General features: G+C 65.2%; 52 protein-coding genes and 1 tRNA gene (2 of these 53 only partly in view). 31 read left to right on the forward strand and 22 right to left on the reverse strand.

The window, feature by feature from the left end; translation table 11 throughout:
• The 5 genes from ACXAF5_RS06175 to ribD all read left to right on the forward strand — a co-directional run.
• Nucleotides 1-151 carry the 3' portion of a hypothetical protein gene (locus tag ACXAF5_RS06175; protein ID WP_474945935.1) on the forward strand. 143 nt of this gene lie to the left of the window's left edge, so the window shows 151 of its 294 coding nt (coding positions 144-294); the start codon falls outside the window, past its left edge; its stop codon occupies nt 149-151.
• Between the two features lie 127 nt (nt 152-278).
• Nucleotides 279-737 carry a hypothetical protein gene (locus tag ACXAF5_RS06180; protein WP_474945936.1) on the forward strand — a complete coding sequence of 153 codons (459 nt, stop codon included), beginning with the start codon at nt 279-281 and terminating at the stop codon, nt 735-737.
• Nucleotides 738-743: 6 nt separating this feature from the next.
• Nucleotides 744-1,163, forward strand: a complete 420-nt coding sequence (locus tag ACXAF5_RS06185) for a secondary thiamine-phosphate synthase enzyme YjbQ (RefSeq protein WP_474945937.1) — start codon at nt 744-746, stop codon at nt 1,161-1,163.
• Between the two features lie 155 nt (nt 1,164-1,318).
• Complete coding sequence (gene nrdR / locus ACXAF5_RS06190) at nt 1,319-1,786, forward strand: transcriptional regulator NrdR (protein ID WP_239323038.1); 468 nt, start codon at nt 1,319-1,321, stop codon at nt 1,784-1,786.
• A gap of 47 nt (nt 1,787-1,833) precedes the next feature.
• Nucleotides 1,834-2,934: a bifunctional diaminohydroxyphosphoribosylaminopyrimidine deaminase/5-amino-6-(5-phosphoribosylamino)uracil reductase RibD gene (gene ribD / locus ACXAF5_RS06195; RefSeq protein ID WP_474945938.1), complete on the forward strand. Its 1,101-nt coding sequence runs from the start codon at nt 1,834-1,836 to the stop codon at nt 2,932-2,934.
• Between the two features lie 65 nt (nt 2,935-2,999).
• Here the strand turns inward: ribD and ACXAF5_RS06200 are convergent, their stop codons facing one another.
• The 3 genes from ACXAF5_RS06200 to ACXAF5_RS06210 all read right to left on the reverse strand — a co-directional run bounded on the left by ACXAF5_RS06200 (nt 3,000) and on the right by ACXAF5_RS06210 (nt 7,571).
• Nucleotides 3,000-5,039 carry a capsular polysaccharide biosynthesis protein gene (locus ACXAF5_RS06200; RefSeq protein WP_474945939.1) on the reverse strand — a complete coding sequence of 680 codons (2,040 nt, stop codon included), beginning with the start codon at nt 5,037-5,039 and terminating at the stop codon, nt 3,000-3,002.
• A gap of 6 nt (nt 5,040-5,045) precedes the next feature.
• Complete coding sequence (locus tag ACXAF5_RS06205) at nt 5,046-6,173, reverse strand: polysaccharide biosynthesis/export family protein (protein WP_239323040.1); 1,128 nt, start codon at nt 6,171-6,173, stop codon at nt 5,046-5,048.
• A 105-nt stretch (nt 6,174-6,278) separates the two neighbouring features.
• Nucleotides 6,279-7,571 (reverse strand): capsule biosynthesis protein, encoded by a 1,293-nt coding sequence (locus ACXAF5_RS06210; RefSeq protein ID WP_474945940.1) that lies wholly within the window; start codon nt 7,569-7,571, stop codon nt 6,279-6,281.
• A gap of 207 nt (nt 7,572-7,778) precedes the next feature.
• Between ACXAF5_RS06210 and ACXAF5_RS06215 the strand changes: the two genes are divergently transcribed.
• The 7 genes from ACXAF5_RS06215 (at nt 7,779) to ACXAF5_RS06245 (ending at nt 14,474) form a co-directional block, all read left to right on the forward strand.
• Nucleotides 7,779-8,384: a riboflavin synthase gene (locus tag ACXAF5_RS06215; RefSeq protein WP_239323042.1), complete on the forward strand. Its 606-nt coding sequence runs from the start codon at nt 7,779-7,781 to the stop codon at nt 8,382-8,384.
• On the forward strand, nt 8,384-9,031 hold the full coding sequence (locus ACXAF5_RS06220; RefSeq protein WP_474945941.1) for a hypothetical protein: 648 nt from the start codon (nt 8,384-8,386) through the stop codon (nt 9,029-9,031). Before ACXAF5_RS06215 ends, ACXAF5_RS06220 begins: the two co-directional genes overlap by 1 nt.
• A gap of 747 nt (nt 9,032-9,778) precedes the next feature.
• The gene (gene ribB / locus ACXAF5_RS06225; protein ID WP_474945942.1) at nt 9,779-10,903 is read left to right on the forward strand and encodes a 3,4-dihydroxy-2-butanone-4-phosphate synthase; all 1,125 of its coding nucleotides are present in this window, start codon (nt 9,779-9,781) and stop codon (nt 10,901-10,903) included.
• 14 nt (nt 10,904-10,917) lie between these two features.
• A complete protein-coding gene (locus tag ACXAF5_RS06230; protein WP_474945943.1) occupies nt 10,918-11,442 on the forward strand; it encodes a 6,7-dimethyl-8-ribityllumazine synthase in 525 nt (174 codons plus the stop codon).
• A gap of 26 nt (nt 11,443-11,468) precedes the next feature.
• The gene (gene nusB / locus ACXAF5_RS06235) at nt 11,469-11,963 is read left to right on the forward strand and encodes a transcription antitermination factor NusB (protein WP_239323046.1); all 495 of its coding nucleotides are present in this window, start codon (nt 11,469-11,471) and stop codon (nt 11,961-11,963) included.
• 404 nt (nt 11,964-12,367) lie between these two features.
• Nucleotides 12,368-12,784 (forward strand): universal stress protein, encoded by a 417-nt coding sequence (locus ACXAF5_RS06240; protein WP_474945944.1) that lies wholly within the window; start codon nt 12,368-12,370, stop codon nt 12,782-12,784.
• A 40-nt stretch (nt 12,785-12,824) separates the two neighbouring features.
• On the forward strand, nt 12,825-14,474 hold the full coding sequence (locus ACXAF5_RS06245; protein WP_239323048.1) for a BCCT family transporter: 1,650 nt from the start codon (nt 12,825-12,827) through the stop codon (nt 14,472-14,474).
• A gap of 66 nt (nt 14,475-14,540) precedes the next feature.
• Here ACXAF5_RS06245 and ACXAF5_RS06250 read toward each other — a convergent pair whose 3' ends face one another.
• Nucleotides 14,541-16,091 carry an adenylate/guanylate cyclase domain-containing protein gene (locus ACXAF5_RS06250; RefSeq protein ID WP_474945945.1) on the reverse strand — a complete coding sequence of 517 codons (1,551 nt, stop codon included), beginning with the start codon at nt 16,089-16,091 and terminating at the stop codon, nt 14,541-14,543.
• Between the two features lie 201 nt (nt 16,092-16,292).
• Here ACXAF5_RS06250 and ACXAF5_RS06255 point away from each other — a divergent pair, with 201 nt between their 5' ends.
• Both ACXAF5_RS06255 and ACXAF5_RS06260 read left to right on the forward strand, forming a co-directional pair.
• Nucleotides 16,293-16,607: a hypothetical protein gene (locus ACXAF5_RS06255; RefSeq protein WP_474945946.1), complete on the forward strand. Its 315-nt coding sequence runs from the start codon at nt 16,293-16,295 to the stop codon at nt 16,605-16,607.
• 580 nt (nt 16,608-17,187) lie between these two features.
• Entirely contained in the window at nt 17,188-17,652 is a 465-nt protein-coding gene (locus tag ACXAF5_RS06260) for an MmcB family DNA repair protein (RefSeq protein WP_474947808.1), read from the forward strand.
• A 56-nt stretch (nt 17,653-17,708) separates the two neighbouring features.
• Here ACXAF5_RS06260 and ACXAF5_RS06265 read toward each other — a convergent pair whose 3' ends face one another.
• Together ACXAF5_RS06265 and ACXAF5_RS06270 are read right to left on the reverse strand one after the other, a co-directional pair.
• Nucleotides 17,709-18,830, reverse strand: coding sequence for a chemotaxis protein CheA (locus tag ACXAF5_RS06265; protein ID WP_474945947.1), 1,122 nt, complete (start codon nt 18,828-18,830; stop codon nt 17,709-17,711).
• Nucleotides 18,831-19,093: 263 nt separating this feature from the next.
• Entirely contained in the window at nt 19,094-19,282 is a 189-nt protein-coding gene (locus ACXAF5_RS06270) for a DUF6324 family protein (RefSeq protein WP_239323052.1), read from the reverse strand.
• Between the two features lie 207 nt (nt 19,283-19,489).
• On the opposite strand from ACXAF5_RS06270, the gene ACXAF5_RS06275 reads away from it, so the two are divergent.
• Nucleotides 19,490-19,566, forward strand: a tRNA-His gene (locus ACXAF5_RS06275).
• Between the two features lie 314 nt (nt 19,567-19,880).
• Here the strand turns inward: ACXAF5_RS06275 and ACXAF5_RS06280 are convergent.
• Nucleotides 19,881-20,249, reverse strand: coding sequence for a hypothetical protein (locus ACXAF5_RS06280; RefSeq protein ID WP_239323053.1), 369 nt, complete (start codon nt 20,247-20,249; stop codon nt 19,881-19,883).
• 214 nt (nt 20,250-20,463) lie between these two features.
• Here ACXAF5_RS06280 and ACXAF5_RS06285 point away from each other — a divergent pair, with 214 nt between their 5' ends.
• Nucleotides 20,464-21,027 carry a hypothetical protein gene (locus ACXAF5_RS06285; RefSeq protein WP_474945948.1) on the forward strand — a complete coding sequence of 188 codons (564 nt, stop codon included), beginning with the start codon at nt 20,464-20,466 and terminating at the stop codon, nt 21,025-21,027.
• Between the two features lie 123 nt (nt 21,028-21,150).
• Here ACXAF5_RS06285 and ACXAF5_RS06290 read toward each other — a convergent pair whose 3' ends face one another.
• A complete protein-coding gene (locus tag ACXAF5_RS06290; protein ID WP_474945949.1) occupies nt 21,151-21,474 on the reverse strand; it encodes a DUF6476 family protein in 324 nt (107 codons plus the stop codon).
• Here ACXAF5_RS06290 and ACXAF5_RS06295 point away from each other — a divergent pair.
• Nucleotides 21,473-22,510 carry an RluA family pseudouridine synthase gene (locus ACXAF5_RS06295; protein ID WP_474945950.1) on the forward strand — a complete coding sequence of 346 codons (1,038 nt, stop codon included), beginning with the start codon at nt 21,473-21,475 and terminating at the stop codon, nt 22,508-22,510. The genes ACXAF5_RS06290 and ACXAF5_RS06295 overlap by 2 nt on opposite strands.
• 197 nt (nt 22,511-22,707) lie before the next feature.
• Here the strand turns inward: ACXAF5_RS06295 and ACXAF5_RS06300 are convergent, their stop codons facing one another.
• Nucleotides 22,708-23,136, reverse strand: coding sequence for a hypothetical protein (locus ACXAF5_RS06300; protein WP_474945951.1), 429 nt, complete (start codon nt 23,134-23,136; stop codon nt 22,708-22,710).
• A 100-nt stretch (nt 23,137-23,236) separates the two neighbouring features.
• On the opposite strand from ACXAF5_RS06300, the gene ACXAF5_RS06305 reads away from it, so the two are divergent.
• Complete coding sequence (locus tag ACXAF5_RS06305; RefSeq protein WP_474945952.1) at nt 23,237-24,070, forward strand: LysR family transcriptional regulator; 834 nt, start codon at nt 23,237-23,239, stop codon at nt 24,068-24,070.
• A 177-nt stretch (nt 24,071-24,247) separates the two neighbouring features.
• Nucleotides 24,248-25,147, forward strand: a complete 900-nt coding sequence (rpoH, locus tag ACXAF5_RS06310; RefSeq protein WP_239323059.1) for an RNA polymerase sigma factor RpoH — start codon at nt 24,248-24,250, stop codon at nt 25,145-25,147.
• Nucleotides 25,148-25,889: 742 nt separating this feature from the next.
• Here rpoH and ACXAF5_RS06315 read toward each other — a convergent pair.
• The gene (locus tag ACXAF5_RS06315; RefSeq protein WP_474945953.1) at nt 25,890-27,062 is read right to left on the reverse strand and encodes a dipeptidase; all 1,173 of its coding nucleotides are present in this window, start codon (nt 27,060-27,062) and stop codon (nt 25,890-25,892) included.
• Nucleotides 27,063-27,231: 169 nt separating this feature from the next.
• Here ACXAF5_RS06315 and ACXAF5_RS06320 point away from each other — a divergent pair, with 169 nt between their 5' ends.
• On the forward strand, nt 27,232-28,221 hold the full coding sequence (locus ACXAF5_RS06320; protein WP_474945954.1) for a Gfo/Idh/MocA family protein: 990 nt from the start codon (nt 27,232-27,234) through the stop codon (nt 28,219-28,221).
• Between the two features lie 249 nt (nt 28,222-28,470).
• Nucleotides 28,471-28,740 (forward strand): DksA/TraR family C4-type zinc finger protein, encoded by a 270-nt coding sequence (locus tag ACXAF5_RS06325; RefSeq protein ID WP_239362794.1) that lies wholly within the window; start codon nt 28,471-28,473, stop codon nt 28,738-28,740.
• Nucleotides 28,741-28,939: 199 nt separating this feature from the next.
• Here the strand turns inward: ACXAF5_RS06325 and ACXAF5_RS06330 are convergent, their stop codons facing one another.
• From ACXAF5_RS06330 to ACXAF5_RS06345, 4 genes are all read right to left on the reverse strand, one after another.
• The gene (locus tag ACXAF5_RS06330; protein WP_474945955.1) at nt 28,940-29,431 is read right to left on the reverse strand and encodes a GNAT family N-acetyltransferase; all 492 of its coding nucleotides are present in this window, start codon (nt 29,429-29,431) and stop codon (nt 28,940-28,942) included.
• A gap of 116 nt (nt 29,432-29,547) precedes the next feature.
• Nucleotides 29,548-31,368 carry a M3 family oligoendopeptidase gene (locus ACXAF5_RS06335; protein WP_239323064.1) on the reverse strand — a complete coding sequence of 607 codons (1,821 nt, stop codon included), beginning with the start codon at nt 31,366-31,368 and terminating at the stop codon, nt 29,548-29,550.
• A gap of 447 nt (nt 31,369-31,815) precedes the next feature.
• Entirely contained in the window at nt 31,816-32,775 is a 960-nt protein-coding gene (locus ACXAF5_RS06340) for an alpha/beta hydrolase (protein ID WP_474945956.1), read from the reverse strand.
• Between the two features lie 32 nt (nt 32,776-32,807).
• Nucleotides 32,808-33,095, reverse strand: coding sequence for an SCP2 sterol-binding domain-containing protein (locus ACXAF5_RS06345; protein ID WP_239323066.1), 288 nt, complete (start codon nt 33,093-33,095; stop codon nt 32,808-32,810).
• Nucleotides 33,096-33,195: 100 nt separating this feature from the next.
• Here ACXAF5_RS06345 and ACXAF5_RS06350 point away from each other — a divergent pair, with 100 nt between their 5' ends.
• From ACXAF5_RS06350 to ACXAF5_RS06370, 5 genes are all read left to right on the forward strand, one after another.
• The gene (locus ACXAF5_RS06350; RefSeq protein WP_474947809.1) at nt 33,196-33,786 is read left to right on the forward strand and encodes a tetratricopeptide repeat protein; all 591 of its coding nucleotides are present in this window, start codon (nt 33,196-33,198) and stop codon (nt 33,784-33,786) included.
• Between the two features lie 83 nt (nt 33,787-33,869).
• Entirely contained in the window at nt 33,870-36,830 is a 2,961-nt protein-coding gene (locus ACXAF5_RS06355; RefSeq protein ID WP_474945957.1) for a helicase-related protein, read from the forward strand.
• Between the two features lie 7 nt (nt 36,831-36,837).
• Nucleotides 36,838-37,212, forward strand: coding sequence for an RNA-binding S4 domain-containing protein (locus ACXAF5_RS06360; protein ID WP_474945958.1), 375 nt, complete (start codon nt 36,838-36,840; stop codon nt 37,210-37,212).
• 66 nt (nt 37,213-37,278) lie between these two features.
• Entirely contained in the window at nt 37,279-37,617 is a 339-nt protein-coding gene (gene fdxA, locus ACXAF5_RS06365; RefSeq protein ID WP_239323069.1) for a ferredoxin FdxA, read from the forward strand.
• A gap of 289 nt (nt 37,618-37,906) precedes the next feature.
• Entirely contained in the window at nt 37,907-38,416 is a 510-nt protein-coding gene (locus tag ACXAF5_RS06370) for a CarD family transcriptional regulator (RefSeq protein WP_239323070.1), read from the forward strand.
• A gap of 78 nt (nt 38,417-38,494) precedes the next feature.
• Here the strand turns inward: ACXAF5_RS06370 and cobS are convergent, their stop codons facing one another.
• The gene (cobS, locus tag ACXAF5_RS06375) at nt 38,495-39,247 is read right to left on the reverse strand and encodes an adenosylcobinamide-GDP ribazoletransferase (RefSeq protein WP_474945959.1); all 753 of its coding nucleotides are present in this window, start codon (nt 39,245-39,247) and stop codon (nt 38,495-38,497) included.
• A 101-nt stretch (nt 39,248-39,348) separates the two neighbouring features.
• Here cobS and cobT point away from each other — a divergent pair, with 101 nt between their 5' ends.
• Complete coding sequence (gene cobT, locus ACXAF5_RS06380; RefSeq protein ID WP_474945960.1) at nt 39,349-40,359, forward strand: nicotinate-nucleotide--dimethylbenzimidazole phosphoribosyltransferase; 1,011 nt, start codon at nt 39,349-39,351, stop codon at nt 40,357-40,359.
• 48 nt (nt 40,360-40,407) lie between these two features.
• On the opposite strand, the gene ACXAF5_RS06385 is transcribed toward cobT, so the two are convergent.
• From ACXAF5_RS06385 to ACXAF5_RS06395, 3 genes are all read right to left on the reverse strand, one after another.
• On the reverse strand, nt 40,408-42,288 hold the full coding sequence (locus ACXAF5_RS06385) for a monovalent cation:proton antiporter-2 (CPA2) family protein (protein ID WP_474945961.1): 1,881 nt from the start codon (nt 42,286-42,288) through the stop codon (nt 40,408-40,410).
• Between the two features lie 571 nt (nt 42,289-42,859).
• A complete protein-coding gene (locus ACXAF5_RS06390) occupies nt 42,860-44,080 on the reverse strand; it encodes a PAS domain-containing protein (protein WP_474945962.1) in 1,221 nt (406 codons plus the stop codon).
• 63 nt (nt 44,081-44,143) lie between these two features.
• Entirely contained in the window at nt 44,144-44,599 is a 456-nt protein-coding gene (locus ACXAF5_RS06395; protein WP_239323075.1) for an Lrp/AsnC family transcriptional regulator, read from the reverse strand.
• 138 nt (nt 44,600-44,737) lie between these two features.
• Between ACXAF5_RS06395 and hppD the strand changes: the two genes are divergently transcribed.
• Nucleotides 44,738-45,838: a 4-hydroxyphenylpyruvate dioxygenase gene (gene hppD, locus ACXAF5_RS06400; protein ID WP_474945963.1), complete on the forward strand. Its 1,101-nt coding sequence runs from the start codon at nt 44,738-44,740 to the stop codon at nt 45,836-45,838.
• Between the two features lie 132 nt (nt 45,839-45,970).
• Here the strand turns inward: hppD and ACXAF5_RS06405 are convergent, their stop codons facing one another.
• A complete protein-coding gene (locus ACXAF5_RS06405; protein ID WP_474945964.1) occupies nt 45,971-48,799 on the reverse strand; it encodes a hypothetical protein in 2,829 nt (942 codons plus the stop codon).
• 252 nt (nt 48,800-49,051) lie between these two features.
• On the opposite strand from ACXAF5_RS06405, the gene ACXAF5_RS06410 reads away from it, so the two are divergent.
• Nucleotides 49,052-49,771: an SIMPL domain-containing protein gene (locus ACXAF5_RS06410; RefSeq protein WP_239362746.1), complete on the forward strand. Its 720-nt coding sequence runs from the start codon at nt 49,052-49,054 to the stop codon at nt 49,769-49,771.
• 94 nt (nt 49,772-49,865) lie between these two features.
• On the opposite strand, the gene ACXAF5_RS06415 is transcribed toward ACXAF5_RS06410, so the two are convergent.
• The 3 genes from ACXAF5_RS06415 to ACXAF5_RS06425 form a co-directional block, all read right to left on the reverse strand.
• A complete protein-coding gene (locus ACXAF5_RS06415) occupies nt 49,866-51,158 on the reverse strand; it encodes an O-acetylhomoserine aminocarboxypropyltransferase/cysteine synthase family protein (protein ID WP_474945965.1) in 1,293 nt (430 codons plus the stop codon).
• A gap of 137 nt (nt 51,159-51,295) precedes the next feature.
• Entirely contained in the window at nt 51,296-52,288 is a 993-nt protein-coding gene (locus ACXAF5_RS06420) for a hypothetical protein (protein WP_474945966.1), read from the reverse strand.
• A gap of 104 nt (nt 52,289-52,392) precedes the next feature.
• A complete protein-coding gene (locus ACXAF5_RS06425) occupies nt 52,393-53,217 on the reverse strand; it encodes a hypothetical protein (RefSeq protein ID WP_474945967.1) in 825 nt (274 codons plus the stop codon).
• A gap of 244 nt (nt 53,218-53,461) precedes the next feature.
• Here ACXAF5_RS06425 and ehuR point away from each other — a divergent pair, with 244 nt between their 5' ends.
• Together ehuR and ACXAF5_RS06435 are read left to right on the forward strand one after the other, a co-directional pair.
• Nucleotides 53,462-54,856: a MocR-like ectoine utilization transcription factor EhuR gene (gene ehuR, locus ACXAF5_RS06430; RefSeq protein WP_474945968.1), complete on the forward strand. Its 1,395-nt coding sequence runs from the start codon at nt 53,462-53,464 to the stop codon at nt 54,854-54,856.
• A 97-nt stretch (nt 54,857-54,953) separates the two neighbouring features.
• Nucleotides 54,954-55,781, forward strand: the 5' portion of a protein-coding gene (locus ACXAF5_RS06435) for a TRAP transporter substrate-binding protein (protein WP_474945969.1). The gene runs 192 nt beyond the window's last position; only the first 828 of its 1,020 coding nucleotides appear in the window; its start codon is at nt 54,954-54,956; its stop codon lies beyond the right edge, outside the window.

The raw sequence follows: 55,781 nt of genomic DNA on the forward strand, positions 1-55,781 counted from the left end.
GGAAACCCGCGAATTGCTGCGGCAAAAGGCGCGCGCGGTCTATCGCCCGGATGGCGGCACAAAACCCAACGCAAAGGCGCTGGAACTGCTGGAAGAAACGCTGGGGCAGGGTCAGAGCGCGGACATCATCCCGTTTCCGACGCGCCGCTGATCCGGGGCGAGCCAGGGGGCTGACCCGCCGCACCGGGGGTGGTGCGGGGGCGATCTGATGCGCGACGGGTTGTCGTCAGCCAGCACGCGGATTACATCAGGGACACCCGGTCAAAAGGATGTCCCGCATGCCCGCACGTTTCTTCGCCACCGTCCAGACCCGCGCCCTTGCCGCCGGAGCCGCCGCGCTGATGGTGGCGGGCTGCACCGAGATGCCGGACCTCGGTCCGCAGGCGGACTATTATTCGACCCGCACCCAGGCCCGCATCTACGTGCTGGACAACGGCGATTTCGAGGTGGTGCCGCCGATCGGTGCCGAAGGGGCCGCCTATTGGTGCGCTGCCTCCGACTATGCCCGGCTGCGGTTGCAGGCGGATTACGGGCAGGATCTCTACGTGGTGAAGGGGCGCTCTCCCAGCACGGTGACGGGACGGATCGACACCATCACCTTTTCCCTCAACGGGGTGCCGCGCGCCGAAGAGCCCCCCTTCATCCGCCGCTCCTACAGCTTCAAACCGGGCGACAGCTTCAGCGTCTCCGCCGCCGAGAGCTTCTGCCGGGATCTCCAGCCCTATCTTCTGTTCTGAGCGGTGATGCTGCAACGGGAGGTCTGCGTTTCGACCCGGGGACAGGGGCTCTATGAGGTCACCCGCGAAATCCGCGCCCTGGTGGCAGATTGGGGGCGGACGCAGGGGCTGCTGACCCTGTTCGTGCGCCACACCTCCTGCTCGCTGCTGATCCAGGAGAACGCCGACCCGGAGGTGCAGGGCGATCTCAGGGCCTATTTTGCGCGTCTGGTGCCGCCCTCGACCCACCCCGACATGTCCTACCTGCGCCACACTTACGAAGGCCCCGATGACATGCCCGCCCATATCAAGGCGGCGATGATGCCGGTGAGCCTGTCGATCCCGGTGTCGGAGGGGCAGATGGTGCTGGGCACCTGGCAGGGGATCTATCTGTTCGAACATCGCGACGCGCCGCATCAGCGCCGCATCTTTGCGCATCTCGCCTGAGCGGCGCCGGCTCCGGCGCAACAGGCACGCGGATTGTCCAAGGTCTAGCGGTTGCATTTCCCCTCTACCCAAACCCTAGCTGCTCCCCTATAGTTGTGGATAAATGCGCAAACCTGCGCACAAGAACGATCTGTCTCGAGGGGAGGGGCCCGAGCATGCGCTGCCCGTTTTGCGGAAATGTCGATACGCAAGTGAAGGATTCGCGCCCGGCGGAGGATCATGTCTCGATCCGACGGCGCCGGTTCTGCCCGGCCTGCGGCGGCCGTTTCACCACCTACGAGCGGGTCCAGCTGCGCGACCTCGTGGTGGTCAAGACCAACGGCAAGCGCGAGGATTTCGACCGCGACAAGCTGGAACGCTCGATCCGCATCTCGATGCAGAAACGCCCGGTGGAGCCGGAGCGGATCGACCAGATGATCTCCGGCATTGTGCGCCGTCTGGAGAGCATGGGCGAGACCGATATCGCCTCCAAGAAGATCGGCGAAATCGTGATGGAGGCTCTGGCCCGCATCGACACGGTGGCCTATGTTCGCTTTGCAAGCGTCTACAAGAACTTCCAGGCGGCCGATGATTTCGAGGACTTCGTGCACGAGCTGCGCCCCCCGGTGCCGCCCGAGGCCTAAGTCCCGGCCCGGCTGCCTGAACACAGCCCGGGGAAAGGTCTGATCCAGTGAGCAAAAGCGACCATCGGTTCATGGGGCTTGCCCTGTCGCTCGGGCGGCGGGGGCAGGGGCGCACATGGCCAAACCCGGCGGTGGGTTGTGTCATCGTAAATCAGGGCCGCGTGGTGGGCCGGGGCTGGACCCAGCCCGGTGGCCGCCCGCATGCCGAACCGATTGCACTGGCGCAGGCTGGTGCAGCCGCCCGCGGGGCCACCGCTTATGTGAGCCTGGAACCCTGTTCGCACCACGGCAAGACCCCCCCCTGCGCGCAGGCGCTGATTGATGCGGGCATTGCCCGGGTGGTCGCCGCGATCGAGGACAGCGATCCCCGCGTCAGTGGTCAAGGCTTTGACATGCTGCGCGCCGCAGGCATCGAAGTCACCACCGGGATCCGCACCGAGGAAGCAGGCTTTGACCACGAGGGGTTCTTTCTCAGAACCGAACAGGGCCGCCCCTTTGTGACGCTGAAACTCGCCTCCAGCTTTGACGGGCGCATCGCCACGGGCTCCGGTCAGAGCCAGTGGATCACCGGCCCCGAGGCCCGCCGCATGGTGCATGCGATGCGTGCGCGTCAAGACGCGGTCATGGTCGGCGCAGGCACCGCGCGCGCCGATGACCCCTCGCTCACCGTGCGCGATCTTGGCATCGACCATCAGCCCGCCCGCGTGGTGGTCTCCCGCCATCTTGACCTGCCCTTGATGAGCAAACTGGCCCGCAGCGCCAAGGACATCCCGCTCTATCTGTGTCACGGAACCGGTGCCGACACAGAACGCCTGCGCGCATGGGAGGGGCTGGGGGCGCAGCTTCTATCCTGCACCACCCTCGGCACTCAGCTTGACCCGCATGACGTGCTGCACCAGTTGGGCAGCGCCGGGCTGACACGGGTGTTCTGCGAGGGCGGTGGTGCACTTGCCGCCACCCTTCTCGCGCATGATCTGGTGGATGAGTTGATCGGCTTTAGCGCTGGACTGGCCATTGGGGCCGAAGGCCTGCCGTCCATCGGCGCGCTTGGCATTGGCCAGCTGACCGAGGCGCCGCGGTTCGACCTGATCGAGACCCGTCCCATCGGCGCCGACATCCTGCACCGCTGGCGCCGCCCCCAAAGTTGAGACCGCACCCCTCTTCATCTTCTTAAAAATATCCCGGAGCGCGAGGCAGCGCCTCGCATCCTGGCTCAGCGCCAGAGCGGTGCGAATGAGGCAAACAAACCCTGCAGTTTCGACAGGTTGCGGTTCATCGGACCGGGCGCGGGCAGGTCGCCCTTGATCAGCCGATCCACCGCCACTTCCGGCGAACAGGGCAGGTTGGAAACCGGGTCGAAATAGCGCGGATAATCAATCAATGCCGCATGGGCCAGACCGAGAATGCCGGGGCGTGCATCGCGCCAATGGGGCGCTTCCAGCCGATCCCGCGTCAGCCCCCAGCCTGCATAAAACGGCAGCCCCACGCAGGTCACCGGTACCCGGCGCAGCAATGCTTCAAACCCCAGAAGCGATGTCATGGTCCAGACCTCATCGACGCTGTCAATCAGCGCCGCCGGATTGGCGTGTTCGGCCACCACATCGGCCCAGGTCTCGGCATGCTTGATGCGCCCCTTGCGCAGGCCGGCCTCCACATCGGGATGCGGTTTATAGATCACCACCGCATTGGGGCGTGCAGCGCGCACCGCCTGCAACAGCTTCATATTGCTGTTGATCTTGCCCGCGCCGAGTAGGATCGAAGCGTCATCCTCGACCTGACCGGGCACCAGCACCCGGTGGCCTTTGGGCAGATCCGGCAGCGTGCCGTCGAGGTTATATTTCGTGACCTCATGCTTGATCAGCCGCATCACCAGTGTTTCCACCCGGCGTTCCTGCTGCGGCGTCAGCGTCACCCGCTCGCGGATCAGATCGTCCAGATCGCTGTGGCGGGTGGGGTCGTAGTAGATGCCCTGACGGTCCAGCACCAGCGACAGCGGCGGCACCAATTCCGCCCCCAGCCCGCGCGAGCGCAAAAAGCCATCCTCAAGATGATGCGCCCCGGCGTGGTCCTTGGTGGCCTTGCTGGCCCAGACCATCCAGTTCTTGCCGCTCTTCCTGGCGGTCTTGGTCTTTTCCGTAAAGGTCATGCGCTTGTGCTGACCAAAGAACCGCTGCAAGGGCGCGCGTTTCCACAGGCGGATTTCCGATGCAGCCCAGCCCGCGCGGTCCTCGCGCCACGCCCGCACCTGAGCCTCCAGCGAGTCGATCACCTGTTCGAGCTGGCACAGCCGGTCGTGATGGGGATCATACCATGTGGGATAGAGGATCATCGCCGCCGCAAACAGCTGCGCGCGGGTCAGGCGACGGTTGCGGCCGGGTGGGGGAAACTCGTCCTGAGTCAGCCCCCAGCCCGCATAAAACGGCTGGCCAAAGATGCGCGGGTTGTGACCGGCCAGAATGGCCTCGAACCCCAGTTGTGACGACACCGTATAGACGCCGACCGCGCCCTCCAGCAGCAGATGCGGCGAGACCGGCGCGTCAAACAGCTCCACCCGGTCATTGGTATCGCGCGCGTCGAAATAGCCCGGGCGGTGGCCCTTGCTGGTTTCGGGGTGGGTCTTGATCAGCACGCGCGCGCCGGGGTTTTCCTCCTGCGCAAAGGCGAGCATTTCCTGAAACCGCCCCTGATCGGCACCGGGAAAGGGGATGGATGCCTTGACGGAGGCATCCTCGCGCAACTGATCCACAACCAGCACATAGCCGGGCTCTGGCGGTGGCACATCGGGGTGGAAGGCGTTGTATTTGCTCAGATGGGCGTCCTGCAAACGCGCCATCGCATCGCGCGCCCGTTTCATCAGGGCGCTGTCATCAAGCGGGTGGTCTTTCAGCAGCGTGACCAGATCGCTCGACAGGGAGGGGTCAAAATGCACGCCGGTGCGGTCGATCAGCAGGCCCAGCGGCGGCTCTCCGCTGCGGCCCGGATGCACCGAGCGCAAGAACGCATCCTCGATCCGCACCAGGGGCGCGCCATGCTCCTCGGCGATTTTCTTGCCGCGATGGGCGGTGGGGCTGTCGCCCCAGATGCCGACCAGGTCGCCCTCCTTGGGCAGGCCAAGACGAATGTCATACCCGGCCAGATCAAGGATACGACGCACGCGGGACTGGGTCAGAAAGCCGCCGTTATACACAAACAACCGGGAGCGCTGGCTCCCGGTTTGTGTCTCGTCCGGATGCGGCAAAGGCCCTTGCATCATCTGCGCTTAGCTGCCGCCGAACAGGGTCTCGACACTTGCGGCCGTGGACAGCGGGCTGGTCAGAAGCGACAGCGTCTTGGTCCACTGGGCATAGGGTGCTTCGGTCACATAGATGGTGTCGCCGTCGCGGATCACGAAGTCCCGGGCGATGAACAGACCGTTGGGCTGGGTGAGGTTCAGCACGTAGATCATCCGCTGTGCGCCGATCAGATCGTCCCGGCCCAGCACCTGATTGGAGATCGCCTCGGCCTCGTTGCGGAACACAAAGACACCGGTGGGGTCGGAGGCTGTGGCAATCAGGCCACCGACCTGCGCGATGGCCTCCAGCGCGGAGAGGTTCTGGCTCTCGAAGGGCACGCGGGCCTGTGCGGCGGTGGCCCCCAGCGCGGTAAAGGCACGGGTGTCGCCCTCCACCAGGATCTTGTCGCCGTTGCGCAGCGCGATGTCGAGCTCGGGGTGGTCATAGAGGTCTTCGAACCAGATCTTGCCGGTGTGGCCGCCGCGAATGACGGAGACCTGCGCGATCTCGGGTTCGATCGCCACGCCACCGGCCTGCGCCAGCATGGTGGCCAGCGTGCGGGTGGGGCGTTCGATCGGATAGACACCTTGCGCGCCGACGGCGCCGGTCAGGCTGACGGTGGCGCCATCGCCCGCAAGCCGGCGCACCTGTACCTGCGGATCGGGGGTCTGATCTTCGAGCTTCTTGGTGATCGCCTCGCGCAGCTGGTCGGGCGTATTGCCGGAGGCGCGCACGCGGCCCGCATAGGGCACAAAGATATAGCCCGCACCGTCGACCTGCACTTCTTCCAGCAGGGTGGCATTGGCCCCGGCGCTGGCCAGAAGGCCGTCGTCGACGTTTTCCCAGATCGTCAGACCAAGGATGTCGCCGGGGCGGATGATGTCGGAGGTCAGAACGGATGCATTGGCGAACTGGTCGGAAAAACCAAGCGCGGGCACCACGGCGGTGGCACGGGCAACGCGGTCATTGACCGCCACCACAAAGGCGTCGCCCTGTTTCTGCACGGACCCTGCAAAGATCTGACGTTTGTTCGGGCCCACCTTGGGCAGCCCGCATGATGCTGCGAGGGCGACCGCAGCCAGCAAGGCCACGGGGCGCGCCCATCGTAAAGTCATGGGTTTCACTGCTCGGTCTCCTCGACCTATGTTTATTTTGCCTCAAGTTTTGCGCCCAAATTAGCGGACTGTCACGCAAAAATCCAGTCGCGCCTGTATTCGGGATCAGCTCACAACGCGCAAGTGTTGCCGTGGTGCTGCTGTCCCGCGCAGGAGCGCATCATAAGGATCATCGGCAGCGAGCATCATATCCACCACCTGCCGCAGCAATTGCCGCCGCCCGGAGCGGGAATAGAACCCGCCGGGAAACTGCGAGGTTTCCAGCAGGTAGCGGCGATATTGCTTGTAGGCGCGGCCATCGGGGCGGGCAGGGGTGGCAAAGAACTCCGCCAGGCTCTGGGTCGAGGAAAACTCAGGTTTGTCGTAGACCGCGCGGCCAAACACCTTGAGCGGCAAGCCGCGCCACAGCACCTGTTGACCGGCGGTGGAGTTCACGGTGACGGCGGTGCGGGCCTCGTTCAGAAGGCCCGCGAGCTTGCCTCCGCGCACGTAGTGGACCCGTCCCTCGACGCCATGTTCGGCCGCAAGCCGTTTGAGCGCGCGCCGGATCGGGGCGCGGCCATCCTCGAGCGGATGCGCCTTGAACACCAGATGATGGTGGCGCGGTGCGCCCTCGGCAAAGCCGGCCACGACCACCTCGAGGAATTCGGTGATGGTGGAAAAGGGCGAGTGGGCCTGAAAGGCGCTGTCATGCTCCAGCTGCAACAGCGCCAGGTGATAGGGAAAGCCGCCGCGCTGGATGCCGGCGGTGGCAAGGCGGCGGTGCAGCGCATGCAGCGGCATCATCAGCAGGCGGTTGAGATAGAGCTGGAACTCCTTGGTCACCGGCAGCGCGCGGTGGGGGCGGAAGTTGCGATAGCCCTGGTTCCAGAACATGACAAACCAGTGATAGAGCGCGCCGTAAATCACATGCTGGCGGGTGTCGCCCCAATGCGCCGGGGGCATCGGCAGTTCCAGCTCGCTATGGGCCAGCGCCTGTGTCATCTCCGCCACCGGCATCTGCATCAGCCGCGAATTGCCATTGGTGCCGTCGCGTTCGTAGGTGACCCAATAGGGGCGCAGGTAGCCCTCTTCGAAGGTGTGCACGGTGACGCTCCGGCGCCGTGCGATCTCGATCGCATGGGCGTGGACCGGGCGGGTGTCGCCATAGAGCACGATGTCGGTGACCGCGTGGTCCTCCAGCAGGGCTGCGAAGCGGTCGGGCCAGGCCTCCGGCGTGTCGCGATAGGCGATATAGCTGTGTCGGTCGGGCCAGAACATGCGATCCCCGGCGTTGAAACCAACCCGGCGAACCGCGCATCCCGCGGCCTTCAGCATGCGTCCCAATGCGCCAAAGAAGGGTCCATGCGGCCCTTGCAGGAACAGGAAACTGCGTGTGTCGTGCGAATTCTGCGACATTTATGCTCGATCTGGCCTCTTGGCGGGCGAGGATGGCGGCGGCCACCTGCAACATGGTTACGCTGGCTTTAACCGCAATCTATGGGGAAAGTATGACCATTTGCTTGCCGGGGGCAAGCTGGCTCTTGAGCCGGGGGCGGGCAGGGGCTAGCTCTGGTCGGGAGGCGCCCGCACGACAGGGGCGCGGCACTATCAAGGAGTTCGCCCATGTTCACCGGGATCATCACCGATGTGGGAACCATCACCGAGCTGGAGCAGGAAGGCGACCTGCGCGCCCGCATCCAGACGGCCTATGACACCGGCAGCATCGACATGGGGGCCTCGATCGCCTCGGACGGGGTCTGCCTGACGGTGGTGGCGCTGGGGCCGGACTGGTATGACGTGCAGATCTCGGCCGAGACCACCTCCAAGACCAACATCGATGCGCGCGGCAACCACAAGGGCTGGTTTGTCGGCAAGCGGGTCAATCTGGAACGGGCGCTGAAGGTCGGCGACGAGCTGGGTGGCCATATCGTGTCGGGCCATGTGGATGGCGTCGCCGAAGTGGTGGAGATGCGCGACGAGGGCGACAGCACCCGCGTCACGCTGCGCGCGCCCAAGGATCTGGCGCGGTTCATCGCGCCCAAGGGCTCGGTTGCGCTCAACGGCACCTCGCTGACGGTGAATGAGGTGGAGGGCTGCGATTTCGGCATCAACTTCATCCCGCACACCAAGGAGGTCACCACCTGGGGCGATGTCAGCGTCGGCGATCTGATCAACCTCGAGATCGACACGCTGGCCCGCTATGTGGCGCGCCTGCAGGAGAGCCTGTGATGGCAGCGGGCAAAGGGTCGGGCACAGAACGGGACACAGGCCCGCGCGCAGGGTCGGTGCCGGGACAGGCGCCCGGACTGGGGCACAATGGCGGCCCCAGCATGGAGCCGGGGCGGCTGTGGCGGACGCATGCCTGGCGCTCGGCGCAGAAGAAGCTGATGCCCAACACCATTCCCAAGCTGGTGCTGCACATGCGCCTGAAACGCGCCGCCGAGCTGGGCATGGACTACAAGACCTATGCCAAGGTGCGCCAGACCTCCGGTCAGGACGTGCTGGGGCTGTTGTTCTCGGCCAATGCGCTGCGGCTGTTTGGGGGTCCTGCGATCCCGGCGACAGAGGCGGCGGTGCTGGGGCAGCTGGACGGGGCCGGGCGTCTGGCCCTGGTCTATCGCCCGCTGCGGCCCGCGCAGGTTCAGGCGGCAAACCCGGCCACGCTGGATGCGGTGGGGCCGGCGCCGGTCTTTACCGAGGGCTGGGGCGCAATGCGCGACAAGGTGCAGGGCGTGATGCGCGAACGTGGCCTGACCGGTGCCTCGGTGGTGGTGATCGGGGATGCGCCGCTGGAGCGCGAATGGACCACCGCAGGCCGGGCCGCGGCCTATCTGAGCGCGGCGGAATATTTCGGCGGCAACGCGACGCGGGCGTAACCCGCGCGTCGAAACCCCGGGGCGCGCTGTGTCGCGCCCCGCCGCTGGCCCGTTATGTCGGGCGGTGATCTGTGCGCTGCGGCGATGCGAGATCAGATCCTGTGATCGGTGTCAGATCAGATGACGTCAGGTCAGTTAGATAGTCCGGTCAGTCAGATAAGGAGGGCGGCGCCGCCACAGAGGCGGAGGTGGCCGGGGGTATCCCCCCGCGTGCTCAACGTTATCTCTGCACTGCTCCCCACGTGGGGAAGCCGTTTCCTGGTGTTTGGCCGGGGGCTTTACTCCCGGCCGGGGATCGCGATCCGGTGCAGACTAGCGCGGCGGGGTGAGGAAATCGCCACCAGGGCGCGCGGAGGGGTGGCAACGGCGCACGGCATATCGTCGCCCGTCGAGGCGCAGGGGAGGGCACCCGCCCGCGGGTTAAGAAGGCGCTCCCGCCCACAGGTAAGAAGGGGGGGCTCCCGCCCGCAGGTAAGAAGGGGGGCTCCCGCCCCCGGGGCACGCATCACAGATGCGCCCCCCGGCGTTGGGCCGGGCGCGCCGCCCCTGCCGGGGCGGCGCGCGGCGCAGGCCGCAGCGGTGTCGCAAAACCGAGCCTCTGTGCAGGGATGCGCCGGTCGCGTGCAGGGATGTGCCGCTTGCGGGGCTGGTATTTGCCCCTTTCGTGGTCTATCCCGACGGACACAAACCTGGCGCGGACGGGGCATTCCCGCTCGCGCGCCCCCATCAGCAAAAGGCCATCCGCCCATGAGCTATGAAACGCCCGGTCCCGTCGAAGCCGAACTGCGCGACGCCATCAGCCCCATCGAAGAGATCATCGACGCCGCCCGCGCCGGTCAGATGTATATCCTGGTGGACCACGAGGATCGCGAGAACGAGGGCGATCTGGTGATTGCGGCGGAGTTTGCCGATGCGGAGGCCATCAACTTCATGGCCACCCACGGGCGTGGGCTGATCTGCCTGCCGATGACCGCCGAGCGCATCGACCGGCTGGGCCTGCCGATGATGGCGGTGAACAATTCCTCGCGCCATGAGACCGCCTTTACGGTGTCGATCGAAGCCCGCGAGGGGGTCTCGACCGGGATCTCGGCCGCGGATCGGGCGCTGACCGTCGCCACTGCGATCAACGAGCAGAACACCATGGCGGCGATCGCCACGCCGGGCCATGTGTTTCCGCTGCGGGCCAAGCGGGGCGGTGTGCTGGTGCGCGCCGGCCATACCGAGGCGGCGGTGGATATTTCCCGTCTTGCCGGGCTCAAACCCGCCGGGGTGATCTGCGAGATCATGAAGGAAGACGGCACCATGGCGCGGCTGCCGGATCTGGTGGAGTTTGCCAAGACCCACGGCATGAAGATCGGCACCATTTCCGATCTGATTTCCTATCGGACCAAGAACGACAACCTAGTGGATGAGACCGCGCGCAAGACCGTGACCTCGGAATATGGCGGCGCGTGGGAGATGCGGATCTTTACCGACCAGACCCATGATGTGGAACACGTCGTGCTGATCAAGGGCGACATCTCCACGCCCGAGCCGGTGCTGACCCGGACCCATGCGCTGCATGAGGCCTCGGATCTCTTGGGGCTGGGACCAAAACCGGCGGGCGAGCTGCCCAAGGCGATGCAGCTGGTGGCCGAGGAGGGGCGCGGGGTGGTGTGCCTGTTCCGCCAGCCGCGCAATGCGCTCTATGCCTCGGACGAGGACGGGGTGCGCACGATCAAGCAAACCGGTCTTGGCGCGCAAATTCTCAATAAACTCGGCATTGAGGAGCTGATCCTGCTCACCGACTCGCCGGAAACCAAATATGTTGGGCTGGATGCCTATGGGCTGTCGATCGTCGGCACCCGTCCCATCCTGTCCAGTGACAGCTAAAGGAGGCCTGCGTCATGGCCGGACAAGAAAGCCATTACATCCTGCCGCGCCCGGAATTCGACAAGCCGGTGAAGCTGCTGATCGTGGTGTCGCCCTATTACAAGGACATCGCCGACAATATGGTCGCTGGTGCGGTGGCCGAGATCGAGGCCGTGGGCGGCTCTTACGAGGTGGTCGAGGTGCCCGGCGCGCTGGAGATCCCCACCGCCATCGGCATTTCCGACCGGGCGTCGAACTTTGACGGCTATGTGGCGCTGGGCTGCGTGATCCGCGGCGAGACCACCCATTACGACACGGTCTGCAATGACAGCTCGCGGGCGATCCAGCTCTTGGGTCTGCAGGGGCTGTGTATCGGCAATGGCATCCTGACGGTGGAGAACCGCAAACAGGCCGAGGTGCGCGCCGATCCCGCCGACCAGAACAAGGGCGGCGGCGCGGCGGCTGCGGCCTTGCATCTGATCGCGCTCGCGCGTAAGTGGGGCGCCCAGACCAAGGGAGTCGGCTTCAAGCCTGCCTCCGACTCCTATCGGCTCGCTTGATTCTCTAACAACGGAACGCCCCCGCCATGACCTCGACAGACGCCCCGAACCCGGGCCCCAAACCGGGCAAGAACAAGACGCAGGCCCGCTCTGCCGCGCGTCTCTATGCGGTGCAGGCGCTGTTCCAGATGGAGCATAGCGATCTGTCCTTCGACAAGGTGATCGCCGAGTTCGAGAACCACCGCTTTGGGGCCTCTTATGAGGAGGGCGAATTTGCCGAGGGCGACACCAAGCTGTTCCGCAAGCTGTTGCGGGACGCGGTCAACCATCAGGCAAAGATCGACCAGATGACCGACCGCGCGCTGGTGGCGAAATGGCCGATCGCCCGCATCGACCCGACCCTGCGGGCGCTGTTCCGCGCGGCGGGGGCGGAGTTCGTCGAGAGCGACACGCCGGTCAAGGTGGTGATCAACGAATATGTCGACATCGCGCGCGCCTTCTTTCCCGAAGGCCGTGAGGCGAGTTTCGTCAATGCGGTGCTCGACCATATGGCCCGCGAGGCCAAGCCCGAGGCGTTCTGATCGCCGCTTACTGCGGTTTCCCCCGGCCTTTTCTCCGAACCTTTGGACCCTGACCCCGGAGCGCGCGCTGGCGCGCTCTGTTCGAGTGTGGGGTCTTTGCAGGGCGATAGGCGGGCATTGCACCGGGGCAAGACGCGCCGGGCGCCGCGTTCGGACATCGGTGCCGGTGGCTGCGGCGCGCTTGGATGATGCATCAATGCGACGGGTTGTTGATGCTTTGCGACGTGCGGGCGGCGTGCAGCGCCCGCCAACCCCTATATTATGCACAATAAACAACCAGTTGTTTGCTTTGCCCCGCAAAACCTGTCAGCTTGCAGGCCAAGGACAGTTGTTCCAATTTCGGGAACCGACTGCCGACCCGGAAACAAAAACGCCCACGGGGGCTGCCAGAAACAGGAGGGGAAATGTTTCAGAAAATAGTCGTGCCAGTGGACCTGGCGCATGAAGCCGCATTGCAGAAAGCGCTGCAAGTGGCGGTGGGGATGGCGAAGGCCCATTCGGCCGAGCTGTGTTATGTCGGGGTGGCCTCGGCCACTCCGGGCGCCGTTGCCCGCACGCCCGAGGAATACAAGGACAAGCTGGAGAAATTCGCCGAAAGCCAATCCGCCAGCCATGGGGTGCAGGCCACCAGCCATGCCATCATGACCCATGATCCCTCGACGGATCTCAACAAGGCGCTGGAGCAGGCGATTGCCGACCTCAAGGCGGATCTTGTCGTCATGGCCACGCATGTTCCGAATATCTCGGATTACATCTGGGCCGGTCACGGGGCCCATGTGGCTGCCCATAGCACCGCCTCGGTGCTGTTGGTGCGGGATTGACTGACATCGAATTGAAACTCCGAAACGAAAGGCGGTACCTATGACCGACCAAACGCCGGAAACGTCCGACGGCATCCCAAGCCCGGACGGCGCAGCACATATCATCGAAACAGAATATGAAATCGGCCAGGACAATGTGGAAGGGTCTGTCGGCCCGTTGGGGTTTGACATCCACAACCCGGTCTTTGCCATTTCGGGCCTCGCGATCGTGGCCTTTGTGTTTTACACGCTTGCCCTGCCTGAGCAGGCGGGCTCCATTTTCTCCTGGCTGTTCAGCACGGTCACCAAGGGCTTTGACTGGTTCTTCCTCGGTGCCGCGAATATCTTTGTGATCTTCTGTCTGTTCCTGATCGTGACGCCCTTTGGCAACGTCAGGCTGGGCGGCACCGAAGCAGAGCCCGACTACAGCTATATCGGCTGGTTCGCGATGCTGTTCGCAGCCGGCATGGGCATCGGCCTGATGTTCTACGGCGTCTCTGAACCGCTGAGCCATTTTGCATCCTCCATGGGCGGCACCGCCGCCGAGGATGGGGTGCGCACCGACTGGGCACCGCTGGGTGCCGCCGGGGGCGACGAGGCCGCAGCCGTGCGTCTGGGCATGGCGGCGACGATCTTTCACTGGGGTCTGCACCCTTGGGCGATCTATGCCGTGGTGGCGCTGGCGCTGGCCCTGTTCAGCTACAACAAGGGTCTGCCGCTGACCATCCGCTCTGCCTTCTACCCGATCTTTGGGGATGCGGTCTGGGGCTGGGTTGGTCACGTGATCGACATCCTGGCGGTGTTTGCAACGCTGTTTGGCCTGGCGACCTCGCTCGGCTTTGGCGCGACGCAGGCCAACGCGGGTCTGAACGAGCTGTTTGGCATCGCGGTCAGTTCCACCACCGAGGTGATCCTGATTTCGGCCATTACCGCGATCGCGCTGGTCTCGGTCATGCGCGGCCTCGATGGCGGCGTGAAGGTGCTGTCCGAGATCAACATGGGTCTGGCGTTCCTGCTGCTGATCTTTGTGCTGCTGGTGGGGCCGACCGTGTTCCTGCTGTCGCTGTTCTGGGATTCGCTGTTGGCCTATCTGCAGTTCCTGCCGGCGCTGTCGAACCCGGTGGGGCGTGAGGACGTCAACTTCATGCAGGGCTGGACCTCCTTCTACTGGGCCTGGTGGATTTCTTGGTCGCCGTTTGTGGGCATGTTCATCGCCCGCGTCAGCCGGGGCCGCACCGTGCGGGAGTTCATCACCTGCGTGCTGCTAATCCCGTCGCTGGTCTGCGTGTTGTGGATGAGCGTCTTTGGCGGCACCGCAATGTTCCAGGTGATCTCCGATGGCTACACCGCTGCGCAAGAGGCGGACCTGCCGGTGAAGCTGTTCAAGATGCTCGACGTGATGCCGCTGGCCGGGATCACCTCGCTGGTGGGCATCGTGCTGGTCATCGTGTTCTTCGTGACCTCCTCGGACTCCGGTTCGCTGGTGATCGACACCATCACTGCGGGCGGCAAGGTCGACGCGCCGGTGCCGCAGCGGGCGTTCTGGTGCATCTTTGAGGGTGCGGTGGCGATCGTGCTGCTGCTGAGCGCCGGGGGCCTGCAGTCGCTGCAGTCGATGGTGATCTCCACCGGCCTGCCGTTCACGGTGGTGCTGCTGGTGATGTGCTACGCGATCCTGCGGGGCCTGATGAGCGAGCGCAAGAACACCTGAGCCGCAAGCCCAATGTGAAACGAGAAACGGCGCCCCGGTGGGCGCCGTTTTGCATTGCTAGTGGGGTCAGCCCTTGGCCGGTTTGTCCAGAAGCGCCTGCAACTGGCGGCGCGTCGCCTCGTCCAGCCGGTCCAGATGCACCGTCAGGCTCTTGCCGTCGGCGCTGGCCTCGGTCGGGGGCAGGGTGCCGGCACGGCCCGGGGCGATGGCATAGGGGTGCACGTCGCGGGTGATGCCCTTGAACTGCATCGGCGGCATCGGCTCGGCGGCCACGAAATCGCGCACATGTGCGTAGGTTTCATGGCTCATCACGATGCCGCCGGGTTCCGCCGCCGCTTCCAGCCGCGCCGCCAGGTTCGCCTCGGCGCCGATGATGGTGTAGTCCATCCGCGCCTCGGAGCCGAAGTTGCCGACGTTGCAATAGCCGGTGTTGATGCCGATGCGGGCGCGGAAGGGGCGGTCGATGCCGCGGGCGCGCCACTCCTGTTCCAGCTCCGCCAGCCGCTCCTGCATCTCCAGCGCCATGCGCACACAGGCGCGGGCGTCCTCGGCGGTGCCCAGGGTTTCGGGATCGCCAAAGAAGGCCACGATGGCATCGCCTATGAACTTGTCGATGGTGGCGCCGTGTTTGGCGGCGATCGCCGACATTTCGGTGAAATACTCGTTCAGGAGCGCCGTCAGCTCCTCGGGTTGCAGGGTCTCGGCGGTCTGGGTGAAGTCCTTGATGTCGGAAAAGAACACCGTCAGCTTCTTGCGCTCGGTCGAGATCGAGGCGTCCTTTTCGCCGGAGAAGATCGACCGGTAGACCTGCGGTGACAGGTAGCGCGAGATCTTCATGGAAATGCCGGCGAGGAATTCGTTGTTGGAGGTCAGCTCCTCGCTGATCTTGCGAAAGCGCTGCGCCAGCCGCAACTGATGCACAGCAAACAGGATGCCCAGCCCCCCGACCACCACCATATAGAGCAGCAGGTGGCTGAAGGAGAACAGGCTGGTCGCCACCTGCTGGGCGATGCTGTAGGACTGCACGCCGCGGATGTCGCCCACCTGCCAGTCGGTCTTGGTGCTGTCGGGGTGGCTGTTGTGGCAGGCGACGCAGGCCTCCTCCATCACCACCGGGGTCACCATGGTCAGGTGGTGCGAGAACAGCCCGGCCTCCGCGCCGCGAAAGAACAGCAGGTGGTCGTCCGCGCCGTCGCGAAACCGGCTCAACGCGCGCTCTTCCGCCGGGCTGAGCGTGATCGCCTCGCGCCCGGCAAAGGGGTAGTCGGAGGCAAAGCGGTAGGAGACATCCAGCCCGTGACCGGCGATCTCGTCGCCCAGTTCGATCGACATGGTGGCCGGGATCGGGATCGCGCCTGCGCGGTCGTGGTAGTCGTGGGTGGCAATGGTCTGGCCGTCGGGGTCCAGCCGGGCGATGACATTGCGGGCGTAGTAGCCGCGCACGGTGTCCAGCACCGCGTCCAGGGCCTGGCCCTGGCGGCGCAGGGACTGGTCGGTGATCGCCATCAGGTCGAGCCAGACCACCACCGGCAGGGCGAGGATGGCCAGCGCCAGCCCCCAGTTGATCAGATGCGGCTTGTTGACGAAGAAGCGCCCGATCCGGCGTTTGAAAGTCATGGTCTGTCGTCCCTCTGGCTCTGGGTCCGTGGCGTCTGTGGCCCGGTTGTGTCTCTGGTCGCGGCGCTGCCGGGGCGGTGCCCGCTGCCGGTGCTGCATACTATACGTGCGGGCGCGGCCAAATCGTCGCAGATTCTGTGTCGGACTGGACGTGGCAGCGGGCGCGCCCTACCTTTTGACTGTATTGTCGAGGAGAGTGCCATGCCCGAGTTGATCAAGCTTTACATTCGCAGCGCCCTCTGGGGGCTGGTGCTGGCGGCGCTGTTCGTGGGCATCCTGCTGTGGTTCAATGTCGCCAACCTCGGGGCGCTGGTGTTCGGCTCCGACGCGGGTGTCGTCGCGGTGCTGGCGCTGTGGATCTCCAATGCGGTGGTGTTTGGAGGCGTGCAGTTCGGGTTCAAGATCATGGCCATGGCAGAGCGCGACGAGACCCCGCGCGGGGGCACTCCGGTGGGCCCGACGCTGCGTCCGGTTCTGGTGCCGGCCAAGGCGGTAAAGCCGGGCCGTCGCGCCTGAGCGCCTGTCCCGCGCCCGAGTGATCAGCTCTCAGTGCGCGCTTTGCACGTGGCCGGAGCAGCGCGGGGGGCAAATCCTCTGGGGCACGGGCTCTTGATCTGCTGAAATGTTATTCTTGAACGGAGGTCGCCCTGACCGGTCTACACGCGCGGGCTGCGTGGCTTGCGGTCATATCGAGTCGGACTGTGCAACGGAGATGGCAGAAGTGGCGGGAACCACCAGTCAACCGTGCGGCTTTGATTCCCGAGGACCTGTATGTACAGGTGGGCGCCAGGTAAACGGACCAGGATCCGCACAGAGCCAGCTCCCTCGGATTTGCTTAAGGCCACCAGAATGCTGCCTGTCACGAGAAGGGCAGAACCCGCCTGACGCACTACCTAGTGCGGCGATGGGCCGGACACAAGGGGGCGGAGACATGCGATCTGCACCCGGTTGCGGGGTTGATTTTTGTTCATGAATTGTTCACGGTTGTCTCATGACCCAGCCAGAGCTTGATGATCTTGATGATGACGCCTTTGACACCGGCCCCCTGCGCGATGGCGGGGCGGCTGCGCCGGATGAGGATGCACCGCTGGCTTTGATGCAGCCGGGGCAGCGTCTGGCGCGCGGGGTCAGCCGCTATCTGCGCTCCATGGGGTTTGCCGCGATCGAGGAATTTGTGCCCCTGCGCGGGCTGCGGGTGGACGTGATGGCCCTCGGACCGAAGGGCGAGCTGTGGGTGATCGAGTGCAAATCCAGCCGCGCCGATTTTCAGAGCGACAGCAAATGGCAGGGCTATCTGGAGTGGTGCGACCGCTATTTCTGGGCGGTGGATGTGGAGTTTCCCACCGAACTGCTGCCAGAGGAGACCGGCCTGATCCTGGCGGATGCCTATGATGCCGAGGTCGTGCGCATGGCACCTGAGCACAAGCTGGCGCCGGCGCGTCGCAAGAAGGTGATCCAGAAATTTGCGATGGATGCGGCGCGACGGTTGCAGAGCCTGCGCGATCCGCGTCCGGGGCGCGACGGGCAATTGTTCACTCCGCTGTCGCCTGAGGAGGGCTGAAGGCTCTGCGCGGCGCGCGCCTGCCTCCGCGCGGCGGCGATCAGCTGGTCAGGCGGTCAGGCGATCAGATCCATGGCCGCCTTGGCCGGGGGCACCACATAGATGATGTCGTTGGTGCCTTCTAGGTGCAGGGCGATCATTTGCTGTTCGGCGGCGGCATCCGCTGCTGCACGGAGTGGATCGCGGTCATAGGGCGGTGACACCGCCATCAGCGGATCCTGCGGCGCTGTTCGCTCGGGGGATTTGCTCAACTGGGCGGCCCCCACGGGGGAGGTCGGCAGGGGCTCCGGCCGGGTCGGCAGGCGCTCTGCCGTGCGGTCGTAAGGGGCGGGCTGCGACAAGGCCCCGGTCAGCCCCACGGTCTCGTCCGAGATCAGGGCGCCGGTGGTGTCCTCAGCTGGGGTGGCCGCGGGGAGCGTGCCAGAGGCGGGCTGCAACTGGGCATAGGCCTTGCGGGCCAGGGCGATCAGATCCTGACTGGCCTGTTTCTGCGCGTCGGTCAGCGGCAGGTTGACCACCGTCGTGGCGGGCTGTGTGTCTTCTGCCGCGTTGCGCGGTGCCTCCGCCCGAAGCTCCGACGCCGCAGCTTGTGGTGACGGGTCCGCTTGCGCCGGGGCGGCGGTCGCATCGGGGGTGCGGTCGGCGCGCGTGCCGGGATCGGCGGGTTCAGGCGGCAGGCCGACAATGACCACGCCGTCCTCCATCACATAGATCACCCGCGGCGGGCGCGCGGGCGCTGTCGCGGCCGTGGTCTCGGCGGCACCGGTGGACACCGTCGGGGATTCTGCCGCCGACGGGGGAGTGTCCGACGTCCTGCCGGACTGCTGCATCGCCGCACCGGAGGGGTAAACCGCGAGGGCTCCCATGTCCTTCTCCGGCGTGGCAGGCAGAGCGGCGGCCTGTGACTGGAGAAAGGCGAGCACCTTCTCCATCTGCTCGACCGTATCGGCGACCTGGTTCATGGCGGTCTTCCAGCCGGGTTCTGGCGGCTTGGACACCTGCTCGATCAGTTTCTCGCGCACACGGCGGGCCTGGGTGACGTGGGTCTGTAGCTGGTTTGCCGTCAGGCTCTCGGTGCTGGACAGCGAGAGGGCGGCCGCCTTGGGGCCGTTGGCCGAGGCGATCGCGCCGGGCAGGGTGACCATATGTCCCGACGGCGGGATGGCAAACTGATACATTACATACGCTCCAAGCAGAAACTTGACGTCTCTTAATCATTTGGAGAGTGAGGTTAACAGGAGCCTAATTCCAGTAAATAGAACGCCTCAAATTCGATGAATTATTCCGCCCATACAAGGGTGTTAGCCAGTTAACCCTGGGGTCTTGCGGTAAGATTACGGTCGCGGAAAGGACCGGATTGGGGCGGGGTTGCGGCGGTGGCAGACATAAAAAAGCCGGGCGCGCGGCCCGGCTCCGATGCTCTGACGTGGCGGAGGGCTGCTCAGGAAGCGACGGCCCGCGCCGCCTGCGCCGCGGCGCGAATTTCGTCAGCGATTTCCTCGGCTTCCTCCGGATCGAAGTCCATGGGAATCTCCAGACCATCGGCTTCGATGAAGATCCGGACCATGCCGACATCGGTGGGGCCGATCTGCATGTTCGCTTCGATGTCACGTTCGGTGTTGATACCCATGCGCAGCTCCTTCGGGCGGCAGTTCGCGGTGAGCATCCCTGCTATCCCGCAAGCGCCTAAAAAGCAAGATGTCGCCCCGCGCGCCCGCCTGCGCCGAACAGGACCCGACGCCGCGCGGTGCCGGACAAGAGATTTTGCCTTCGTGTAAAAAACTTGTGCAGAGACCTCTTGCGCTCCGGGATTCTGTGCTATAAATGCCCCCGCAGTGCCGCCTTAGCTCAGTTGGTTAGAGCGCCTGATTGTGGATCAGGAGGTCCCCCGTTCGAGCCGGGGAGGTGGTACCACCCTCACCAAAATCATCGCTGTGACATGTGAATAGGCCGCCCGGCGTTGGCCGGTTTCGTTGTGGCTGTCGACCGTTGCGGAGGCCGCGAGACCGCTGCCCGCGCGATGCACGGCGCAGGCGGGTGAGGTAGGGTATGGGCCGGGAGGAGACAGGGGCGGGAAGGCGTTCTTGCCAACCGGTGTCACTGCACAGGCCACCGCAAAATAGCTGAGGTCTGCACCTCATCCCGAGGCGCGCGCGCCAAAGCCGCGGCCGCGCTTGAGGCAGCGGCCGGGGCCGTGGATGTATTGGTATAAAGCGGCTGTGCCGGTATTATTCCGGTTCGGGCTCCGGGTCGTCCGAGGCGGCTGTTGTGGTGGTCGCGTCGGAGCTGGAGGTGGCCACGGTCAGCGCCACGGCTGCGGCCACGGCGCCCACGGCAACGCCGGTGCTGCCCAATCCGCCGGTGCCGAGGCTGTTGCCCGTGCTGCCGCTGTTGGACGCGTTGGAGGAGCTGGGCGCATTCTGGCGACAGGTCACCTGAAGCAGACCGCCGGGAATATAAGTTGCCGAGACCACGGTGCCGGAGCCACAGACCAGTCGGGCCCGCGCTTCGGCGACGGCGGCGCCCTGCGCCGGTGCGAGGGAAGGGAGCAGGGCAAGGCAAAGGCCTGCAAAACCGGTGTGGAGGCGTGGCATCATGAAGCCCTCTCGTATCAGTTGAACGCTGCGTTTGCGGGATAGTCTGCCACGCGACTATAGCCCGTCCACGGGGAATTTTCGATGATTTTTCTGGTGGAGATGCTGCGAGGGCCTTGGGACAAAGGCGCTGCGGCTTTGCGGGCTTCGCAGAGAGGCGATCCTGAGGTAGCCTAGGGGCATACTGCAATTTGCATTCGCCAATGGAGATTCTGAGATGAAACAGACAGCGGCAGCACTGGCAACGGCCTTTCTCGTGGCAGGCGGGCAGGTGGCGCAGGCCCAACAGCAGCTGGTTTATACCGTCGTGGTGCCCTCCGGTCAGTTCGGCTCGGCGAATTTTCTCAAGGAGCTGGTACAGAGCCTGGCCACGATCCAGGCTTTTTGCGGCGGGCTGGAGGATCGCAGCTACCGCGTCGACTGTATGGCGGAGCGCTTGCAGGCGGTGTCGGGAGAGATCCCGGAGGGCACCGATTATGACGAGGTGCGCAGCGTGCTGGCGGAGGCCTCTGCCAAGCTGGAGACCCTGGCCCGCGACAACCGGGATCGCAGCAAGGGGCGCATCAATGTGTCCAGTGCCAAGGCCGGTGGCGGTGCAACCGCGCGCCCGCTGGTGGCAGTGGATGCGGCAGAGCTGGCGGCGGTGAACCAGCAGGCCGAGGCCATTCTGGACGAGGCGCGCACGGTACTGCTGCGCAGCGCCGGGTCCCGCCAGCGGCAGAGCCAGTACACGCGGATTGCGCAGGCGCTGGATTCCAGCAAGGTTCTGCTGCGCTCCTGATCCCGACCGCGCGCATTTGCGCGTCGCGTCGGCGCGGGCCGCCAGGTCCGGGCGGTCTCAGCCCGCGTCACGCCGCGGTCCGTCTAGAGGCTCAGGCTCCCTAAATCGTCCGAGGGCCCAAGCTCAGTCCTCAGGCGCGGGCTGGATCTGCAGGGTCTGGCGCAGGGCGCCGGTCTCGCTGTCCAGGATCAGGATCTGATCCTCTGTCGTCACCACGGCGACCCAGCCGGTGCCGAAGGTCACCGCCCGCGCGGTGGCGCCATCGGGCAGGGTGATGTCGGCTGGCAACTGCGGCGCCGCATCGCCATCCGACAAACGGATGACAAGCAGCGCGATTACCACTAGAACCCCGCCCACCATGATCACGGTCAGCGTGGTCACCAGGCGCCGCAGGAATCGCAGCTGCGCCGGTTCGTCTATGGTTTCAGACTCGGAAGGATGTGTCATGGCCAGCCGCCGCATTGAATTTGTGATCGCGGAGAACCCGCCCAAGCGGCTTGATAAAGCGATCGCGCGCGATGTGCCAGAGGAAGCGAACCTGTCGCGCACCCGTCTGGCCCGGCTGATCGAGAGTGGCGGCGTCGCCGTGGATGGGGCAGTGGCCCGTGACGCCAAGGCGCGCATCCCGGAGGGCGCGCAGGTGGCGATCACCGTGGAGGAGGCCGAGGACAGCCATATCGGCCCCGAGGACATCCCGCTGGATGTGATCCACGAGGATGGTGATCTGATCGTCGTCAACAAACCGGCAGGCATGGTGGTGCATCCGGCCCCCGGCAGCCCGTCGGGCACGCTGGTCAATGCCTTGCTGCATCACTGCGGCGCGGATCTCTCCGGTGTGGGCGGCGTGAAGCGCCCCGGCATCGTGCATCGGATCGACAAGGAGACCTCGGGCCTGCTGGTGGTGGCGAAATCCGATGCGGCACACCAGGGGCTGGCGGCGCAGTTCGAGCGCCACAGCGTCGAGCGCTACTATCAGGCGGTCTGCTACGGGGTGCCGGACGGCAATGATCCGCGTCTGCGCGGTGTGCGGGGGGCGCGGTTCGAGCCGGGCAACATCCTGAAGATCACCACGCAGCTGGCGCGCCACAAGACCGACCGCCAGCGCCAGGCGGTGCTGTTTGAGGGCGGCCGTCACGCGGTGACCCGGGCGCGTATCGTCGAGGCCTTTGGAACGCCCGCGGTGGCGTCATTGGTGGAGTGCTGGCTGGAAACCGGGCGCACCCATCAGATCCGGGTGCATATGGCGCATGCCGGCCATGGGCTGCTGGGCGATCCGACCTACGGGGGCAAGCGCAAGATCTCTCCCAAGGCGCTGAGCGCGGCCGCGCTGGCGGCGGTCAACGGCTTCCCCCGGCAGGCGCTGCATGCCGCGGTGCTGGGGTTCGAGCACCCGGTGACCGGAGCCACCCTGCGTTTCGAGGCGCCGTTGCCGGATGACATGCAACAGCTGATCACAGCGCTGCGCGGAGCAGCCACGGCCTGAGCGTGCCGCGTGCCCAGGGTGGCGATGGCAAGCGGCGGTGGTGCGAGGTGTTTCGCTTCGGGCTTTGCCCGAAGCGACCCGCGCCGCGGGCCCATCGGGCCCGCGGCGCGGGGCCCAACGCTCCGATGGGGCCGTCAGGCCACAAGGAGGGGCGGGAGCGCTCCCGGTATTGCGGGCTTGGCGCCGACGCCCCGGGATCAGAGGGGGAGAGCGCCGGTGACGGTCTCGCGAAAATAGTCGAGCTTGCCGTCTTTTTCATGTGACAGGATATAGGTGACGCTGGTCACCTCATAGCCTTTGACCCCGTAGTAGAACTGCTGATGGAAGCGGGTCAGATGCCAGCCGTCGGACAGCGGTTGCACGTCGATCTCCAGCGCTTCGGTGCCGCGTGGAAACACATCCGTCGCCAGCCGTCCGAGAATGCGGCCCATGGCGTCGATCCCGTGGCCGGCTTGCCAACTGGCATCAACGTCATCGGCATAGTGATCAATGCGAAAATCGATGTCATCCGCGAGATGCGACATCAGATCCGGCGCGCCCGCGACGAATTTATGCAGAACGGTGTCGATGACAGGGCGGGCCGTTCCGGCAGATCGGGGGGCGGCGGCGGTTGGTGCTGTGGTCATGAGATATCTCCTGTACGACCTGAAAGGTGACACCAGAGATGGCGGTTTGTGCGCACATAGGATAGGCTGATGTCAGCTATGTTTTGCATAGGATGATCGTATGTTTGAAATCACCCCGCTGCGCTATTTCCTGAGCGCCTATGAGACCGGGTCCATCAGCCGCGCCGCGCAGGTCAACAATGTCAGCCAACCGAGCGTTTCCGCCGCCATCCAGCGGCTGGAGCGCGACCTGGGCGGGGCGCTGTTCCTGCGCTCGCGTCAGGGGTTGCAGGTCACCGCGCTGGGGACACAGCTCTATCGCGAAGCGGCGGCGAGTGTCAGCCATCTGGCCGATTTGCCGGCACGGTTGCGGCCGCGCGTGCCGCAGGCGGTGCGGATCTACTGTCACCCGGACATGGTGCTGGCGCCATTCGCGGCCCCGCTTCAGGCGCTGACCCGGCGGCGACCGGAGGTGGTGCCCGAATTCACCGATGACCCTGGCAGCTGCGACATCGCCTGTATTGCCGAGCCCTGCACCCCGGCGGGATATGTGTTCCTGCCGCTGTGGGAGGACAGCTACGGGGTGGCGCTGCCTGTGGGGCACCGGCTGGCGCAGCGCGAGACGGTGGCGCTGGCAGATCTGGCGGGGGCGCCCTTCATCCAGCGGCCCTATTGCCCGCAGGCGGATATGCTCCATCTCCTTGCGGAGGAGGGGCTGACGCCGGGCCGCGCCGGGGCGGCTGCGACCAATGACCCGCAGCTGCTGGATCTGGTCGCTGCCGGGCTTGGCGTCGCCTTTGTGCCGCTGCGCCATGGGGCCCAGCATGCGGGGGTGTGCGTGCGCCCCGTTCAGCCCGGCCCGCAGGTGCACCGCCGGGCGGGGCTGGCGCATCGCCGGACGGTCGCAGCGCGTGAACTGGCCGAGGAGATCGCAGCGCCGTTGAGAGAAATATGATTGCTATCAATGCTTTGATCGAAAGATGAGTTTTTTTGACGGCTATTGTGACACACTTCACAGAGGACTTGCGTTGTCCTTTGTATAACACTGGACAACAGCGCACTTGAATTGCGCGCCGGAGACAACCAATTGGGCTGATGTTAAGTCCTTGAACATTCGAAAGGGACAGATCTGATGGCAAATTATGCAAACCTGCCCGCCCCCTCTCCCGAAGGTGGCCTCAATCGCTATCTGCAGGAGATCCGCAAGTTTCCGCTGCTGGAGCCGGAAGAGGAATACATGCTGGCCAAGCGCTGGGTCGAGGAGCAGGACACCGAAGCCGCGCATAAGATGGTGACCTCTCACCTGCGTCTGGCGGCCAAGATTGCCATGGGCTACCGCGGCTATGGTCTGCCCCAGGCGGAGGTGATCTCCGAGGCCAACGTGGGTCTGATGCAGGCGGTCAAACGCTTTGATCCCGAAAAGGGCTTTCGCCTGGCGACCTATGCCATGTGGTGGATCCGCGCGTCGATCCAGGAATACATCCTGCGGTCTTGGAGCCTGGTGAAGCTGGGGACCACCTCGGCGCAGAAGAAGCTTTTCTTCAACCTGCGCAAGGCCAAGGCGCGGATCGGCGCGCTGGAGGACGGCGACCTGCGTCCCGATGTGGTGAAGAAGATCGCAACCGACCTGGGCGTGACCGAGGACGAGGTGATCTCGATGAACCGCCGGATGTCCGGCGGTGATGCCTCGCTCAATGCCATGGTGGGCAGCGACGGCGACAGCACCATGCAATGGCAGGACTGGCTCGAAGACGAGGACGCGGATCAGGCCGGAGATTACGAGGCGCGTGACGAGCTGGAGGCGCGGCGCGAGCTGCTGACCGAGGCGATGAGCGTGCTGAATGATCGCGAAAAGGACATCCTGACGCAACGCCGGCTGGCGGAGCAGGCCAAGACCCTGGAAGAGCTGAGCCTGCAATATGACGTAAGCCGCGAACGCATTCGCCAGATCGAGGTACGGGCGTTCGAGAAGCTGCAGAAGAAGATGCGAGAGCTGGCGACCGGCAAGGGCATGATGCAGCAGCCCGCCTGACCCGGCGCGACACGATTTGTCATCAGCACCTTTCTCCCTCGGTGCCGACAAGTATGGGGCCACCACAGCGGTGGCCCCTTTTTGTGTTGCCCCCCATGGTGGGGGTGCCGGTGTTCGGCGTCGCAAGTGACTTGCGCCGGGGCTTGGGCGACGTCCGGTTTGCGCGCAACGGCACAAGTAGGCGCCGCAGGACAGCGACACGCCGGACCGCCCAGCGGAGTCCTGCCCGGCGATGTCGGGGCGGGCGTTTGGCGGCAGCCATGCGGCGAGGTTGTCTGTGCGGGGGAGGTTGCCCGCGCGTCACGTCAGAGTGGCGGGCAACGGTCACAGGTGCGGGCAATGGGGCGCGCATAGGGACCCGATGCGATTGGCCCGATCAAGTGGCACGACATGTGACGGAAGAGCGCTGCGGTGCTGGCTGCGAGGGGCGTTGCGGGCAACAGCGGTCACTGCATTGGCTGGCTGGGTGAGGTTGGGTGCTGGCGTGGCTGGCGATCTGGCTGGGTCCCGAGGGGCCTGGCTGGAGAGCGAGCTGCGCGCTGCCGTGTCATCTGGCTTGCTGCAGTTGCGTTATGGATAGCCGTTCCAGCATACGGGGTCAACAAAAAATCGAGCAAAATCAAATAGTTGACTGATGTTGTCGGGTATTATTTCCGACCAGCGGACTCGGGATTTGCCATGTGGGGCAGAAAATCGCGCCGCATCAAAGCGATGCAGGATTGCGGTGATGACAGGGCGGGGCTCAGTCAAGCCGCGCGCGCAGGACGCGCAGCATGTTTTCGCCGGCGACCTTGCGGATCTGGGCGGGCGTCAGTCCCTCATCCAGCAGCGCCTGGGTCAGGGCGGCCAGTTCGGAACTGTCGAACGCGGTGGTGACCGAGCCGTCGAAGTCCGAGCCAAGGGCGACGTGATTCTCGCCCACCACCTCGATCGCGGCGCGGATCGCCCGCGCCACACCGGCCGGGCTCGGGTCGCAGACGGCATCCGCCCAATAGCCGATCCCGATCACGCCGCCGCTGGCAGCGATCTGCTGCATCAGGGGATCACGCAGGTTGCGCTTGACCGGGCAGGCCCGGTGGATGCCGCCATGGGACAGGATGATCGGCACATCCGTCATCGCCAGCACATCGCGCACCACCTGCGGGCTGGAATGCGCCACATCGAGGATCAGCCCCTGGTCCACGCTGGCGGTCACCACCGCGCGGCCAAAGTCGGTCAGCCCCTGGTTGCCGCTGCCATGCAGCGAACCGCCAAGCGCATTGTCAAAGAAATGATGCAGGCCAATCACCCGGTAGCCGGCGTCGACCAGCGCCTGCAGTTTGCTCAGGTCGCCCTCCAGCGGATGCGCCCCTTCAAGGCCGAGGAGGCCGCCGACCACGGGCTCTCCGCCGCGCTTCAGGTCCAGCAGCGCGTCCAGATCGGCTTCGGTCCGCAGGATCCGCAGGCGTCCGTCGGCGCGCTCCTGGACCCGGTGCAGCTTTTCCGCCTGGTAGAGCGCCCGCTCGTGGAGCGACGACCAGGTCGGCAGCGGCCAGAGCTGCCCGATGGCGAGCAGGGTGATATTGTCCCGGGCGTTGGCGTCGTTGTGATCGTAGTTCTGTCCGGCGGGGGATTTCGTTACTGCGGTAAAGACCTGCACTGCCACATTGCCCTCGATCAGCCGGGGAATGTCCACATGGCCGCGACTGCCGCGTTTGGTCAGATCGCGTTTCCACAGCAGCGAATCGGCATGCAGATCGCCGATCAGCAGGCTGTCATGCAGGGCGCGCGCCTCGGCGCTGACCGGATAGGGGGCATGGTCGGTCACCCGGTTGCGGGTCTTTTCGACATAGGCCGGGCCAAACAGCAGGACGCCGATGACCGCCGCCGCGCAGAGGAGGAGCAGCCGCCCGAGCCATTTCATCAGTGTTGCCATTGTCCTGATCCTCCGTGTGGTGTGCCGGCAGGCTACGCCAGGGGGCGTGTCGTGCAAGGGGTTTTCCCGCAAAGGGAGATCCCGGCGCATTTGCCCCGGAGGATTGCAGGCTCTATGCTGCGACGATATGTGAGCGCAAACATCCATGCCTGTGCAAAGGAGAGTGACCATGCCGAACCCCGTCCGTTGGGGCATCCTCGGGGCTGCCAAATTCGCCCGTGAACACATGGGGCCCGCAATTCACGCCGCCAGCGGCGCAGAGCTGGCGGGGCTGGCGACCTCCAGCGCAGAGAAGGCGGCGCCGTTCCAGGCCTTTGCGCCGGGGCTGCGTGTCTTTGACAGCTATGAGGCGCTGCTGGCCGATGCGGACATCGATGCTGTCTACATCCCGCTGCCCAACCACCTGCATGTGGAATGGGCGCTGAAGGCGATGGCGGCGGGCAAGCATGTGCTGGTGGAGAAGCCGGCGACGCTGCAGGCGGCGGAGTTCGACCAGCTGATCGCGGCGCGGGAGGCGGCCGGTGTGCTGGCGGCCGAAGCCTATATGATCGTGCATCACCCGCAGTGGCAGCGGGCGCGTGATCTGGTGCAGGGCGGCGCGCTGGGTCAGGTGAAACATGTGTCGGGCAAGTTCTCCTTCGACAATCGCGCCGATACCGGTAATATCCGCAATCGCCCCGAGACCGGCGGCGGTGCGCTGCGTGACATCGGGGTCTATGTCTTTGGCAGCGCGCGGTTTGTGCTCGGGGCCGAGCCCGAAGTGGTCAGTGCGCAGATCGAATGGGAAAACGGCGTTGATGTGGTCTCTGACGTGCAGGCGCGGTTTCCGGGAGTGCTGTACCGGGCCTATGTCAGCACCCGCATGCATCCCTATCAGGAAATGGTGTTCCACGGGGACAAGGGCGTGTTGCGCCTGACCGCGCCGTTCAATCCGCGTGTCTTTGGCGAGGCCCGGCTGGAGCTGCACCAGGCAGGACCGGCGGGGGCTGCCGGACAGGTGCTGGAGGAACGCTTTCCGGTGGCGGATCACTACAAGCTGCAGGTCGAGAGCTTTGGCCGCGCGGTGCGCGAGGGGGCGTCCTATCCCTGTCCGCTGGAATTCTCCCGCGGGACGCAGGAGATGATGGATCAGGTCTTTGCGGTGGCGACGGATCTCTGACCCGGGCGCTGGTCCGCTGCGGCGGGCGGGGAGGCTCCCGCCCGTCCGCTCTGCATGAAACATGCAGACCGGCCCGTTGGGCCGGGCAGGCCGCGCCGGAGGCGCGGCCTGCCGCCGGGCGACGTGCGTCGCACGGCGCAACCCCTCTTGACCTGCGGCTCTGCGAGATCATGCGCGTGTGGCTTGCACCCTTGGAGGGGGCGGCGCTACGATGGTGGCTCTTGCTGTGAGTGTGAGGAGGCGCGACGAATGGCCGGAGGCTGGGCAAAGGATGGTGCGGTCAGCGAACAGATCGAAGCGTCGATCTCGGATGAGCTGGCCCGGTTGAAGACGCGGCGCGCCCCTGTGGGCGAGAGCCTCCGCCATTGTGCCGATTGTGAAGAGGAAATCCCCGAGGCCCGCCGTCAGGCGATCCCGGGGGTGAAGCTCTGTATCGACTGCCAGCAGGATCGGGACGGACCCCTGCGCGCCCGGGGTGGCATCAATCGGCGCGGCAGCAAGGACAGCCAGTTGAAGTGAGGGTGCTGGGGCCGGGGCTGGCCTCGGTTGGGAGCGCACTCTGTGAGCGCGCCTGTCCACGCCGGTGTGAGCGCGCCTGTCCACGCCGGTCGCGATTGGGATGACCCTCTTGGGGCGCGGCTCCGGCGGGGTTTGCGATGACCCTGCGATATTGGGGCGATGATCGGCGGCGGTGAGGGCGTTTTGGGTGTCCGGCACACTAGCTGTCCGGCAAATCCAGCCGCATGACATGCTGCGGCCCGGCGAGACCGCCTTCGTGGATTTCGCCGGTGTCGACAAAACCCGCCCGGAGATAGCTGCGCACGGCGATCTGGTTGCGGATGTTGACGGTCAGCACCACCGCGGTGGCCGCCGGATAGAGCCGGTGCAGCATGCCGGGCAGGGCCGCCAGCGCTGCCGTTGCGATGCCGCACCCCTGATGGCGGTGATCGATCATGAAGGCGCGCAGCCCGAGATCGCCCTCGCGGGCAAACCCGTAGGTCTCCGGGTATTTCAGGTCGATCTTGAAGAACCCAACCGGAGTCCCCGCCGCCTGGATGGCATAGAGGTTGAGCCGTTTTTCGGTCGAGGCAAACGCCATGTCGACGGTGCCGCAGTAGACGATCTGCTCTGGCGCCACTTCGATATGGCGCACCAGATGGTGATCCGAGCGGGTCAGTCGCAGAAAGTCGATGGGCGTGGGCGTCGTCATGGCGCGTTAAAGATGCATAAAAAAGGCCCGCCGTCACGATGCGGCGGGCCGAACTGTTCGAATTGTCGGCGATTTTCAGCGCATGCGCCATGAGATGACGCCTGCGCCGAAGGCCGTCAGTCTTCCATCGCTTCCAGCTCGTCGATGAGGCCGGAGATCATCGACAGGCCCTTGTCCCAGAATTTGGGGTCGGAGGCGTCCAGACCGAAGGGCGCCAGCAGCTCCTTGTGGTGCTTGGAGCCCCCGGCCTTGAGCATGTCGAAATACTTGTCCTCGAACCCTTCGGCGCCCTCGGCGTAGACCGAATAGAGCGCATTCACCAAGCCGTCGCCAAAGGCATAGGCATAGACGTAGAAGGGCGAATGCACGAAATGCGGGATATAGGCCCAGAAGGTCTCGTAGCCCTCCATGAAGTCGAACGCGTCGCCCAGGGATTCCGCCTGAACGCTCATCCACAGGGCGTTGATGTCCTCGGGAGTCAATTCGCCCTCGGCGCGGGCGGCGTGCAGTTTGCACTCGAAGTCATAAAAGGCGATCTGGCGCACAACCGTGTTGATCATGTCCTCGACCTTGCCGGCGAGCAGCACCTTGCGCTCTTCCTTGGTTGCGGCCTTCTCCAGCATCTTGCGGAAGGTGAGCATCTCGCCAAACACCGACGCGGTTTCCGCCAGCGTCAGCGGTGTCGACGACAGCATCTCGCCCTGATCGGCGGCCAGCACCTGATGCACGCCGTGGCCCAGCTCATGCGCCAGGGTCATCACGTCGCGCGGCTTGCCGAGGTAGTTGAGCATCACATAGGGGTGCACATTGGTGACGGTCGGGTGGGCAAAGGCACCGGGAGCCTTGCCGGGTTTCACGCCCGCGTCGATCCAGCCCTTGTCAAAGAACGGCTGCGCCAGCTCGCCCATGCGCGGGTCAAAGGCCTCGTAGGCTTCCATCACCGTGGCGCGGGCCTCGTCCCAGTCGACAATGCGGGTGGTTTCCATCGGCAAGGGCGCGTTGCGGTCCCAGACCTGCATGCGGTCCAGACCAAGCCATTTGCGCTTCAACTCGTAATAGCGATGGGAGAGCTTGGGGTAGGCGGCCACGACCGCCTCGCGCAGGGCCTCGACCACCTCGGGTTCGACGTCGTTCGACAGGTGGCGGCCCATCTGCGGGCTGGGCATGCCGCGCCAGCGGTCGATGATCTCTTTCTCCTTGGCCTGGGTGTTGTGCACGCGGGCAAAGATCTTGATGTTGTCGGCAAAGACGCGGGCGAGTTCGCGCGCCGCAGCTTCGCGCTTGGAACGGTCCTGTTCGGTCAGGAAGTTGAGCGTCGCCTCGATGCCCAGTTCCTCGCCGTCGATCTCAAACGTGAGGCCGGCGATGGTCTCGTCAAAGAGTTTTTCCCAGGCGTCGCCGACGATGCCGAGGTCATGCATGAAACGTTCCAGCTCGTCGGAGAGCTGATAGGGTTTCATGGCGCGGATGCGGTCGAACACCGGCTTGTAGCGGGCGAGGTCGGCATTGGCGGCAAACAGCGCGTCCAGGGTCGCATCCTCGATCCGGTTGATCTCCAGCGTGAAGAACACCAGCGGCGTGGTGAAGACGGTGACCTTTTCCTGCAGATCGGAGAGGAACTTGGCGCGGCCGGCATCGGTGGTCAGCTGGTAATAGCGCAGGCCCGCATAGGACATGATGCGCCCGGCGATATTGTTGATCTTTTCGTTGCGCAGCACGCAGTCGAGCAGCCCCTGGGCGTCCAGATCGGCCAGTTTGCCCTCGTAATCGGCAGCAAAGGCGGCGCATTCCTGTTGCAGCCAGTCGAGGTCGCGGCTCAGCTCGGGGGCGTCTTCCGCGGCGTAGAGATCGGTGAGATCCCACTCCGGCAGCGGTCCCAGATCATCCGATCCGGATGAGGCATTGGCGTCGTGCACGGGGAAGGGGAGTTGGAACATGGGACCTCCGTCAGATGTCTGGTCGCGCCCGGGGCCGCTAGGATCTGCGAAAGGCAGGGGCGTGCGGCGCCGGGCGCGGGATTTGGTTCTCAACGACACTTAGGTCGCCGCTCCCGAAGGCACAAGCGCAGAGCAGGGATCGGGCGGAGAAACCGCCGCGCAAACCTGTGCCGGGAGGCGGTTGAGGGCAGGATCGGGCCGGGGCCAGTTTGGGGCCGGTTTGCGGTCCGGGTGGGGGCATCCCGGGGGCGGGGATGAGCTAGGGTCGAACAGAGGCGACAGGTGTTTCGCTTCGGGCTGCGCCCGAAGCGACCCGCGCCGCGTGCCCATCGGGCACGCGGCGCGCGGCCCAACGCCTCGATGGGGCCGCGAGGCCACAAGAGGGGGCGGGAGGGCCCCCGTCTTAACGCGGCAGACGGAAACGGGTACTGACGTTTGGTGGGGAGATCAGCGTGCGGCGCGCATGTGGGCCACGATCTGGTCGAGCACCCGGGTGCGAACCGCGGGACGCTCCATCAGGATCTCGTGCTGGGCCTCCGCCACCAGCTCCAGCCGTCCGCCGGGCCAGCGCGCCATGCGCTCATGGATCGGGCCGGTCGCCACGATCTGTTCGCTGTCGCCGAGGAAGGTGAGGCAGGGCAGATCCGGCGAGGGCGCCTGCGCGAGGGCGGCGCATTCCAGCATTGCCGCGCCCAGCCACTGGACCGTCGGGCCGCCCAGCACCAGGTCCGGCTGGCGTTCCATCTGCATCTGCAGAAAGGCATACATCTGCGGATCATTGGTCAGCGTATTGCCGGCGAAGGGGGTGACCTGCACATATTGCTCGATCGTGGTGGTGGGCACCAGCCGGTGGTTGAGCCCCATGTGGCGGCCAAAACGCGTCAACGCATAGGCCAGCGGGCGCAGCGCGACGGGGATCCGGATGCCCCACATGGGCGCGGTGAAGATGCAGCTGGCCACGTCCAGCCCGTCCATCAGCGCGCGCAGGCCGATCGCCCCGCCCATCGAATGGCCAAGCAGGTGCCAGGGGCGGGGCAGGTCCAGGGCCTCGGCATGGGCCAGAAGCGCCGCCATATCCTGCTGGAATTCGTCGAAATGCCCCACATGCCCCAGCCGACGGTCGGACAGGGCCCGGTCTGCCAGCCCCTGACCGCGCCAGTCCACCGCCAGCACCGCATAGCCACGCGCGGTCATGTCGGCGGCAAAGGGGCCGTATTTCTCGATATATTCGGTGCGGCCGGGACAGAGCAGCAGGGTGCCCTCTGCGGCGCTCGCCGCCGGGCCCGCGGGCCGCCAATGGCCCGCGCGGATGCGCAGGCCATCGCCTGTGGTCAGCCAATGCGCCTGTGCCTCTGCCGGGCCCTGCGCGATATCGGCGAAATAGGGCGCGGGGGAGGCCTGGGCCATCGGCTGATCCTTCATCGCGATCGGACCCGCGATCAGGCCAGCGCCTGGGCCAGCTGCATCGCCACGCCCATGTCGCCGTCGATGGTCAGCTTGCCGCCCATGAAGGCCGCGGTCGGGTTCAGCTCGCCCGAGAGGATCTCCTGAAAGGTCTCCGCATCGGCGGTCATGGTGACATCGGCCTCTTCGTCGCCGACGCGGGCGCCGTTGGAGTCGAGCATGATGGCGCCCATGCCGGTGATTTCGAACTTGGCGGAGCTGTCGAAGCCGCCGTCCATCTTTTCGTTCAGCGTTGCTGCTGCCTGTTCCAGGGTGTCGCTCATGTCGTCTTTCCTAACTGGGGCTCTGCGCATCCTGCACAAAACTGTGAAGCTTTTGTTCCGGGTACTGGATTTTGCACCCTTTGCCGTTACCTTTCCAGTTATGGGCAGAACTTGCGCGAATCTCAAAGCTATCGTGGCGGCAATCTCGCTGGCCGTCATCCCCTCATTGCCGACCGCGATCTCGGCGCAGGAGGCGGCGGCTGTCAACCTCTCGGATCTGGGCGAGGCGGATCTGCTGGCGCGGCTGCAAGAGGCGGATCCGGCGGATGCCGCGGCACTGGACCGCGAGTTGCAGGCGCTCTGGAGCCGCAGCGGATCGCCGGCGATGGATCTGCTGCTGCGCCGGGGGCGGGACGCGATGGCACGCGGCGAGTGGCGCCTGGCGATCGAACATCTGACCGCGCTGACGGATCACGCGCCGGAGTTTGCCGAGGGCTGGTCGGAACGGGCGCGGGCCTTTTTCAATGCCGAGCGGTTCGGACCGGCGGTGGCCGATCTGGAGCGCGCCCTGGCGTTGAACCCGAATGACTACAATGCGATCTTTGGCCTCGGCCAGGTGTTTGAATATTTCGGCGACCCGGACCGGGCCTATGACGCCTATCAACGCGCCAAGGCTATACATCCGCATCACGAGGAAGTAACCAAGGCGCTGGATCGCCTGTCTGCCGAGGTGGAGGGCCGCGCGCTCTGAGCCGGCCGCACCGGGCGAATCCCTGAAATGGAACCCCTGACGCCGTCGCGTGAAACGGAGCAGGGCGCGTGGAGATAGATGCAATGACCTCTGCATCCCGGGTCATGGCCGTGCTCGGCCCGACCAATACAGGCAAAACCCACTACGCGATCGAACGCATGCTTGGCTATCGGACCGGGATCATGGGGTTCCCGCTGCGCCTGCTGGCGCGCGAGGTCTATGACAAGATCGTCAAGGCGCGCGGCCCGTCGGTGGTGGCGCTGGTCACCGGCGAGGAACGCATCGTGCCGCCGCGGGCGCAGTACTGGATCTGCACCGTGGAGGCGATGCCCGAGGGCATGGGCTGCGACTTTCTGGCGATCGACGAGATACAGCTCTGTGCCGATCCGGAGCGGGGCCATGTCTTTACCGACCGGCTGCTGCGGGCGCGCGGCACCCGGGAGACGCTGTTTCTGGGCGCGGACACCATGCGCGGGTCGATTGCGGCGCTAGTGCCGGGGGTCGAATTCGTGCGGCGCGAGCGGATGTCGGATCTGGTCTATGCCGGATCGAAAAAGATCAGCCGGATGCCGCCGCGCACCGCCATTGTCGGCTTCAGCGTCGACAACGTCTATGCCATCGCCGAGCTGATCCGCCGTCAGAAGGGCGGCGCGGCGGTGGTGATGGGGGCGCTCAGCCCGCGCACCCGCAACGCCCAGGTGGCGCTCTATCAGAATGGCGAGGTGGATTATCTGGTGGCCACCGATGCGATCGGCATGGGGCTGAACCTCGATATCGACCATGTGGCGTTTTCCTCGACCTCGAAATTCGACGGGCGCCGGATGCGCGAGCTGGCGCCGAACGAGCTGGCACAGATCGCCGGCCGTGCAGGCCGGGGCATGAGCCACGGCAGCTTTGGCGTTACCGGTGATGCCCGGCCGCTGGACGAGGGCGTCGCGCAGGCTATCATGGATCACCGGTTCACGCCGCTGAAAAAGCTGAACTGGCGCTCGGCGGATCTGCGGTTCGGCTCGATCGACGCTCTGATCCGGTCGCTCGAATCAAGCCCGGACCACGAGGTGCTGATCAAGGCGCGCGAGGCCGATGACCTGATGGCGCTGCGCAGCCTGGCGCAGGATGCGACAATCCGCGACAGGGCCGCGGATGCGCCCTCGGTGCGGCTGTTGTGGGATGTGTGCCGTATTCCCGACTTTCGCGGCATCAGCCATGCGGAGCATTCCTCTTTGCTCAGCGGGATTTTCGGCTATCTTCACGACGGGGGTGTGGTGCCGGATGATTGGTTCGCGCGGCAGATTCGCCGGATTGACCGTACGGAAGGCGATATTGACACATTGTCGAAACGCTTGGCGTTTATCCGCACATGGACCTATGTGGCGCAGCGAAACGGTTGGCTGCGTGACGAAAGTCATTGGCGGGAGGAAACCCGCACTGTAGAAGACAGGTTGTCCGACGCCCTGCATATGCGTCTGACGCAACGATTTGTGGACCGGCGCACATCTGTTTTGATGCGCCGGCTCAAACAGAAGGAGGCCCTTTTGGCCGAAGTAAATGACCAGGGTGAAGTGACCGTCGAAGGCGAATTCGTCGGTAAACTCGAAGGGTTCCGGTTCTCGCCGGACAAGACCGCGCAGGGCGCAGAGGCCAAGGCGCTGAAGTCGGCGTCCTTGCAGGCACTGGCGCCGCAGTATCATCTGCGCGCGGATCGCTTCTACAACGCACCCGATACCGAAATTGATTTCACCGATCAGGGCGGCCTGATGTGGGGCGAGCATGCTGTCGGCAAACTGGTTGCCGGTGCGGATGCGCTGTCCCCGCAGATCGAGGTTTTTGTCGATGATGCGGCCGGGGCGGATGTGGCCCAGAAGGTCGAGCGTCGCCTGCAGCATTTCATCTCGCGCAAGATCCAGGCTCTGTTCGAGCCGCTGATCAACCTGCAGAAGGACGAGGCGCTGACCGGGCTGGCCCGGGGCTTTGCCTTCCGCATGGTAGAGGCGCTGGGCGTGCTGCCGCGCGCCGGTGTGGCGCAGGAAGTGAAGGATCTGGACCAGGATGCCCGTGGCGCCTTGCGCAAGCATGGCATCCGTTTTGGCCAGTTCACCATCTTCATGCCGCTGCTGCTGAAGCCCGCGCCGACCCGCCTGCGTCTGCTGTTGTGGTCGCTGGCCAACGGGTTGCAGGAATTCCCCGAAGCGCCGCCGCCGGGTCTGGTGACGGTGCCGTCGATGCCGGAAGCGCCCGAAGGCTATGACACCATGGCCGGGTATCGCGCCGCAGGCCAGCGGATGATCCGCATCGACATGCTGGAGCGTCTGGCGGATCTGCTGCGCGCCGAAGACAGCCGCGGCGGCTTTGAGGCCAAGCCCGACATGCTGTCGATCACCGGCATGACGCTGGAGCAGTTCGCCGACCTGATGCAGGGGCTCGGCTACCGCGCCGAAAAAGGCGAGCGCACCAAGGTCAAGCCCGTCGACAGCGTGGTCACCGATGGCGCAACGCCTGCGGCGGATCAGCCGGTGATGGATGCAGCGGCAGAGGCCGAGGCGACACCGGCAGCGGCCCCCGCTGACGAGGCGACGCCCGACACCCCCGCCGATGTGCCCGAAGGCACCGACGCGATTGCCGACGAAGGGGTTGCCCCCGTCGCCGCGGAGCCGTCCGACGAGGCCGTGGCAGAGCCGATCGCCGCCACCTCCGAGGCGGAAACGCCGGTGGGTGCGGCCGCGGATGCGGCTGTCGAGGAACCCGAGATCGAGGTGTTCTATACCTTCACCTGGGGGCGCACCCCGCGTCAGGGCGGCAATCAACGCGGCCAGCGCCGTGGCGAAGGTCGTGGTGGTCCCAAGGCCGAGGGCGCCGGACGTGGCAAGCCGCGCACCGGCGGCAAGCCGCAGGGCAAACCCGGTGGCAAGAAGGGCGGTCGTCCGGATCGCGGTGGCGACAAGGGCGGCAAGACCTATTCCGCGCGCCCACCCAAGAAGGAAAAGCAGATCGACCCCGACAACCCCTTTGCAGCGGCGCTGATGGGGCTGAAACAGGACGACTGATGGCGGCATGACGGATCGCGTGGACAAGCTCCGGATCGACAAATGGCTGTGGCATGCGCGGTTCTTCAAGACCCGCTCGCTGGCGGCCAAGCAGGTCGGGGCGGGGCATGTCCGCGTGAACGGCGCCAAGATCGCAAAACCGGCGCAGACCGTCTCTGTCGGGGACGTTCTGACCTTTTCCCAGGGGCATCAGGTGCGTGTCGTGCGCATCACCGCGCTGTCTGATCGGCGCGGCCCCGCCACCGAGGCGCAGACGCTGTACTTTGATATGACGGAGAAGCAGGACAAACCGCCTGCCAATCCGAAATACGAAGGAAAAGGTCGTCCGGATAAGAAAGAGCGCAGGGCGCTTGGTCTTACTCGCATGTGGGAGGGCCATTGACGGCTTGAAGCGCGGGCTCTTGTGGAATAGCTAAACCCAAGACACTGGAACGGGACCCAAGCCAAGATGACCTACGTCGTTACGGACAATTGTATTGCCTGCAAGTACACCGATTGCGTCGAGGTATGCCCGGTTGACTGTTTCTACGAGGGTGAGAACACATTGGTGATCCACCCCGATGAATGCATCGACTGTGGCGTATGCGAACCAGAATGCCCCGCCGACGCGATCCGTCCGGACACCGAACCGGATATGGACAAATGGGTGGAGTTCAACCGGAAGTATGCCGAGCTGTGGCCGGTCATCGTCTCCAAGAAAGACCCGATGCCGGGTCACGAGGAGCGGGATGGCGAGGAAGGCAAGCTGGAGAAATACTTCTCCGAAGCCCCCGGCGAGGGCGGCTGACCCCGCCGTGTTCCACGGCAGAATCGCGCCGGATGGCGTGAAACATGGATGCATGGCCGATATTCACGTGCCCTTCCGCTTTCGGAGGGCGCGTTTTTGTGCTATATTCAACGGATGTAATGAAATACGTAGATTGCCGCCTGCCGTGACGGCCGTGTGATTCGCGGCTTTCTTGGTGGGCTTTCTGCGCCAATCCTGTATCCGGCGGACATGACGCATGTTCCGTGCGGGTGGTTTTTGGCGTGGCCAAGTCGGCATGGTTGCCGTGTCATCGCGAGGAAAGACCTGTATGACCAAATCGAAGAAGCTCGAGTTCCGCCCCAACGACTATGTTGTCTATCCGGCCCATGGTGTCGGACAGATCATCTCGATCGAGGAGCAGGAAGTAGCCGGCCACAAGCTGGAGCTATTCGTGATCACCTTTGAAAAAGACAAGATGACCCTGCGGGTGCCGACCCACAAGGCGCTGGATATCGGCATGCGCTCGCTGTCCTCGCCGGATGTCATCGACCAGGCGATGAAGACGCTGAAGGGCAAGGCCAAGGTCAAGCGCGCGATGTGGTCGCGCCGCGCCCAGGAATACGAACAGAAGATCAATTCCGGCGACCTGATCTCCATCGCCGAAGTGGTGCGCGACCTGCACCGCACCGACGATCAGCGCGAGCAGAGCTATTCCGAACGTCAGCTTTATGAAGCCGCGCTGGAGCGCCTGACCCGCGAAGTGGCGGCGGTCTCCGGCGGGGACGAGATCTCTGCGGCCAAGCAGGTCGACGAGGTGCTGACCTCCCGCGCGGCCTGAGACGCGCCGACAGTTCAAATGCAAAGGGCCGTCCCCTGTGGACGGTCTTTTTGTGTTTGGGGGGGACTGCGCCTGCCGCTAGAGCAGGGCCAGCAGGGTCAGCCCAGCGGCGATTTCGCTGATCTGCTGGGTGGCGCCCAGGATGTCGCCGGTCTGGCCGCCGATCTTGGCCCGCGCAAGCGCGCGCAACCCGGCGACCACCGGGATCAGCACCAGTGCAGCAAGGAGCATCGGCGCGCCAAGGCTCAGCAGGCCAAGCAGGAGCGCCAGCGTAATCCCCAGCAGCACAGCCCCCCAGGTGGGGCGTCCGACCGATTGCGACAGCCCGCTGCCGCGGGCGTTGGGCAGGCTTGCCATCAGCACCGGCATGGTCGCGCGGCTCAGCATGGCGAGGGCCACCGGGGCCCAGATCATCCCCGCCGCCAAAAGCGCGCTGAGCGTGAGCCAGCGCAGCCCGAGGCTCAGCACCAGCGCCAGCACACCATAGGTGCCGATCTGGCTGTCCTTCATGATCTCCAGCCGCCGGCTGCGGTCGAACCCGCCCCAGAGGCCATCGGCGCTGTCGGCCAACCCGTCTTCATGCATGGCGCCGGTCACCAGGATCTGCACCGCAAGGGCCAGCCCCGCGGCCACGGCCGGGGGCCAGACCGCCAGCGCCGCCGCCGCGATCACAGTCGCCAGCCCGCCGACCACCAGCCCGGCCAGCGGAAAGGCCCAGACCGCCCGGGACTGGCGCGCAAAGCTGTCCTTGGGCAAGTGGGGCAGGGGCAGGCGGGTCAGCAGCACGAGGGCCAGCACCGCGTCGATCCCCTTGATGTCGCTTTTTTGCATGTCAGTGCCTCTGGCAGGTCTTCTCGGCGCGGGATGCGCAGAGTAAACAGATCAGACACCGCTTTACCCGTGCGGTGCCCTCCGACGCAACGAGGCTTTTTATGCTGCCAGAACTGAACTCACTCGCCACTTTCCGGTCGCACTTGACCGAGGCCCCCGCCCCCGATGCCGCGGCGCGCGCCGGATGCGAGGCCCGCAACGGCCAGTTGACCAAGCCGCCGGGGGCATTGGGGCAGCTGGAGGAGGTGGCGATCTGGTATGGCAGCTGGCGCGGCACCGACCGGCCGCAGATCACCGCGCCGCAGGTGATCGTCTTTGCCGGCAATCACGGGGTTACCGCTCGGGGTGTTTCTGCCTTTCCGTCCGAGGTCACCGTGCAGATGGTGGCAAATTTCAAGGCCGGGGGCGCCGCGATCAACCAGCTGGCCCGGCTTGCAGGCGCGCGCATGGACGTGCATGCGCTGGATCTCGACCGCCCGACCGGTGATTTCACCTCCGGTCCGGCGATGAGCGAGGCAGAGCTGCTGGCGGCGTTGCAGGCCGGATGGAACGCGGTCGATCCGCAGGCGGATTTGCTGGTGGTGGGCGAGATGGGCATCGGCAATACCACCTCGGCGGCGGCGATGTGTCATGCGCTGTACGGAGGGGCTGCGGGCGATTGGACCGGGCGCGGCACCGGCGTCGATGACGCGGGTCTCGAACTCAAGACGCAAGTGGTCGCCGAAGGCGTGGCGCTACACGCTGTCACGGACGGGCTGGAGGTGCTCGGCCGGCTTGGCGGGCGCGAGGTCGCGGCCATGGCGGGTGCGATCGCGGCGGCCCGGGTGCTGCGCATTCCGGTGATCCTCGACGGGTTTATCTGCTGTGCGGCGGCGGCCTGTCTGGCGCAGATCGCGGATGGCGCGCTCGATCATGCCATCGCCGGCCATCAAAGCGCCGAAAGCGCCCATGCCAGCCTGCTGGACCGGTTGGGCAAGGCGCCGCTCCTGTCGCTGGGGCTGCGGCTGGGCGAAGGCTCCGGCGCGGCGCTGGCGATACAGGTGCTGAAGGGTGCGGTTGCCTGCCACAGCGGCATGGCCACCTTTGCCGAGGCTGGTGTCGCCGACGGTTAAGACCGGCCCCGGCCGGGACCGGGGCTGGGAGGCACCAAGACCGCTGGATCAGGCCGATTTCTTGACGTGGTCTTCGGCCAGCGACAACAGCGCGGTTTCCAGATCCTTTTCCAGCTCGCGCGCCCGTTTGATATAGGCGGGGTTCTCGCTGGCGGGCGTGCCGGGGATCCAATGCGCGGCCAGTTCCCGCACGGTGTGGCGGTCATGGGCGTAGAAGGTCTGCTCCGCCTGCGCCGCCTCATAGTCGCTGAGGCCGATGTTCTCCAGCACATAGCGCCCGGCCCGAAGCGAGCTGTCGAACATCTCGCGCACGATGTCATCCGCGCCCGCCTTGTAGAGTTCGAAGGCGTGATTGCGGTCATAGGCGCGGGCGACGATATGCACCTCGGGGAACTGGCGCTTGGCGTAGGCCACAAGTTTGGTGGCGTTCTCCTGATCGTCGAGCGCCACCACCAGGACCTTTGCCTTGGCGATGCCGGCGGCCTTCAGAAGCTCGGGCCGGGTGGGATCCCCGAGGAAGCTCTTGACCCCGAAGCGGCGCATCAGCTGCACCGCCTTCATGTCGCTGTCCAGCAGCACGGTCTTGAACCCGCTGGCGTTGACCAGGCGATGCACGATCTGACCAAAGCGGCCGATCCCGGCGATGATGACGGTGCCTTCCTCGTCGATCTCGTCCGGGGTGTGCTCCACATGGGCCTCCGCCATCCGTTTGGACAGGATTTCATAGAGGATGAACAGCAGCGGGGTGATCAGCATCGACAGCGCGATCACCAAGAGCAGTTTCTCCGACAGATCCGGCGTGATGACGTTGAGTTGCAGCGAGAAGGCCAGAAGTACAAAGCCGAATTCACCGGCCTGGGCCAGACCCAGGGTGAACAGCCAGTGATTGCGCCCCTTCAGGCCAAAGGCCTTGCCCACGAAATAGAGCACCGTGCCCTTGGCCAGGATCACCAGCAGCGCCAGGCCGATGACATCGCCGGGTTCGGCCAGGAACAGCCGGTAGTTGATTCCCGCGCCGACGGTGATGAAGAACAGCCCCAGCAGCAGCCCTTTGAAGGGTTCAAGGTCGCTTTCCAGCTCGTGGCGGAATTCGCTGTTGGCCAGAACCACCCCGGCGAGGAAGGCGCCAAGCGCCGGCGAAAGCCCCACCAACGTCATCAGAAAGGAGATCCCCACCACGATCAGCAGCGCCAGCGCCGTGTACATCTCGCGCAGGTTGGAGGCATGGATGAAGCGAAACACCGGTCGGCTGAGGTAGACCCCGGCCAGGATCACAAAGGCGATGGCCCCGATGGTCATCAGGGTCACGGCCCAGCCCGGCAGGCCTTCGACCAGGGAGAGCGAGTGATGACCCGCCCCATGCGCCGCGTCGTCGCCGACCTGGATCGAGCCGTCATGAGACAGGCTCGCCGGGGCGTGGGAGGCCAGCAGCGGCAACAGCGCCAGGATCGGGATCACCGCGATGTCCTGGGTCAGCAGGACCGAAAAGGTCGCGCGCCCGCCGCCGGTTCCGGTGAGCCCCTTTTCCGTCAGGGTTTGCAGCACGATCGCGGTGGAGGACAGCGAGAGCGCCAATCCGACCGCCAGCCCGACCTGCCAGCCGTGGCCAAACCCGATGGCGGCGGCGGCGAGCAGCGCGGTGGAGGCGAGGATCTGCAATCCGCCGAGCCCGATCAGATGGTGCCGCATCGCCCAGAGCGCGCGCGGTTCCAGTTCCAGACCAATCAGGAACAGCATCATGACGACGCCGAACTCTGCAAAATGCTGCAACTCGGCAGTTTCAGAGCCGACCAGTCCAAAGACCGGTCCGATCAGGATGCCGGCGGCGAGATAGCCGAGCACCGAGCCCAGACCAAGGCGGGCCGCGATCGGCACTGCAATCACCGCGGCGGCGAGATAAATCGAAGCTTGAGAAAGAAAACTGTCCATGGGGTGATATTGCCAGCAAATGATGACCTGGCAAAGACATAGGGGAGTTGTTCGTCGATTCCGCGCAGGCGTGTGGAAAAACAGTCAGCGTGGCGCAACAGCCGCAGCCACGCCGGCGGCGTCTGAGGTTGGGGGGCGTCGACACATCCGTTGATGTGCTGGGTATATCCGTTGATGTGCAGGGTGCAGGGCGTGTCAGCCCCAACGCGGATACCGGAGACCGGTCGCTGCGCGGGGGCGAAAGGGGCATGAGGGTCCTGCCGCCGGGGCGCCTGTGCGATGGCGGCAAAGATGCGCGGTGCCGGTGTTCCGCAGAACCATGATGATCGCCCGGTGTCGTGCAGAGCACACGGCCGCGTGCGCTTAAAGCCTGGTTGAACCAGCGCGCCGCATCGGGGCTTCTGCCGCGCTACCGCCGATCGTGTCGCGCGGCGTTACGGTGCGGGCTCGGGCTCTGCCGCCCGCCGAGAAGGGCGGCACCGCCCCGGGCGGGCACACCGTCACGGCGCAAGAGCGCCTGCGAGCGCGGCGGTGCGGTGCACCTGACCGGGTCGCCTGATCGCTGCGGGGCCTAGGTCTCCAGTGAACGGATTTCCTCGCCGAGCTTTGCGATATGTTCCAGACGTTCCGAGATACGCTCCTGGAAGGCGCCGAGCTGGTCGATGATGTCGGCCAGGGTTTCGCCGGAGGAGGGCAGCCGCGCGCTTTCGATCTTGCACAGGACCCGGGTCGAGCTGAGGCCGAGGAAATGCCGGTGCATCACCTGGCAGGCGTTGATGATTCGCACCGCTTCGATGTCCACCTCGGCCATGCCCTTGCTGGCATAGCCGGATTGTTGCTCCACCAGCCGTGCCAGCTTGTCCCGTTCGCCTTCCATTTCGACCTCGCCTAGGCTGCGGCGTTCCTCCTGAAGCTGGCTGTCACATTCCATCAGGATGCGGGTCATGCCGGCGATGAACAGGCTGGAGTTGACCGAGTGTTTCACCGTCGCGAAATTGGTGTTCTCGCCCATCACGTTGCGCTCGAACCAATCGGACATCTCGCGCGACATGGCGCCGTAGTTCTGCGACAGCACCGTGACCGGCCCGCCGGAGGGTTCGATCCGCGACGCGATGACCCGCAGATTGTGCGGGATGGTGTGCATGGCCTCGAAGTCCTTGACCAGGCCGTGGGTCTCATCCAGCAGTTTCTCGGCATTGCGCAGCATGGTCCGCAACTCGGAGATCTGCGGATCGGGTTTGCGCCCGAGCCCCTCGTCCCGGGAAATCAGCTCCTCAGCCAGCGCGTGGGAGGCGAAATGCTGATAATCGTCAAACCCCTTGTCATGCACCCAGTCGATCAGCATCTGGGCGCTTTCCTCGGGGGAGAGCCCGCCTTCGGTCTCTGCCTTGACCATCTTGGCATAGAGCGCCTGGATCTCGTTGAACAGCTTGCTGCTGGGTTTGATCCGGGCGGAGAGGTAGCCCTCTTCGCAGGGCACGACGGTGGCGTAGACCCAGTAATGCAACCCGTCCTTGGACTTGTTCTTCACATAGGCGCCGATGGTCTTGCCGCTTTTGAGCGTGTCCCAGAACAGGTGGAACAGGCCACGCGGCGTGTCCGGGTGGCGGATCAGCTTGTGCGGGGCGCCAATAATTTCGTCCCAGGAGTAATGCGCCACGCGTCGGAAAACGTAGTTACAGGCCGCGATGACACCGCGATCATCGGTCCGGGAGAAAAAGACCTCATTCAATTCGAATGGTGCTGCGCCGCTGCTGGGGCGGGTTTCAATACGACGGTCGACAAATGTCACGGGTGCGATTCCATCTGATGGTCAGTTTCATCCCACCCTAAGAGCGTAGTGGTTCACGCATCCTTAAACCGGGAGCGGACTGTCACCTTTTAACTGTGCCATCACGATCTGGCTGTGTACGCGCCCGACCGCAGGGTGGGGCAGGATGATTTCATGCAACAATGTGTTCAACTCCTGAAGATCGTGACAATAGACCCGCAGCAGGTAATCCGCCTCGCCGGTCATGGTCCAGGCGGAGGTGATCTCCGGCCGGCCGGCCACCAGGCGGGCAAAACTTGCCGCATTGTCCGGGCCGTGGCTGTGCAGATGCACCTGCACGAAACATTGCACCGCCAGACCCAGTTTGCCCGGATCGAGCCGTGCCACATAGCTCTGGATGATTCCGTCGCTCTCCAGCCGCTGGCGCCGCCGGCCGGCCTGGCTGGGCGACAGGTTCAGCGCCTCTCCCAACTCCTGTGCGGTGGCCTGGGCGTCCTTTTGCAGATGTGCGAGCAATTTAATGTCGATAGGGTCGAGCATGCGGGGTTTCCTTGTTTTGCCCCGATATAGTGCGGAAAACGCGCGAACAAAGAAAGGGCGACCTGAGAGATTGCGCAAAATATGCGCCTGAGATGCGGTATTCTGTGACAAACGCAACCCGCAACGCAGGAGATACGCATGGGACCTTTCCCCCACGACGCGCCGAAATCCGTGATCAGCGACGAGAACCCCGCCGGCACCGATGGTTTTGAATTTGTCGAGTTCGCCAGCCCCAACCCGGAAGAGCTGCGTGAGCTGTTTGCCAAGATGGGCTATGAGCTGGTCGGGCGCCACAAGACCAAGCCGGGCATCGAGCTGTGGCAGCAGGGCGATATCACCTACATCCTGAATGCCGAAAAGGGCTCCTTTGCGGAGAAATTCGTCGAGCTGCACGGCCCCTGCGCCCCGGCCATGGGCTGGCGTGTGGTGGATGCGCAGAAGGCGTTTGAGCACGCGGTTGCCAAGGGGGCGGAGCCCTATGAGGGCGACGACAAGACCATGGATGTGCCCGCGATCAAGGGCATCGGCGGCTCGCTGATCTACTTCATCGACCAGTATTACGAGACCTCGCCCTACAACGCGGAATTCGAGTGGCTGAAGCAGTCCAAGCCGCGCGGCGTCGGGTTCTACTACCTCGATCACCTGACCCACAACGTGTTCAAGGGCAACATGGACAAGTGGTTCAACTTCTATGGCGAGTTGTTCAACTTCAAGGAAATCCGTTTCTTTGACATCCAGGGCAAATACACCGGCCTGTTCAGCCGCGCGCTGACCTCGCCCTGTGGCCGCATCCGCATCCCGATCAACGAGGACCGCGGCGAGACCGGGCAGATCGTGGCCTATCTGAAGAAATACAACGGCGAAGGCATCCAGCACATCGCCGTGGGCGCGCGCGACATCTATGACGCGACGGACGAGATTTCCGAGCGCGGCATCCAGTTCATGCCGGCGCCGCCGGAAACCTATTACGAGATGAGCCATGACCGGGTGACAGGCCATGAAGAGCCGCTCGACCGGATGCAGAAACACGGTATCCTGATCGACGGTGAAGGTGTGGTTGACGGGGGCGAGACCCGTATCCTGTTGCAGATCTTCTCAAAAACCGTGATCGGGCCGATCTTCTTTGAGTTCATCCAGCGCAAGGGCGACGACGGCTTTGGCGAGGGCAACTTCAAGGCGCTGTTCGAGTCGATCGAGCAGGAGCAGATCAACAACGGCGAAATTGCCGCCGCAGAATAACCTGCCGGTTCGGTCCCCGAAACGACCCTCCCACAGGTAAACAAGAAAGCCGGGCGCGATGCCCGGCTTTTTCATGTGTGTCATACGGCGTGGAGCGCGGTGTCCGGACCTGCTGGCGCCGTGCGGTCCGGCTTAGCCGTTGGGCAGGGTCAGCGTCCTGTTGCGGCCGCTCTTTTGATATTGCAGCTGGCTGTCGCCGATGGCGACGATGCGACCGCCGTCGATGCGATCGCCGACCTTGACCTTGACGTAGCGGCCGGAGGGCAGCCGGACCAGGGCGCGGCGATCAGAGGGTTTGCCGTAGACACCGATCAGGTTCACGCGGCGCAGGTTGAGTGCCCGTTCAACCGTGGCCTGCCGCGCGACAGAGGCGGAGGAGGGGATCGCCGGGGTGACCGCCGCAGGTGCTGCGGCAGCGGTTTGTCGCTGCTGTTGTTGGCGACGGGCGGCGCGATCCACGATATTGGCAAAGTTGGCCGGTCGCGCCCGGGGTTGCGGCGCGCGCGCCACGGCAAGGGCGGTGGCGGGCTGGCTTTCCTGTTCTTCGGTCTTGAGGCTGGCGGGGCGGGTTTTGGGGCGTTTGGACAGCAGTTCCGCCCGCACCACACCGCCAAGCTGCGCCCGCTCGGCCTGCTCCACCAGATCACCCGGGCGGGTGCGGGGCCGGACCAGCCGCATGCGCGCGTCATGCGCGGCGGCTTGCGCCTGTTCCAACTCTCGGGCGGTGGGGCGATCCGGGGTCGGCGGCGGCACTTTGGCCGGCCGGCCGGCAAAGACCATGATGCCGTCGGGGTTGAGGGTGCCATCGGGGGTGGCCGTGACCAATCCGCGGTCGTCGAGGTCGAATTTCTGCCCGGCGTCGGTCGGGCTGGAGACGGCGCCAAAGGGCGTGTCGGTCTCGATCTCGGGCTGCGCCGGCAGGGCGACCGCATCCTGCGACAGGTCGGTATGATCGATGGAGGCGACATAGACGTCGTCGAGGTCGATCAGCGCCGGCAGCTCTGCAATCCGGGGCACCTGCTGCCAGATCCCGGTGGCGGCATATTGCGCCGCCTGTTCCAGCGCGTCGACATCCGGAGTGCCCTCATCATAGTCCGAGTAGGAATCGCCCTCTCCGGGCAGAATGCCGTCAGCAAGCGCCTCTGGATCAAGGGACACATCGCCATCCTGTTGCGTCAGGCGGGCGGGGTCCGGCTGGCCGGTTTCCGGCGCGGACAGGTCGCGCGGAGCGGGCAGGGAGGCGATGACCAGATCCTCCCCATCAAGCGGCGCGACCTCGTCGATGACCGGTGTGCCCAGTGCTTCGAGCACCGCGGCATCGGTGACGGTCAGCGCGCCGGGCTGGTCCTGCGGCATCTGATGCGAGACATCGCCGAGGTCGGCCTCGGACAGCTGCCCCGGTGCCGAGGTCGCGGTCTCCGACAGGGTGGCATCCGGGCCGGGCGTCAGCGGCGCATCCGCACCAGAGAGCCCGGGCGCGGCAAAGCCCTCTGCCAGCAAGGCGGAGGTCTGCGGTTGGGCGTGGGTCAGCACCGGCGGGGCCACGGGGTCTTCGGTTTCGACCAGATCGGCGCGTTTCAGATCCGACCACAGCTCCGGCAGTTCCTGCACCACCGCCCAGGCGCCAAGCGCGGAGACCGTGGCCAGCGCCGCAGCTGCGACCCCGATCCGGACCGGGCGGGCGCGCAGCGGGTTGGCCTGGGGCATGCGTGCAATATTGCCGCCGGGCGGTGTCACCGCCTGGGCACGGGGGGCGCTGCTGTTTGCCCGTGCCTTGGGCGGCGCCGAGGTGGTATGAGCCAGAACCGGCGTCGGCAGCGCCAGGTTCGGGGCCGCGGGCAGGCTGGAGGCAGAGGCCGCAGCCGCCGCGGTTGCCTGCGCGGGTGCGGGGGCCTGCACCAGAGGGGCCGCGGGCGTTGCCTCGGTTGCGGGGCCGAGCAGCAGCTTGCCCGGGGCCGCCTCTGCGGGGGCGGCGGTCGGGGCCGGCGCTGTGGGCTGGGTCTTGGTCCCGGCGGCGCGCCCGTCAGCGGCTTCTGGCGATGTCCGGCGACGGGAGCTGAACCCGATCACCGGCCCGTCTGCTGGGGCGTCGTCTGTGTCGTCTTCGGCCTGCGCTGCGGGGGCGGCGGCGGGATCCTGCGCAGCCGGAGCCGATGCACGCGCGGCCGGAGCCGATGCACGCGCGGCCGGGTCAGCCGCCTCATCGGGGGCCGCCATCGGCGGGGCCGCAGGCAGTATGATCGGGGCGGTGCCGCGCGGTGCCAGCTCGGTTTCGACGCCCTCCGCCGGATAGAGATTCGGCTCGCCTGTGTCGGTCGTGGCAGAGGTCTTGGACGTGTCCTGCAAGTGCTGCGTTTCGGGACGCGCTCCGGTGGCAGCGCGGTCAGGCGTCATGTCGGGCGCTTCGGTCTCCGGAGTCTCGGCGTCCAGATCGCCGATTTCGACCACGGCGATGCCATCGGGGTCGACCGTCAGCCCGCGGGCGGCGCGGCAGGTGCCGAAAAAGGGCTCTCCGAGGAAGGGATGCGCGCCGGGGACGGCGACAAAGCTGACCGGGCCAAAGCCATGTTCGCTGGCAAAGCTCTCGGCTTCTTCGAGCGTTTCGATGGCGACGGCCGCAACATGTGTCCGCGTGCCCTCGGGGCTGATGTCGAAGGCCAGCTCCGTCACCGCATAGGGGGTGGCCCCTTCGAGCGCCGTGCGGGCCGCTTCGATCCGCGCGTCATGGGGCAGGTCGCCGGTCTCAACGCTGAGATAGCGGATCTGCGCATCGGGCAGGATCAGCTTGCTGTGCAGCGGCGCGTCGGTCAGGTCTTCGGCGCGGCTGCGCAGGATGGCCAGCTCGGTCACCAAGTCGTCGACCTCGGTGGAGACGGTGCCGACACGACGCCAGCCGCCCGCGCCCCGGATCAGCAGCGCGATGCTATCGAAGGAAAGTGAGAGCGCGAACTCCGGTTTCATCAAATCATCAGGGTCTTCTGTCTGCGCGCCTCGCCCCACAGGAGATACATCGTCCCGGGTGTCACATCTCATGCCTGTGCTTGCCAGCCTGTGACCACCCCCGGGAACAACGCAACGGGGCGCCGTTATTGTTGTGCAAACCATAGAGCAGGAACCCGCCGAGGGGAAGCAAAAGCACAAAACCTCCCCTTGCGCGCGGGGATTTGCCGCTCCCATCTACGGGGGTATCTCGACACCATCGGAGGATCCCAGATGTTGAACCGAAAAACCGCCGCCATGATGCTGGCGGGCGTTGTTGCGCTTGCGCCCCTGTCGCCACTGCACGCCGAAGAGCTGCGGCAATTGCATGTGACCGGTGAGGCCAGCATGGATGTGGCGCCGGATCAGGCCGTCATCACGCTGGGCGTGCGGGCGCAGGCCGAAGAGGCGGGCGCGGCGATGGAGCAGGTGTCGGTGCAAATGAACGAGGTGATGACGAGCCTGGCCGACAGCGGCATCGCGGGTGAGGACATGCAGACGCAGCAGATCTCCATGCATCCGGTCTGGAGCCAGATCCGCCGCGACGGGCGGGAGGAGCGCACGATTACCGGGTTCGAGGCGTCGAATCTTCTGCTTGTGACCCTGCATGATATCGACGCCATGGGCGGGGTTCTGGATGACGTGCTGCGGGCCGGCGCCAATGAGTTCCGCGGGCTGTCGTTTTCCTACAGTGAGCGCGACGCGGCACAGGATGGGCTGCGCACCAAGGCGGTGGAAGATGCGATCCACAAGGCGCGGCAGCTGGCCGAGGCCACCGGCATGGCGCTGGGACCGGTGCGGGAAATCCGCGATGGCGGCCCCCAGGGCGGCGCGCCGATGATGGCCATGGAGATGGCGCGTTCGGCGGATATGCCGATTTCGCCGGGATCGGTGAACCTGCGCCACAGCGTGTCGGTGACCTTTGACATCCTGGAGCCCTCGGGGCCGAATTGAGCAGCGCTACTCCCCTGTTGCAAAACGGAAAAAGGCCGGGACATCCCGGCCTTTTGCAGGTTTGGTTCAGAAGCGGTGCCGCGGGCCTGATGCCTCAACCGCAGGCCTTGGCGAGGGCTTGATCCAGGTCGCGGATCAGATCGTCGGCATCCTCGATCCCGATGGAGACGCGCACCACGTTGGGCCCGGCGCCGGCGGCCTCCTGCTGCTCCGGCGTCAGCTGCCGGTGGGTGGTGGAGGCGGAGTGGATGATCAGCGAGCGGGTGTCGCCCAGATTGGCCACGTGGGAGAAGATCTCCAGGCTGTCGACCAGCTTGACGCAGGCGTCATAGCCGCCCTTGATCGCCACCGTGAACAGGCCGCCGGTGCCCTTGGGGTAGCAGCGTTTGGCGCGCTCCGCATAGGGCGAGGAGGGCAGGCCGGCGTAGGTCACGTAGTCGACGCGCGGGTCATTCTCCAGCCAGGTTGCGACCTTCTCGGCGTTTTCTACATGGCGCTGCATGCGCAGGGACAGGGTCTCGATCCCCATCAGGGTGTAATGCGCCGCCTGCGGGTTCATGGTCATGCCGAGATCGCGCAGGCCGATGGCGATGCCGTGGAAGGTGAAGGCGAGATTGCCGAAGGTCTCGTGGAATTTCAGCCCGTGATAGGCCGGCTCTGGCGCCGACAGGGACGGGAACTTGTCCGAGGCGGACCAGTCGAAGGTGCCGGAATCGACGATGCAGCCGCCGGTGACGGTGCCATTGCCCGTCAGGTATTTGGTGGTGGAATGCACCACCAGCGTCGCGCCATGCTTGATCGGCTGGCACAGATAGGGCGTGGCGGAAGTATTGTCGACGATCAGCGGCAGGCCAGCGGCGTCGCTGACATCGGCCACCGCGCGAATATCGGTGACATAGCCGCCGGGGTTGGCGACGGATTCGCAGAACACCGCCCGGGTGTCATCGTCGATGGCCTCCCGCACGGCGTCGAGGTCGTCGAAATCGACAAATTTCGCCGACCAGCCAAAGCGTTTGATGGTCTGGCTGAACTGGGTGACGGTGCCGCCATAGAGCCGGGTCGAGGCGACCACGTTCTTGCCCGGGCTCATCAGCGCAAACAGCGCCATGATCTGGGCCGCATGGCCGGAGGAGCAGCAGATGGCGCCGACGCCGCCCTCGAGCGTCGCCATGCGTTCTTGCAGCACCGCCACGGTGGGGTTGGTCAGGCGGGAGTAGATATAGCCCACCTCCTGGAGATTGAAGAGCGCCGCGGCGTGGTCGGCATCGCGGAACACATAGGCCGTGGACTGGTAGATCGGCGTCTGGCGGGCGCCGGTGGCCGGGTCCGGGCGGGCGCCGGCGTGAATTTGCAGCGTATCAAAACCATAGGTGGGGCCGTCGGACATCTCTGAATACTCCCTTGTGTCGCAATCGGTGTGGGTCTGACGACAGCACACACCGGGCGCGGCGCCAGTGCAAGCGAAAGAGGCGGAGATGTGGGCCTGATTTTCAACCGGGAGGCGGGGCGGCCGGTCCGGGCGGCTCAGCGCATCCAGAGCCCTTCGGATTTGATCCGGTTGCGGATCGCCTGTTCCCGGCGTGGCAGGTTCTCGCGGTCAAACAGGGCGCGCACGCGGTGGCCCTTGCCCTGATATATCAGGCGCTTCATCGGCTCGTAGCCTTTGAGCACCTTCTTGATCCAGTTCGGCGCGCTGACCTCTTCGAGGGTGGCGACGACCTGATCGCTCTCGCGTGCGTAGAGCAGCGGCAGGGTGCGGTAATGGCAGCTGACGTCCCCGTCCAGATAGCCCGGCGGCAGGCTGCTGCGCCCGCCGCCAAAGGAATGGATCACCAGCGGCAGGGCAATCTGGTCAAGCCAGGGATCGAGCGACTGGCCGACCAGCTCTCGCGGCGGATCATCCCGGATCGTGCGGGCGTAGGTGAGGAACCGCTCGCCAAAGGCGCGCGGGCAGGCGCCGTAGAAATAGCCCGCGTTGAAATAGAGATAGCGTTGCCAGTATTCATCGGGCTGGTCGCGGTCGAGGCTGCTGTCAAAGTCCAGATCAAAGCGCGTATATAGCGACCGCCAGATCGCGGCATAGCCGGGGCCATAGAGTGTGGGCTTTGGCCAGGTGCCCTCGCGCCGCAGGCTGGCCGAGGGACGGGAGAAATCAAAGGGAACAGAGGTCAGCTCGCCGGTGATCAGCGTGTCGGTATCGAAGAACACAAAGGGCTCTCCCTCCGGCAGGGCGGCCAGCGCCTCGATCTTGTTGCCATAGGCGTAGGACTGGCCAAAGACCTGGTTTTCGAAGGGCAGGATCTGGGCCTCAAGCCGGTCGAGCGTCGCCAGCACCAGGTCGTTGCGGATCGAGGGGTCGCGGCTGGGCCAGAGCGGGCCGGGCTGCGGCACGGCCACATACAGCCGGCCCCGAAAGCCGGGGCTTTGCGCCCGGAGCGAGGCGGCAAACAGCACCGCCTCATACATCAGGCGCCCCGATTGGCCGACGATCATGATGTTGAAATTCTGCCCGGACATGACTGCTCTTGCGGTTTTTCTGCTGCCTGATCCTACCTAGGGGCAGGCGGCCCCTCTTGGCAAGCCGAAGGGGCCCCCCCACAGGGTCAGAGCGCGGGCGCGGATCAGGGGGTGAGGAGTGTCACCCCCGGGATCTGGCTGAGCTGGGCGGTATCGTCGTCGTAGGCCTGCTCGATCTCCTCGATAAACTCCGGTGACCAATCGGGAATATCGAGCTCTTCTTCCAGTTCCTCTTCGATGGCGAACTTGTCGAGAAAGGCAGCAAAGACCCGGCGTTTGTAGGGCTCTGTCAGTTGCGGGCGCTCGTGCAGATAGGCGCGCAGCCGCTTCATGCCCTCGCGTTTCATGATGGTGGCGAGCATGTCCATGCCGCCCTTGACCTTGCTCTCGGCCTCGAGATTGCCGAATTCCCGCAAGAGCTGCGCCCAGATCAGCGGCGTGTCCTCGTAACACCACAGCATGATCGGCACATCCGGCACCGAGGCACGGATACGGCTCATCAGCGCCGACCAGCGCAGGTCGCGCGGGTTGGTCGTGCTCAGCACCGTGTTGCGCCGCCCTGTGCCGGCTTTTTCCAGCAGTTTGGGCAGAAACCCGACCGGGCTGCGAATGGCCATAAACAGGGTGAGATCGTCGTGGGGAAACAGCGCCTTGAGCGTGCGCATGCGTTCCTCTGCCTCGGGGTAGAGGCGCTGGCCGTCCAGCGCATCCCGCTGCGAGCCGAAGAAATGGGGATTGGACAGCACCACGCGGTCGGCGTGCTCTTCTTCGAGGATGGCATCCCACAGAAGATCCCGCGCATCGTCCGACGGGGTGCCGGTCTTGGCCGCGGCCATGCATTCTTTCAGGAGTGCGCGGTATTTTGCAGGCCCCGGCACCGAGGTGCCACGCGCCAGAAAGGCCTCCCGGTTGCGCAGGAGGGTTTTCATCAGGCGATCTTCTTCTGTTCCATGCGCGCCGGCATGAATAATGACCTGCATTTGACTGACCTGTCTGCCCTACTTTGCCCAAGGATACGGATAGAGTGCGTCAAAACCGGGGTCAAATCGCATCTTTCCGGTGGCAGCGCCGCATTTCCGCCGAAATGGCGCGGCGCGGGGGGGCTCCGGTCGTAGGGCAGCAGGCGTGCGCATTGTATTGTACAATCCGGGCCGGGCAGGGTAGGAATGTCGCATGACAATATGGTATCCCGATCCCGCAACCCTGACCCCGCCCCTGCATGCCAGCCTGGCCAAGATGATCGCCAAGGCGATCTCTGACGGCCGCCTGCCAAAGGGGACCCAGCTTCCGACCCATCGCAAGATGGCAGAGGAGCTGGGGTTGAGCGTGCACACCATCAGCAAGGCCTACGACAGCTTGCGGCGCCAGAAGCTCATCGACGGTCAGGTGGGGCGTGGCAGCTATGTGCTGGATCCCGACGAACACGACGGTCAGCCGTTCCAGCTGAGCTCGGAGAAGGGACAGGGGTTCGACCTGTCGATTCTGCGGCCGGTGTTTTCGCAGCAGCATGCGGACCGGTTCCAGCAGGCGCTGCGCGATCTGCCCGAGGGGCTGGACCCGAGCTATTACCTCTCCTGCCGTCCCAATGTCGGCCATGACGCGCATCGCGCCGCCGGGGTGAAATGGTTGCAGGGCTGCGGGCTGGAGACCTCTGCCGAGCGCATCATCATGACCAATGGCGTCAGCCACGGCATGTCCGCGGCGCTGTCGGCCCTGACGCGGCCGGGGGATACGGTCGTGTCCAGTCAGATCACCCATCACCTCTTGGTGTCGGGCTGTTCCTATCTGGGGCTGAATCTCGCCGGTCTGGAGGTGGATCAGGAGGGCATCCTGCCGGATGCGCTGGATCGATACTGTCGGGAGAAATCCGCCAAGGTTCTGTTTTTGCTGCCGTCCCTGGCCAGTCCCACCGCCGAGATGATGCCCGAGCAGCGGCGCCGAGATCTGGTCGATGTGGCGCGGCGCCACGATCTTCATATCATCGAGAACGACGCCTTCGGCCCCGTCGTGGCGGATCGGCAGGTGCCGGTTGCGATGCTTGCGCCCGAGCGCACGATCTATCTCACCACCTTTAGCAAATGCACGGTTTCGGGGCTGCGGGCCGGGTATATGGCGGCGCCGGAACACCTGGCGCCGGCCCTGACCGGGCGCATTGTCGTGTTCGGCTGGATGGCGACGCCGCTGATGTGCGAGCTGGCCACCCGCTGGGTGCTGGACGGCACCGCGGCGGAGCTGGCGCAGTGGCAGCAGCGCACCCTGATGGAGCGATTCGAAATCGCGGCGCGCGAGTTGCAGGGCTGGCAGTGGCGCGGCACGCCGTCGGCGCCGCATCTGTGGTTGCCGCTGACCGAAGGCTGGACCACGGGCACCTTTATTTCCTACGCGCGCCAGTTGCAGGTGGCGGTCGCGCCGGATGCGCCGTTCCTGGCCCCGAAGACGCCGCCACAGAACGCGGTGCGCCTGTCATTGGGCAGTATTCAGGACCCGGAGCGCTTTCAGCAGGCGATGGGGCTGATCGCCGGCATGTTGAAACGCCCGCCAGAAGGGGTCATGCAACTGGTCTATTGACATTGTCGCACGACAATAAAAAAATTGACATGCAGGACAATTCCTCTCAAGTCTGGCGCAACGGCGCGTGGACGCCGGTGAGACTTGGGAGGAAACAATGGCTCAATCCGTTACATTCACCTTGGGCGCTGCGGTTGCCGCAGGGCTTGCACTGGGGGCTGCCGCATCGGCGCAGGCCGACACCTGGCGGTATGCGTTCGAAGAGGCGATGACCGATGTGCAGGGCGTCTATGCGCAGAAGTTCAAGGCAGAGATCGAGGCGAACTCGGATCACGAAATCCAGCTGTTCCCCTATGGCACGCTGGGCGAATCCGCCGACATCATGGAGCAGACGCAGGACGGTATCCTGCAATTCGTGGACCAGTCGCCGGGCTTTACCGGCTCTTTGATCCCCGAGGCGCAGGTGTTCTTTGTGCCCTATCTGCTGCCCACAGATCAGGATCACCTGGCCCGGTTCTACAGCGAGAGCAAGGCGATCAACGAGATGTTCAAGCCGCTCTATGCCGAGCAGGGGCTGGAGTTGCTGAACATGTTCCCCGAGGGCGAGGTGGCGATGACCACCAAGACGCCGGTCACCACCTGCGCTGATCTGGATGAGGTCAAGTTCCGGGTGATGACCAACCCGCTGCTGGTGGAGAGCTACAAGGCCTTTGGCGCGACGCCGACGCCGCTGCCCTGGGGCGAGGTCTATGGCGGGTTGCAGACCAATGTGATCCAGGGCCAGGAGAACCCGACCTTCTTCCTCTATTCGACCAAGATCTACGAGGTCACCGACTACATCACCTATGCGGGGCACAACAATTTCACCACCGCGGTGATGGCGAACAAGGACTTCTACGACGGTCTCAGCGCCGAGGATCAGGCGCTGGTGCAGGCGGCGGCCAAGGCTGCCTATGACCACACGGTGGTCTACCAGCAGCAGGCG

This window comes from Epibacterium sp. ABV4_022, assembly GCF_056159345.1.

Coding starts and splice junctions, on each gene's coding strand:
- ACXAF5_RS06290 (WP_474945949.1), bottom strand. CDS start 21,474: ATGACACATCCTTCCGAGTCTGAAACCATAGACGAACCGGCGCAGCTG.
- cobS (WP_474945959.1), bottom strand. CDS start 39,247: ATGCAAAAAAGCGACATCAAGGGGATCGACGCGGTGCTGGCCCTCGTG.
- ACXAF5_RS06185 (WP_474945937.1), top strand. CDS start 744: ATGCTGCAACGGGAGGTCTGCGTTTCGACCCGGGGACAGGGGCTCTAT.
- ACXAF5_RS06200 (WP_474945939.1), bottom strand. CDS start 5,039: ATGATGCAAGGGCCTTTGCCGCATCCGGACGAGACACAAACCGGGAGC.
- ACXAF5_RS06330 (WP_474945955.1), bottom strand. CDS start 29,431: ATGACGACGCCCACGCCCATCGACTTTCTGCGACTGACCCGCTCGGAT.
- ACXAF5_RS06245 (WP_239323048.1), top strand. CDS start 12,825: ATGACCGACCAAACGCCGGAAACGTCCGACGGCATCCCAAGCCCGGAC.
- ACXAF5_RS06180 (WP_474945936.1), top strand. CDS start 279: ATGCCCGCACGTTTCTTCGCCACCGTCCAGACCCGCGCCCTTGCCGCC.
- ACXAF5_RS06220 (WP_474945941.1), top strand. CDS start 8,384: ATGGCAGCGGGCAAAGGGTCGGGCACAGAACGGGACACAGGCCCGCGC.
- ACXAF5_RS06405 (WP_474945964.1), bottom strand. CDS start 48,799: ATGAAACCGGAGTTCGCGCTCTCACTTTCCTTCGATAGCATCGCGCTG.
- ACXAF5_RS06425 (WP_474945967.1), bottom strand. CDS start 53,217: ATGAAAACCCTCCTGCGCAACCGGGAGGCCTTTCTGGCGCGTGGCACC.
- ACXAF5_RS06325 (WP_239362794.1), top strand. CDS start 28,471: ATGGCCGGAGGCTGGGCAAAGGATGGTGCGGTCAGCGAACAGATCGAA.
- cobT (WP_474945960.1), top strand. CDS start 39,349: ATGCTGCCAGAACTGAACTCACTCGCCACTTTCCGGTCGCACTTGACC.
- ehuR (WP_474945968.1), top strand. CDS start 53,462: ATGACAATATGGTATCCCGATCCCGCAACCCTGACCCCGCCCCTGCAT.
- hppD (WP_474945963.1), top strand. CDS start 44,738: ATGGGACCTTTCCCCCACGACGCGCCGAAATCCGTGATCAGCGACGAG.
- ACXAF5_RS06320 (WP_474945954.1), top strand. CDS start 27,232: ATGCCGAACCCCGTCCGTTGGGGCATCCTCGGGGCTGCCAAATTCGCC.
- ACXAF5_RS06230 (WP_474945943.1), top strand. CDS start 10,918: ATGGCCGGACAAGAAAGCCATTACATCCTGCCGCGCCCGGAATTCGAC.
- ACXAF5_RS06350 (WP_474947809.1), top strand. CDS start 33,196: ATGGGCAGAACTTGCGCGAATCTCAAAGCTATCGTGGCGGCAATCTCG.
- ACXAF5_RS06215 (WP_239323042.1), top strand. CDS start 7,779: ATGTTCACCGGGATCATCACCGATGTGGGAACCATCACCGAGCTGGAG.
- ACXAF5_RS06395 (WP_239323075.1), bottom strand. CDS start 44,599: ATGCTCGACCCTATCGACATTAAATTGCTCGCACATCTGCAAAAGGAC.
- nrdR (WP_239323038.1), top strand. CDS start 1,319: ATGCGCTGCCCGTTTTGCGGAAATGTCGATACGCAAGTGAAGGATTCG.
- ACXAF5_RS06255 (WP_474945946.1), top strand. CDS start 16,293: ATGCCCGAGTTGATCAAGCTTTACATTCGCAGCGCCCTCTGGGGGCTG.
- ACXAF5_RS06340 (WP_474945956.1), bottom strand. CDS start 32,775: ATGGCCCAGGCCTCCCCCGCGCCCTATTTCGCCGATATCGCGCAGGGC.
- ACXAF5_RS06370 (WP_239323070.1), top strand. CDS start 37,907: ATGACCAAATCGAAGAAGCTCGAGTTCCGCCCCAACGACTATGTTGTC.
- ACXAF5_RS06355 (WP_474945957.1), top strand. CDS start 33,870: ATGACCTCTGCATCCCGGGTCATGGCCGTGCTCGGCCCGACCAATACA.
- ACXAF5_RS06420 (WP_474945966.1), bottom strand. CDS start 52,288: ATGTCCGGGCAGAATTTCAACATCATGATCGTCGGCCAATCGGGGCGC.
- ACXAF5_RS06415 (WP_474945965.1), bottom strand. CDS start 51,158: ATGTCCGACGGCCCCACCTATGGTTTTGATACGCTGCAAATTCACGCC.
- ACXAF5_RS06410 (WP_239362746.1), top strand. CDS start 49,052: ATGTTGAACCGAAAAACCGCCGCCATGATGCTGGCGGGCGTTGTTGCG.
- ACXAF5_RS06240 (WP_474945944.1), top strand. CDS start 12,368: ATGTTTCAGAAAATAGTCGTGCCAGTGGACCTGGCGCATGAAGCCGCA.
- ACXAF5_RS06270 (WP_239323052.1), bottom strand. CDS start 19,282: ATGGGTATCAACACCGAACGTGACATCGAAGCGAACATGCAGATCGGC.
- ACXAF5_RS06345 (WP_239323066.1), bottom strand. CDS start 33,095: ATGAGCGACACCCTGGAACAGGCAGCAGCAACGCTGAACGAAAAGATG.
- ACXAF5_RS06265 (WP_474945947.1), bottom strand. CDS start 18,830: ATGTATCAGTTTGCCATCCCGCCGTCGGGACATATGGTCACCCTGCCC.
- rpoH (WP_239323059.1), top strand. CDS start 24,248: ATGGCAAATTATGCAAACCTGCCCGCCCCCTCTCCCGAAGGTGGCCTC.
- ACXAF5_RS06285 (WP_474945948.1), top strand. CDS start 20,464: ATGAAACAGACAGCGGCAGCACTGGCAACGGCCTTTCTCGTGGCAGGC.
- ACXAF5_RS06305 (WP_474945952.1), top strand. CDS start 23,237: ATGTTTGAAATCACCCCGCTGCGCTATTTCCTGAGCGCCTATGAGACC.
- ribB (WP_474945942.1), top strand. CDS start 9,779: ATGAGCTATGAAACGCCCGGTCCCGTCGAAGCCGAACTGCGCGACGCC.
- ACXAF5_RS06295 (WP_474945950.1), top strand. CDS start 21,473: ATGGCCAGCCGCCGCATTGAATTTGTGATCGCGGAGAACCCGCCCAAG.
- ACXAF5_RS06335 (WP_239323064.1), bottom strand. CDS start 31,368: ATGTTCCAACTCCCCTTCCCCGTGCACGACGCCAATGCCTCATCCGGA.
- ACXAF5_RS06315 (WP_474945953.1), bottom strand. CDS start 27,062: ATGGCAACACTGATGAAATGGCTCGGGCGGCTGCTCCTCCTCTGCGCG.
- nusB (WP_239323046.1), top strand. CDS start 11,469: ATGACCTCGACAGACGCCCCGAACCCGGGCCCCAAACCGGGCAAGAAC.
- ACXAF5_RS06260 (WP_474947808.1), top strand. CDS start 17,188: ATGCAGCCGGGGCAGCGTCTGGCGCGCGGGGTCAGCCGCTATCTGCGC.
- ACXAF5_RS06210 (WP_474945940.1), bottom strand. CDS start 7,571: ATGTCGCAGAATTCGCACGACACACGCAGTTTCCTGTTCCTGCAAGGG.
- ACXAF5_RS06360 (WP_474945958.1), top strand. CDS start 36,838: ATGACGGATCGCGTGGACAAGCTCCGGATCGACAAATGGCTGTGGCAT.
- ACXAF5_RS06300 (WP_474945951.1), bottom strand. CDS start 23,136: ATGACCACAGCACCAACCGCCGCCGCCCCCCGATCTGCCGGAACGGCC.
- ACXAF5_RS06250 (WP_474945945.1), bottom strand. CDS start 16,091: ATGACTTTCAAACGCCGGATCGGGCGCTTCTTCGTCAACAAGCCGCAT.
- fdxA (WP_239323069.1), top strand. CDS start 37,279: ATGACCTACGTCGTTACGGACAATTGTATTGCCTGCAAGTACACCGAT.
- ACXAF5_RS06385 (WP_474945961.1), bottom strand. CDS start 42,288: ATGGACAGTTTTCTTTCTCAAGCTTCGATTTATCTCGCCGCCGCGGTG.
- ACXAF5_RS06280 (WP_239323053.1), bottom strand. CDS start 20,249: ATGATGCCACGCCTCCACACCGGTTTTGCAGGCCTTTGCCTTGCCCTG.
- ACXAF5_RS06205 (WP_239323040.1), bottom strand. CDS start 6,173: ATGACTTTACGATGGGCGCGCCCCGTGGCCTTGCTGGCTGCGGTCGCC.